Raw genomic sequence first — 57,671 nt, 5'->3', positions numbered from 1 at the left:
ATTGTCATGATTGCGACCGTCTTTGTGCAGCTAGGATTGCCGATGGAAGCCGTTGCGCTTTTGACAGCAATCGACGCCCTCGTCGGGATGGGCGCAACCGCTTTGAACGTGACCGGCGATTTAGTCGGGACAAGGTTGATTGATCAGCATGAGAAAAAGCGCGGGTTGGATAAAGCATAGGGAAAAGCCGAGATCCGATAGAGTTATCGGTTCTCGGCTTTTTTAGACGTGAGTCAAAAGTCCTGAAATGGTGATATATTTACGGATTCGATAGATATCCTATGATATTTAATCGATAAAAATGAAAATACAATCGATAAAAATCAGTATTCAATAGATAATCTCAACTCACTTCATCATGTCTGCGACAATTTCATAGGAACGCAGACGGTCTTCATGATCATAGATTCCTGAGCTGATGATTAATTCATTCGCTTTTGTTGCTTGAATGAATTCGTCCAATTTCTGTTTGACCGTTTCAGGGTTGCCGACAATGGTGGAAGGCCATTCCAAAAGTTCATCGATGGCCGTCTTTTCAAATTCTGAGAAGAAGGTATCCGGATCATCGACCGGCGGCTTGAATTTCCCTGTAACGCCTCTTCGTATGTTCAAGAATTGCTGCTGATAAGAAGTCGCCAATCGATGTGCTTCTTCGTCAGTATCCGCAGCGATAATATTGACGCCCAGCATGACGTATGGCTCTTGCAACGTTTTCGACGGACGGAAAAGCCGATGGTACAGCTGCAGAGCGGGCATTAAATACGTAGGTGCAAAATGACTTGCAAATGAAAATGGAAGTCCCAGATCCGCGGAAAGCCGCGCACTGAAGTCGCTTGAGCCGAGCAGCCAGATCGGAATGTCCTGGCCTTCGCCCGGGATGGCACGGACGCGGGCGGATGGATCGTATTTGAAGTATTGTCGCAGCTCCGCCAACTGTTCAGGGAACTCATTGCCACTGCTATGAAGTGTTCGGCGCAGTGCATAAGCCGTCGCTTGGTCGCTTCCGGGAGCCCGGCCGAGTCCTAGGTCGATCCTTCCCGGATACATCGCTTCAAGAGTACCGAATTGCTCTGCGATGACGAGGGGCGCATGATTCGGAAGCATGACGCCGCCTGAGCCTACACGGATTGTTTCAGTCGCGCCCGCCACATGGCCGATAATGACGGACGTCGCGGAACTGGCGACGCCTTGCATATTATGATGCTCTGCAAGCCAAAAGCGGTTAAACCCCCACTTTTCTGCATGTTGGGCTAGATCCACACTATTTTTGAACGATTGACCCACATCACTTCCCTCATTGATCAGCGCGAGGTCAAGAATCGATAACGGAATGCCGTTGAATTTCTTTGCTGAAGGATTGATCATTATTGCTCACTCCCCATTTTAATGTGTTTGGTTTTGTGGACAGATAGGATGGACTCCGTGTGTACGGTACGTCGCGATTCCACCAAAAAGGTTTGCCCATTCCCTTTTATGATATCGTTTCGGTTTCGCGATAGCCAATTAAAAAGCCCGACATCATTATGATGCCTGGCTTAGTTTACCCTAACATGATCCCTGTAATGGCTGCTGTCAGTAGGCTGACCAATGTTGCGCCGTACAGCAGTTTGATACCGAATTTTGCGACGAGGTTCCCTTTTTCTTCATGCAATCCTTTCACCGCGCCGGAGATAATTCCAATGGATGAGAAGTTGGCGAAGGAGACGAGGAACACCGAAATGATGCCGACTGTTCTTTCTGAAACGGAAGAGGCGATGTTGCCCAAATCGATCATCGCAACAAATTCATTCGTCAGCAGTTTTGTTGCCATGATTGTTCCAGCTTGGACGACTTCAGACGCTGGGATACCGACGAGAAAGGCCAGTGGTGCAAATACGTATCCAAGGGCGACTTGGAAGGTGATGCCGAATGCAGATTCAAAGATGCCGTTCACCATACCGATTAATGCAACGAATCCGATAAGCATGGCGCCGACGATGATTGCGACTTTGAAGCCGTCAAGGATATACTCTCCTAGCATTTCAAAGAAGGACTGCTTTCTTTCTCCAAAGGTCTCAATGATGTCTTCTTCTGGCGTGACTTCGTATGGGTTGATGATGTTGGCGATGATGAACCCGCCAAATAGGTTTAAGACGAGAGCAGTAACGACATACTTCGGATCAATCATCGTCATGTACGCTCCCAAGATAGAGGCCGAAACGGTGGACATGGCGGATGTGCACATCGTGTATAATCGGTGGTCTGGTATGTGCGGCAGCTGTTTTTTCACAGAAATAAACACTTCGGATTGACCAAACACAGCGGAGGCGACCCCGTTGAATGACTCCAGTTTTCCAAGTCCGTTGATCCTGCTTAACAGCAAGCCGAGGAATCGGATGATGAGTGGCAGGAGTTTGATGTACTGCGCAATTCCGATCAGGGCGGATACAAATACGATCGGCAGCAGTACGTTCATGAAGAAGGGGCTCGTCCCTTCATTCGCCATTCCGCCGAACACAAAATTGATTCCTTCTGCTGCAAAGGCTAAAAGATGATCGAATACGCTGGATATCCCTCGGATAATGATGAGCCCGAATTCGGTATTTAAAAGAAGGAAAGCAAAGATGAGTTGCAGGACGACCATTGTGATAACCGGTTTCGCTTTTATCTTCTTTTTGCCGTTGCTTACTATGTACGCGAGGATAAAAATAACAAGCAGCGCCACAATAAATATGATGAATTGCAAGATGATGACTCCTCCCTAGATGCCTTAAATATTGTTATGTGTAGACTTTAACTTCCCCGTAAAGCCTTTTATAAACAAAGCGCAACCCATTATATAACGTTCGAATTCATCTAGCACACACAACGAATTAGCATGAACCTTACGTCTTGCATTAGTTATTCGACAACTCGGCCGTTTTATACAAAAAAACGGTGACAGGCACCGGAACAATTCAGAACTGTTCGGGTGCCTGTCACCATTTAATTTCTTTTATGTCTGTTCCGTCTACGTTCATTTGGTAGATGTGGTAGTCGGGTTGCCGCCCTGCGAATTCGCGGTCGAGCAGGAAATAGATTTTATTGTCAGGGCTGAGAATGGGCTTGGCTGTGTATTCTTTTAAGTTGGTCAACTGTTTCGTTTCATACGTCTTCCAATTGAAGCTGAATAATTCGTATTCAAATACCCCGTTCGCTCCCGTGCCACCAACCGCTTGGTAAATCAATTCATCCCTTTCCGGCAATAGAAGGAAGTCATAGATATCTTCTTGTCCGGCAGGATTGCTAATAATTGACTTTTCATCCGGCGCGTCAAGCGGTATTTGAAAAATCCGTTGCCTCGATTCAAAAATGTCGTCGGCTGTTTGTGCATTTTCATCATCATCCATTTGGACAAACACGGTTTCGTCGGATGCAGATACTTGCAGCGATCGCATGCTGTACTTCTTTAACTCAGTATATTGGGTATGCTTCTTTTCCGCCAGGTCGTAGCTATGAACGTCAAAATCATGTGGGCGCGGACCTGTAATCGGTGAATAATTCGTAAACACGCCAGCTTGTAAATAAAACAACTGATCAGGATCTTTCGGATCAAAAGCAAGTTCCGTAATGATGGACTTTGATGAGAACGCAGTTTGATCCTCAAGAGTTTCTATATTAACTAGATGCACGGCGCTCCCGCTTTCCGCATCCATCTCTTTGTCAGACACAACATAAGCGAGCGTTTTGCCGTCTTTTGAAAAATTGATATCCAAAATCGTTTGTTCTACTGGCAGCTGGACAATCGGCTCTCCAGCCCCATTTGTCAAATAAATGCCGGCTTTCCCTTTGTCATATTTGACATACGCGATTCTACCGTCAATCGACACATCATAGTTATCGGTCAGGCCTTGCTGCTTTTCGTTTTCGGATTTATCAAACACGAGACCGAGCACGATAAACGCTGCAGTTATCGTTCCAATTAAACCGAAGAGCATACCGAATGTTTTATTCATAACCCTTCCCTCCATCTAAAATATATTAATGAACCAGAACGCGATGGCCGCCATAATTATTGCCGTTTGTAAGAAGACAATGGCATATGCCCATGTTTTCTTTTGCTTTGCCAATAAAACCATTTGCAGCGTGTACGACAAAATCCAACTACCGATCGGGATTAAGAGAATTAAAAATACAGGAGATCCCGCCGGTGCGAACCAAAGAAATGCCCACAAAAAGAAAAGCGTCACGAAAACAATAAAAATCCCGGTCGTTATATTAATAAAATGCAGGCGTTTAGCATCTTTACGTAAAAGTTGCCGCTCCGAAGGGAAATCATAAATTGTCGTCCGGTACACAAGAATGATGGACAGTACAATAAGTATCAATGCGATGATTGTTAATCCCGTGGAGTACGGGCGAAGTAAATCGGTTGCAAGTAACAATCCATAGAAAAAGACAACTAGATGCACGAGCAATAAGCTGTTCATCCACAAACGCCGGTTCAATGAAGTGACGGGACGCACTGTCACGAAAAGGATGGCTGTGCTAATCAAGACTGCAAGAATAAGCCACGGGATATGTGCGTCTCCCATTATGAATAACTGGCATGCATACACACTATAGGCGAATAGCAATGATACAATCGAAAGCGCCAACATCATTCCTTTCCGGTACGGATACATCGCTTCTTGAAGCTGTTTGCCGATTTCCTGTTCAGTTCCGAAGTTTGACATCGCGGTTCGAATAGCCTCCTCTTCTGAATATCCTTGTTTCTTGTAATCTATGAATGCACATTCCAAATGAGAGAGCAGTTCATCATATAGGTCTACCCGCTCCTCTTGATTGCAATCCGTCTGGCGGACGATTCCATTGACGAAACGTTGGAAAGCGGGTTGCATCTTCATGTCAGGCCTTCCGAGCTTTTACGTACAAGCGTGTTCATCCACTTCCAATTTTCCTGCTTGCTCTGTAAAGCCGCTCCGCCTTCATCCGTCAGTCGATAATACTTCCTTCTGCCTCCCTCGACTTCTTGCCAATAAGATACAACCCATTGCTTTTTCTCGAGGCGCTTCAATGCGGCATATAAGGTCCCTTCCCCCATTTCATACGTATCCTCACTGATTTCTTTCAACACTTTCACAATTTCATACCCATACAGATCCCGCTGCGCTATCAACGACAGCAATATTAAATCAATACTCCCCTTCATCATCTCTTGATCCACGTCAATCACCTCTTCATAGACATCGTATCACGTGGTACCTCGTATTGCAATGCTGGTGCCAGTTATCCTAAATGAATACTCATTCATTTTATGTTATTCTAATAATTAGCGGAAGAGAATGAGAGGGGTGAAGAAGATGTTTTTAAAGAAGAGTACGAGCATCGGAGAAACCGGCGATGTCCGATTCATCAATGGACGAGTGTCGATGCAAAGTGTAAAGTTGAACGTCCATTGCTTTGAGACGGACGGGGTGTTGATTGACACGGGTTCCCAATCATTGCTGAATGAGTTCAAACCATTTTTCGCCCAAGCTGACGTAGATAAAGCCGTCATCACCCATTTCCATGAAGACCATACTGGAGGGGCAGCATACTTGCAACAAGCGTACGGATTGCCTTTATTCATGAATGAAATGACAATAGAAGAATGTAAACAAAAAGCGGATTATCCGCTGTACCGTCGGTTATTCTGGGGAAAAAGACGCCCCTTTCACGCGGAGCCGATCGGAAAGACATTTGAATCAAGAAGCGCCACTTGGGATGTCATCGAGACTCCGGGGCACGCAAAAGATCATTTAGCTTTTTTGAATCGCGAAACAGGGCAATTATTTTCAGGCGACTTATATGTACACCCGCGCACGAAAGTCATCTTGCGTGAAGAGAGTATCCCAGTAATTATCGATTCCCTTGAAAAGACGCTGACTTATGATTTCGGCGAGCTATTCTGCTGCCATGCAGGCTATGTGAAAAATGGTCGCAAAACACTCGGTAATAAACTTAATTACTTACAAGAGCTGCAGGAAAAAACATATTCCCTTCACAAGAAAGGATACACGGAAAAAGAAATCCACTCCGAGCTCTTCCAAAAGAAATACCCCATTACCCTTTTTTCGTTCGGGGAATGGGATTCGATCCATATCGTCAGATCGATCCTGAATGGATGAACCGTTTAACGAAACATTTCATTCAACTTCTACATCCTTGCATATGATAGTTCAGAGGAGGATGGATGTTGAGTGTAATTAGCACGAATGAATGGGTATTAACGGCGGAAGGCGATCCAATTCGAATATGCAAGCAACTGACCGCCTATTTCCCTAGCGCTTCTGTTAGGGATATTTATCACTACTTACAATCGTTTGGTATGTATGGCTCCGCGAAGGACGGCATTCGCCTTATACGAAAGCTTCAGGAAAATAATGTATGGGGAATCGTGCAACATGAATTTGAACAATTGCAACAAGCTTGGAACGGCCCCAATATTCCAATCTTCATCTTCCCATCGGATCCAGGAAACGAATTGCTTATCCGCGACTTTAATGGAAAATCGGGACTCGCATATAAAGATAAATTATTTTTATTTATCTCACCCCAAAACACAGAACGTGAAATGAAAGCGATATTGACCCATGAATACAATCATGTATGCCGCTTATCGAAATACGAGAAACCGGAAGACGCGTACGTATTGCTGGATTCGATTATCTTGGAAGGGCTAGCCGAGTGGGCGGTTTACGAGCGGATGGGCGAGGATAATAACGGCAGTTGGCTTTCGCTCTATTCCAATCAGCAACTCGCGAACATGTGGAAGGAATTGGTCTATCCCAAAAAGGATCATTTAAAAAAGACCAAAACCCATCATGACGTATTGTACGGATTTGGCAAATATCCTAAAATGGCTGGCTACTGTGTTGGATATTATTTAGTGAAGATGTATGTCAAGAACAAAGATATACATTCAAAGGATTTGCTAGATTTACCATCAGCTCTAATCGCCCAACTGGAATAAATGGAAAAAGGGCGCAAATGTTTGCGCCCTTTTTCCATTTATATTAAAATACACCGTTTCGCTCCAGTAAGCAAAGCCTATCAGTAGTTGAATCCTCCACCCCAATAGGATGCCCCAACAATAATCAAAAGAATAAACAAAACTACGATCAACGTATATCCGCCACCGTAGCCTACACCTGCACCACCAACCTCATTCGACATTCTTCCACACCTCCAAAGAACCTGATGCTTTCATTCTATGTCATAAAATCATACCTGCCCCGGGCATTCCCCTAGTTTTCCATTGCACTTGCACCAAGTTTTCAAAAAACCCTTAGTATGTTTGTCCATTATGAAACACCATTTTCCACATATGATGTTGTATGTTCAATCGAAATGGGGTGACAAACACGATGTCAGTTCAACATTATCATGCCCTCTGTAGTCGGCATATCGGGCGATCTGTCGTCATCGGAACTCGGGATGGACGAACCCATAGAGGCATCATTCAAGGTGTAAGGAATAATAGGGTCTATATACAGCCATTCGGCCGGCAAAGGAACTTGGGCGGATTTGGATATGGATTTGGATACGGTTATGGATTTGGTGGAAGAGGCCGTGGTATTGCATTTGCTTTCGGCATTGCATTAGGCGCCATTGCAACGTTTGCTTTAATTCCGTTTTGGTAACTTAATCTGTTGAAAAAGCCCCGGATTGCGGACGATGAGCTTGTCTGCAACCCGGGGTGTTTTCGAGCTTTTCGTTTTTCACCCCGTCTCCTTTTAATGAACCAACGAAGCCCTCAATGTCGTTATGCCGTTTTCCACGTACCCTTTCAGACACGTAAGCATATACACCCAACCTTCTTTTTGTCCTAGCATTTTAGCAATCATATCCGGGTCATCCGCTTTGATTCCTGACTCAGTCACTTCAATGATCGTATTTCCTTCTGCTTCTAGAAAGATCATCGTAACCGTCGTATCGCCCCAAGAGAAAACAATTTCCTCGTTCTCCTTCACCTTCAAGACATTGATACTTCCTTCGGCTCCGTATTCCTCATACCTCCAAGTAATCAGCTCCCCTTGCTCAACTCTGCCCGTGCCGGAAGAAAACCAATACCCACCCATTTTCTCAGGGTTGACAATCGCCTCAAACACTTCACTTGCCGGCTTATTGATTTTCATTTTTGTTTTGATTGTTGTATCCATTTTCATTAACTTCCCTTCGTTTTCTAAACTGATTTCCTTCACAATCGGCTCAACATAAGAAGCAATATAGACAATGTGATCTATGCACGCCAATCCATATAAAGTCAGTTCTTTCCCTATGAAATTAGTTGATGACAAAAAGTCATTCTTCAAATACTCCAAGAAGGGCGTTTGCTCATAAATACGAAATGCATTACCCCTGAATCTCTCCCGGTCATTCCACCGTGTATGATCATCCACAGCCGTCAAAAAAGTAACATAATACGGAAAGTCAATCTGATACGTCTTGACCTCTATATCTGGTTGAGGCTGAACGCGTAAATGCCAACCTTCTTCCGCTTTATTCACAAGGATTTGCAAGTTGATCCCTTCGCCGCTTGGCATACTTACTTGTTCAAATGAAATCATGCAACCTGTTTCGTCCACCAATTCCTCAAACGTCAAACCGCTCCCTCCTACAATCATCATTCGTACTTATTCGATTTTCTAAGAAGAAATCCCTTCAATGAAAAAAGCACCCAATCATTTGGATGCTTTCGCTTAGTTTAATTAATACCCCGAATCCTCCGAGGTCAAATTATCCATCATCGTATAATCGTACTTCTGCAACGGTTTTTCCGCAGGTCCCTCAATCACTTCGCCCGTAAATGTAAATCTCGAGCCGTGGCAGGGGCAGTCCCATGTTTTGTCACCGTTGTTCCATGCGACTTCACAACCGACATGGGTGCACGTCGTATCCACGATATGGATCTTCCCATCATCATCCCGATAAGCCCCTTTCCGATGCCCATCAAGCGTGATCACTGCGCCTTCCCCCTTCGCTAAATCTTCCGGCTTCCTATTCGGCGAATCTAGCTTGCCCTTGATTAATTGCCCAACGACATTCGCATTTTGGACTAGGAAATTCTTCAAGCTCGGATGCGCATAGAATCTGGATGGTGTAAACAATTTTTCAAACCTATTTTGTTTTCCTGTAACCTTATCTCTGAAAAGCAATGCTGCAGCAGTTCCATTCGACATCCCCCATTTCCGAAAGCCCGTAGCAATGAGGATATTCGGATTTCCAGTCGTTATCTCTCCGATATAAGGGAGTTTATCGAGCGTAACCAAATCCTGTGCAGACCATCGTTGCTTGATTTCTTCAAGACCGAAAACCTCTTCTCCGAATGTCTCAAGCGCCTTATAATGCTCCATCGTCTCCACTGGGCTTTGACCCGTTTTATGATTTTCGCCGACGATGAGAACCAATTCTTCCCCATTTTCCTGAATTGAACGGAAAGAGCGGGTCGGCTCGTCAGCGCTGATGAAAATGCCGGAAGGGAACTTCTTTTTGGATTTAACCGCAAGAGCGTACGAACGATCCGCGTACATCCTTGTGGAATAAAGCCCTGTTCCTTCGTAAAACGGAAAGTGTGTGCAAACCAAAACATGCTTAGCCGATATCCGATTCTCATCCCGCGTCAGAACAACCGGCTGTTCGCCCGTTTCAATATTGACCGCCACTGTATCCTCGAAAATCTGCCCGCCCCTTTTTATAAATAAATCAATCAGATGCACTAAATATTTTGTCACATGAAACTGTGCCTGATCCTTCATGACAAGTACGTTTTTCACATCAATATCAAAAGGGATGCCATCAATCAATCCGCCATTTATCTGCAGTCTTTTATACGCATCCGCTTCCTTCTTAATCTTTTCGGCGTACTTATCACTCGTTGCGTACATATATGCATCTACCGTTGTGAAATCACAATCAATCCCTTGTTCCTCCACTGTTTTCCTGATGAATTCCAATGCTTCCATATTCGCTTCAAAATATAATCTCGCTGTACTTCGCCCCATGTTTTGAATAAATTCATCATAAATCAAATCATGCTGCGCTGTAATTTTCGCTGTCGTATGCCCGGTTGTCCCGTTCAAGACCTTATCCGCCTCAATAACGGCGACTTTCAGACCTTCCTTCGCGAGTAAATATGCGGAGGTGATGCCCGTAATCCCGGCTCCGACGATAATCACATCCACCTCTAAATCTTCTTTCAGACTCTGGAATGTCGGAAATTCAACACTCGTCCTCCAAAACGGTTCCGGGTGCTCTGGCAATTTCCCATTCAATTGACGATTATTCATCCTAAAATCCTCCTGTACGATGTACTGTAGACAGGCTTCCCATCAATCACGATTACGTATACATATTGGATGAAAGGTCCCGTCTTCAAAATAGCTATTGACTGCAACCGCAACTTGGTTAACATTGTAAGAAAGTTCATTAAACAGAAAAGGTGATCAATATGAAAATCATGATTCGTCCGACCGAAAAACAACTGGATAGTTGGATTGAAAATTACGTACCTGAAAAGGATTTATTTTTCATAAGGGAAACCGATTTATCGCTTTATCAAGACAATCTAGAAGGTACTTTGCTTTTTCCGAAACAGGAGTTTTTCAAACATGCCTCCTATACAGGCATCCAAATGGTGAACAGTTATATGTATTGGAATATCTCCAAGGATGTTGAATTTGTCATTGTGGCCCATCCCGATTGGATCTCCTCATTGCCAAATGAGAGGCAAGAAGCTCTCTTTAAGCTTCAATATGAGTTAGGAAGAGGGTTGACAGGACCACTTGCGATACTGACTGACGATCATTTATTCCCGAAGGATTATATAATCGAAGTACATGGTGAGCAGATTGGGATTCTGCAAAGAGCAATGTGGATGGAACTGCCGACTTTCGTCAAAGAAGAAATCATTTGCAGAACGGCGCAGCTTTACGATGAATGGACATCTATTCAAGTACCCGCGTCAACCCCTGCCCACTTGTCGGGATACGCAAATACATTTTCTACCGAACCCGGGGCAAACTGTCTTGCGGCTGCGCTATTTGCCATCAGTTCTTCTCCAGACATGGATGAATGGATTACCCATGAATGGGTTCATGGCGACACATTTGCGCTCGGTTTAAAGAATGCAGCTTTCTCGAAAACGGATGACCGATTCACATGCGGAGATGTCGTCGTATGGGTTGATGAGAAAGAAATCATTCAACATGCTGCCTATTGTATTGAAAATACGCTATTTTTTAATAAAAACGGACAGACCTTCTTCAATCCATGGAAGATTGTAGACTGGGGAGAATTAGTTGAAGAATGGAAGAGGTTTACGCCTATCGTATATCGGAAATCTGTTATCGAATAACTTGAAGAGCTTTACAAGGACACTCTACACCCTATTCGGTATACTTAATAGAGAAGAACAAAGGAGTGATTCACATGTATCGTAAAGTTGAAGATTTTATCGAAGAGTGGAACGCGTCATCCGCAGGAACATTGAATGTCATTAAAGCGATCACAGATGACAAATTGGATCAGGCAATCGTGGAGGGACATAATTCCCTTGGCTGGTTGGCATGGCATTTAGTTGGCGCAGCAGGCCTATTCGGCGGCTTTACTGGCATGAAAATCGAAGTACCTGCCCACACGGAACCAGTACCGACAAATGTTGAAGACATCGTCAAAGCATATGAAAAAGTGATGGATTCCTTTCAAACAGAAACTGCGAAGTTAACAGATGAATCACTAACTGAAAAAGTTCCCGCATTCGGAACCGAAATAGTACGCGGCAAACTTTTGCGTACATTGATCGACCACCAAACCCATCATCGTGGGCAAATGACAGTGCTCCTGCGCCAAGCTGGACTCGCAGTACCTGGCGTCATGGGACCGACAAAAGAAATGGCTTAAATTAAACTGATTGCTTCAAATGAATAGTCGTGGTAAACTATTCTTACTATTATTGGACGGAGGTGAGGATGGAATGTTGGACACTGTGTATGCACGTGAAAGCCTATTGGAATATTTATCCACTTCATGTGCGATTACGCATGAAATTGTACACAACGGGATAGCTATGCCCTTTTTTAGACAATTTCAGTAATCACACAGCTGTTCGGCACTTCATTCCTTACAATTAGTTAGGGGAAGATCGCTTAACTGCGGTCTTTTTTTGTTGCCGAATTTCGTGTGCAAAACGAAAGGAAGCGAAAACAGATGATATGTACAGTACAAAATATTAGTAAAATGCTAGGTGGAAATAGCATTTTTGAAAATCTTTCATTAGCAGTCAAAACAGGTGAACGTTTAGGCGTTGTCGGACGTAATGGAAGCGGCAAGACAACTCTATTCAAACTGCTCGCCGGGGTTGAATCTCCTGACAGCGGTCTGATTCATTACAAAAAAGGTGTGACTATTGGATATTTGGCGCAAATCCCTACACTCGCAAAAACGACGACAGGGATGGATGTCCTTTACAGCGCTTTTGAAGATTTAACGGAAATGCAAGCACAACTGGCCAAGATAGAGATTAAAATGGCGAGCGCTGATCCTGACGAAATGGAGAAGCTTCTTAAACGGTACGGTGATTTGCAGGAAACGTTCGCAAGTCGCGATGGCTATGCGATGGATTCAGAAATTGACCGAGTTATAACCGGATTGCAATTAAAGCCGTTTGTCGGACGATCATTCGATCAACTGAGCGGCGGTGAGCAGACAAAGATTATGCTTGGTCGGCTTTTATTGACGAAGCCAGATTTGTTGCTGCTCGATGAGCCGACGAATCATCTCGACCTTTTTGCTGTGGAATGGCTTGAGGAATTTCTAAAGGAATATGCGGGAACGGTTGTGATTGTTTCCCATGACCGGTATTTTCTTGACTGCGTCGTCACGAAAATTGCTGATTTGGAAAATGGTGAGATTCAACTTTATCATGGTGATTACTCCCATTTCGTCATCGAGAAAGAGCAGCGACTCATGCGGGAGTTCCAGGAATATGAGGAACAGCAGAAAAAGATTCGAAAAATGAAGGAAGCGATTAAACGATTGCGCATATGGGCGAATGAAGCGAATCCCCCGAATGCAGGCCTTCATCGGCAAGCTCGCAATATGGAACGGGCACTTGAACGAATGGAAAAAGTTCGGAAGCCGTTGATTGATCCAAAAAAAATGGCTTTAGCTTTCGATGCTGCACCCCGAAGCGGGAAAGAAGTTGTCGTCATGAAAGCTGTATCGAAGTCTTTCGGTGAACAGGAGTTACTAAGAGAAGCGAATCTCCATGTTTATTGGAAAGATCGGATGGTGATCGTCGGGCGCAACGGTAGCGGAAAGTCGACTATTTTGAAGGTGCTTTTAGGAGAATTGCCGGTAGATGATGGTTTGAGTAAGTTAGGAAGCAATGTGAAAGTGGGAAGTCTTTCCCAACACTTTGAAATTGGCGATCCTAAAGCTCGATTGCTCGATGTGTTCCGTGAAGGTGTGAGTGTGACAGAGGGCGATGCAAGGCATATTCTCGCAAAGTTCATGTTTTACGGCCCAGATGTCTTCAAGCGGATTGCGGATTTGAGCGGCGGCGAACGGATGCGATTGCGGCTAGCCCAGCTGATGCATCAGGACATCAACTTCCTTTTGCTGGATGAGCCGACAAACCATCTGGATATCGAATCACGGGAAGTACTGGAGGAAGCGCTCGAAGACTTCCCGGGTACAATCTTAGCTGTTTCCCATGACCGTTACTTTTTGAATAAATTATTTCCTCGCACAGCCTGGCTGGAAGACGGCAGCCTCACAACTTTTGAAGGGCCGTTCGATTGGGCGCGAGCTAAATTCCGGGAAATTGGAACGGTAGAAGAAGCGAAACCGACACCTACCGTAAAAAAGAAACCTGTGATGGCAAAGCCTTTGGATGTTGAAACGGAAATCGCGACATTGGAAGCAAAAATCGCTTCGTTGAAAGAGCAACCAGCTGTTGAGCAAGAATCGCTCATAGTGGATTTAGAGAATACGTTAGCATCATATTATGAGTTATGGTTTGCGGAAGTGGAATAAGGAAAGATTCAATAAAACGTCTCGACATCTTTTAACTGGTGTCGGGGCGTTTTTTCTCGATACGACGGATGAGTCAAAGGTCACAAAATAACAATATATCCGTTGAATTGATCGATATAAGGCGGGAAATGATCGATATATGTTGGGAAATGATCGATATATGTTGGGAAATGATCGATAATAGCCGGGAAATGATCGATAACTTTCGGGAAATGACCGATATCTTTTTAAACGACATGTTTTCCTGAAAAACAAAAAAAGCACCTACGCTTTTAAGCATAGATGCCCTCTTTTCCCATAAAGGGACCCCGTTCCCACCCTCACTGCCTACGCAAATTAGTGCATGGTCGTTACAGTTACATTCGATTTGTACACATGTTACTATACTGGGCTTGAATTGTTCATGACGGATTTGAACCGATTGGTATAGCCCCGTCTACCTACCATTGAGTCCGACTTGCCCAGTCGGCGGGGTTTTGCACTCACCTTTGCGATAGGCAGCTACCGACTTTCATTTTAAATCGGGCATGCCCGATACATCTTTCCTACATCAAATCAATAGACCAGTTCAAGCCTTGGATTTTCGTATCCATTTCCCTGAACGCTTTCGATAATTGGTCGACCTGCTTTTGAATCGCTGCGACGTCCACTGTGCTGACGATTTTAATTTCGGTGCGGCTATATCGATCATTCCGGATGGATGCTTCTTCCGCAATTTTCGACAACGTCAATCGTTTATCCCAAATCTGATCACGCTCTGTCAATGCATCCGCAAGCGTTCTCGTTTCATCGAATTGAACGGAGCAATTCGTTTTATTGATACGTTGGATTAAGAGCGTCAACTCTTTCATAATGACGTCAAGTTCTCTCAGCATCTCATTCGGATCTTCTGCAGGCTGTTCCCCTTCTTGGATCTTCAAGTTCATGCTGATCCTTCTTTTCAGCTGTTCAACCCTTTTTTGGTAATCCGCCCGTGCAATTAATGCCTCTGCGAGCTTCATCCAATCCCCTCCTTTTTCAGTTACACTAATACGTTCGACACGAATTGATCGATAAAATACTGCGGATTCAACTTCTCGCCAGTTGTTTTTTCAATCTTTTCATTCCACGGATAAAGCGCACCTGGCTTGAAATACGCTTCCATCAAATATGCCCCGACTTCCGGCGTGAACAGATCCTTAGAAATATTTTTCTCAATATGAGTTTGCAATTGGGACGTCGTCAATTCACCCAGCAAGTAATTTTGATAATAAACCGGTACGAGCGTAAAATGGATCTTTGCTGCCCAATGTGGGAAATCCTGCTCCTCCGGCGGGTTGACGAATTGGACATCTTTCACAAGTTTCCACCATAATTTATTCAAATCTTGATCTGGATTTTCGTATAGTTCACGTTCGAAGAAGGAAAACGCCATAATCCAGCGGCCTGCGATGAGCATTTGCTTGCGCAGCGATTCATTGATAAGTGGCTTCAATTCTTCAACTTCCGCTGCGTCGATTCCTAAAAACTTCTCGAGCCAAGCCGGATTTTTCCCGAATCGACCGTAGAGCATCGCAATCGCCTCCGTCGTCAATGTATGGGCACAAGACCTTAGCAGGAATGGAAGTGTCGGATCGACGTATTTGAAATAAACCGCATGTCCGAATTCATGCAGCATTGTAACGGACCAATAGTCGGATGGTACGTTGTTGCACAATACACGGACATCGCCTTCCCGATCGATATCCGTACAAAATGCATGCTGATTCTTTTTGTCGCGTGGATAAAGGTCGCTGTTCGCCAACATATCCGTAATATCCATGCCCATGCTTTTGAATGTATCAATCGTCAATTGTTCAAGGTCTTTCTCTTCGTAGTACGGGTCCAAGTCCAATTCCTTTGAAGGCGGTGCCTCCTGGAAAAACGGATCTGCATAATGCCAAGGACGAAGCTCATCGACGGAAACACCAAAGCGTTCTGCCAATTCCCCGTCCATCTCCTGTTTCATTTGATGGAATGGCTCATCGGAAAGTTCCTTCAGTTTATGGAAGATAGAAAAGACCTCGTCCCGATCCAGTTCCTGATGCTCAAAACTCATTTGGTGAAAGTTTTCAAAGCCTAATGAACGCGCGACTTCATTCCGTTTTTTAACGAGTGTTAACAGCTTTTCTTCAACTTCCTTTCCAATCTGCTTACTCGCATGCCAAGCCTTTTCACGTTCAGCGGAATCATTGCTTTTAATCAAGATTTGCCGCACATCATTTTCCGATACCGGGTTTCCATCAATCATCGCACGGTATGTATTAAATGTGCCGACTAATTCCGTCGATCGTTCCACCATTTCCTTTAAATCTTCTTCAGGAATTTGCTTTCCAGCCATTCCTGTACGCAAACTTTCCAGTTGGCGTTTTTGCACCGCTGTCAAATCATCTTGTTCAAGATACGTCTTCACTTGCTCAAAGCGTTCCGCATTTGAAAGATAGGTGTTGAATGCGGTCTGCGCTTCAGCTGTCTTTTGATTCCACTCAGCTTCCCCAGTCGTCGCCGCCATCCATGAGCTTTGCGCACTTGTCATATGTAAATCCTTGATTTTGTTATTTTGTTCCTCTAAAAACTGTTCAACTGTCATATGATTTACCCCATTTCATTGTCATATATTCTTTCTTCGACAAATGGAGTGAAAATTCCTTTTAGATAGTATTTAAATTGTATACATCTTTCATTCACGTCCATAGTACGTGTAGGAGGTGACCAATCCGTGAAAAATAATAAGAAAACGATGAACGAGAGGACTCATAATAGTTTCGAACTGTACAAGAGGGGTCTTAATTCGAACAGCAATACGAATAATCTAGGGGAAAACCGCAGTCAAGAATTTGCTGAGGATTTTGATTCAAAAATCAAAAATCCGACAAAACGCGAAAAAAATAAATAACGGACGACATACTTAACAACGGTAATCCAATGATGAGCGGCCCTCATCGGCTTACCGTATTTTTTTATGCACTTGCAACAGGCAATTTCGGTTAGACTTCCTAACGAAATGGGAAGGTTAGAAGTATGGACCCTTTCTCTAAGGGAAATATGCTAATTCAGGAGGATTCGAAAATGAAGGACAATCAAAAAGGGGCGACACCAAATCATACGGAAGACGAGATGACGTTGACCAATCGACAAGGGCATCCAATCACGAACAACCAGAATTTAAGGACGATCGGAAACAGGGGACCTGCCACTTTGGAGAACTATGATTTCATAGAAAAATTAAGCCACTTCGACCGTGAACGTGTTCCCGAACGGGTCGTCCATGCACGAGGCGCAGGAGCCCATGGCTATTTTGAAGCGTATGGAACGGCAGGCGATGAACCCGTCTCCAACTATACGAGAGCTAAGTTATTCCAGGAAAAAGGTAAACAAACGCCAGTGTTCGTCCGTTTTTCAACCGTCATTCACGGCGGGCATTCGCCTGAGACGCTACGGGATCCACGCGGGTTTGCAGTCAAATTTTACACGGAAGACGGCAACTGGGATCTTGTCGGTAACAATATTAAGATTTTCTTCATTCGTGATTCCATTAAATTCCCTGATATGATCCATGCATTCAAACCGGACCCGATTACGAATATCCAAGACAGTGAGCGCTTCTTTGATTTCTGTGCAAGCTCTCCCGAGTCATTCCATATGGTGACGTTCATTTATTCCCCTTGGGGCATCCCTGCAAACTACCGGCAAATGCAAGGCTCCGGTGTGAATACGTATAAATGGATCAATAGCGAAGGAAAAGCTGTCCTCGTCAAATACCATTGGGAACCGAAACAAGGGATTAAGAACTTGACGCAAAAAGAGGCCGAGGAAATTCAGGCAAAGAACTTCAACCATGCCACGCAGGATTTGTACGATGCAATCGAAAAGGGTGATTACCCGGAATGGGAGCTATTCGTCCAAATCATGAGCGACGATGAGCATCCCGAGCTCGATTTTGACCCGTTGGATGACACGAAATTATGGCCGAACGACCAATTCCCTTGGCTGCCTGTCGGTAAATTAGTATTGAATAAAAATCCTGAAGACTATTTCACCGAAGTCGAACAAGCCGCTTTCGGGACAGGCGTGCTCGTTGATGGCCTTGACTTTTCGGACGATAAAATGCTGCAAGGGCGGACTTTCTCCTATTCGGATACGCAGCGTCACCGGATTGGTGCAAACTATCTTCAATTGCCGATCAATGCACCGAAAAAACGGGTCGCGACGAATCAAAGCGGTGGAATGATGCAGTATAAAGTCGACCGCGCCCCCGGACAAAACCCTCATATCAATTATGAACCGTCGCTTCTCGGAGGTCTCGAAGAAGCTGAACAGTTGGCAACTGAGCATAAGCCGCATGTGGAAGGGAATCTCGTCCGGGAATCAATCGATCGCAATGACAATACGAAACAAGCGGGTGAAACTTACCGGGCATTTGAAGGCTGGGAGAAGGACGAACTGATCACAAATCTTGTGAACGACCTATCTAAATGCGACCCACGCATCCAGGATAAGATGATTGCACTTGCGGAAGAAGCAGATGACGAATACGGCAGCCGCCTTCGAGAAGGTTTAGAGAATACGAAAAAAGGCGGCTCCAGCATGCATCCACTCGGCAATAAAGATGGAGAAAAAGCGCCAAAGATAGCCGAGGAAAAAGGGCATGAATCTGAGCCTTATTAAGATAAAACATACAGATTACAAACAGAAAGCCATGATGTTTGAACATCATTGGCCTTCTGTTTTTTTATGCAGCCAACATGTTCTAAAATACCATCAGCATCATAGAATGAATGGATTCGACGTTCAAAATACTCAAAAAGGGGACAAGCTATGTATTCCATTCATTTCTATGAAAACAATATGTATATACTCAATCAGGCATTACGAAACATACCTGCTGTCGATGAGAATGTAAGAATCAAAGGCCGTAATGGAAAAGTAGTCAGTGTGATGCGAATGGATGAGAACCGATATTTTGTCTATGTGGAGTTCGAAATAATCGTAGATAAAAGAAAAAGTGCTGAAAGTGATTTAAGAAAGAAAAGAAGATAATCCATGCGAAAAAGCCAATGGGCTCCAGTCCCATTGGCTTTCTGTCTTTCACTAGCGTAAAGCTTTACGTGCGATCCCAGAAACGTTTTTGGGCGATGGCGTTGATGAATTGATTTGCGAAATCCCCGTTTTCTTCAGCCACGACGACACCATCCATATTATTGTCCTCAGTATTCAATAAATACTGCACACCGCTGGCCGCGACGCCGATCGGTTTCATATGCATATATTGCATCCTGACAAAATCGGAGATGTGCTGGTCGAAAAGCATCTGGTTTCCGGCACTGCCTCCGACGACGTAAATGGCATCATACAGGACGGGATGGACCGTCAGGAATGCCTTGTCGATTTCAAATTCATTCCCTTTCGAGCAGATGACAGGGCCCAGCTTCTCCCCGATCAATTCGAATACGACCCCGCTTTGCTCGAAGACATCGAGCGTATCCCGCACCTCCTTCCCGTCGAACTCATTGCCGATCAGCACTGCGACTTTCTGAGTCATCGCAGAGTGCGGAGAATTCAACTGGCTGAGGGAAGGATAGCTTTTATCATTTTCGACGTTCGTGTTTTGCGGCGGCTTCACGCCGATGTTTTCCGCGAGCATGCCCGCAAACCCGCTGTCGACGTTCGCAAACATTTCTACGGCTTTCTGTCGCAGCTCCTTGCTTTTCACACTGCCGACATGGTAGCTGAACGATTCGACAAGATCCTGCTTTTCAGGCATGGAAAGGCTGTTCCAAAACGCCCGCGCCTGTGTGTAATAATCAGAGAATGAATCACTCGGATGCTCCCGCGTGACATGCCCTTCGACACTTTTCGGATAGTTTTCGTACCCGCCTTCTTCAGGAGAAACTTCCGCAGGCGTGTTCCCTGCCTGTGAATTGTTATGGAAATGAACCGGATCCGTATCGATCGGGTATTTCATATAGCTGTCCCGCTGATTATTCGTCGCCTGTTTCAGCGGACGGTTCACGGGCAACTCTTCGTAGTTTGCGGAGTGCTGCCTGTACAGCTCTGTATCGCGGTATGCGAATGAACGGCCTTGCAACACGGGATCATTTGAAAACTCGATGCCCGGCACGAGATTTGCCGGATTAAACGCCGATTGCTCCTCTTCCGCAAAGAAGTTGTCCATGAGGCGATTCAGCGTCAGCTTCCCGATGATCTTCGCCGGTATCTCCTCCTCCGGCCAAAGTTTCGTGTCATCGAGGATATCGAAGTCGTATTTTAATTCGTCTTCCTCATTGATGAGCTGCACACCCAACTCGTATTCAGGATAAGCTCCATTCTCGATCGCTTCGATAATGTCCCGGCGATGGAAATCGGGATCTACGCCGCCGATGAGGTTCGCTTCGTCCAAAAGAAGCGAGTGGACGCCGAGCTTCGGCTTCCAGACGAGACGGAAGAATGTCGATTTCCCGGATTCATTGACGAATCGGAATGTGTTGATCGGATAGCCTTCCATCATCCGCCAGCTTCTCGGTCGCCCGCGCATGGACATGACCCACATGACCATATGCGCCGACTCCGGATTGCTCACGACGTAATCCCAGAAATTATCATGCGCCACAGTCGCCTGAGGAATATGAGTCCTCGGATTCGGTTTTGCCGCATGCGTAACATCCGCGAATTTCATTGCATCAGCGAGAATGAAAACAGGAAACTGCAAAGACAATGAATCGTAATTCCCTTCCTCTGTGTAAAACTTCACGGCGAAGCCCCGAATATCAACGGCCGTATCCTTAGATCCTCTGTTCCCGATGAAATTCGAGAATCTGACAAACACAGGTGTTTTCGTTCCTGGCTCCTGAAGGAATCCTGCAACCGTATAATCTTTCATCGATTCGTACAGCTCAAAATCGCCGTATGCGCCGAATCCCCGGGCATGGACAACCTTCTCCGGAATGCGTTCCCTGCTAAAATGCGACTGCTTTTTATAGAAATGGAAGTCTTGCATTAACAACGGTCCACGCTTGCCAGCCCGCAATGTCTTTTGGTTATTCGCAACTTTCGTTCCGTTTACGTCTTCCATCGCCTTGTCCGGTCCAGTATTCTGTTTACGGAACGACTCCAGTTGTTCATCTTTCCGGTTTTCATTGCCAACCTGCTGCTCTTTTTTCTGATCCAATTCGCAATCACCCTTTTCATAAAAGTTTCATAGACATTTCAACAGTCGATAACCTCTTCCCTATGAATCGTGTTCGTAAACTAGGGGTGATTGTTGGAAAATCATAAACAACTTCCCCTAAATATCGTTAACAAACTCTTTACCTCAGATTCATATCAAATTAATAATCCACCACTATGATTAATGGTGAGTTTACTACTTTCATTGAGGGGGATTTCAACATGAAGCATCGTTTGGGAAGGAAAGCAGCGGGCATCTCCATGGCTGCTGTCGTAGCTTTTTCTGCACTCGGTTTCGGCTACAATAATATGACAGCGGCAAAAAACAAGGAGAACGAGCCTACGAATGTCATTATGATGGTGATGGATGGAACGAGTGCAGGTGCTACTTCACTGGCAAGATGGTATAAGGGCGAGAACCTTGCAATGGATGAAATCATGATTGGCGGCGTGCGGACACATTCCGCCGAGTCAGCAATTACCGATTCCGCGCCAGCTGCAACCGCATTGGCGACGGGGCACAAGAGCAATGACAAGATTGTCGGACTTCTTCCCGAACTTGTAAATACACCTGGGGTTGAAGCGGTCGATCCAGAGGATGCATTCAAACCTGTTGCCAACGTACTGGAAGGAGCTAAACTGTTAGGTAAGTCGACGGGCATTATCTCCACTTCCGAAATTCAGCATGCGACACCTGCCGGCTTCTCTGCCCACGCAGCACACCGTAGCAACTACCAGGACATCGCTGAGCAGCAAGTGTATCAAGGTATCGATGTTGTCCTTGGGGGAGGAAAAGAGTCTTTATTGCCAGGAGAAGCGAAAAATTCTCGGGTCGACGGTGAAGATTTGACAGGGGTGCTTGATGCACAAGGATATGACTTTGTCGAAACACGTGATGAACTTTTACAAACAAATTCAAATAAAATTTGGGGATCCTTTGCTCCTTCAGCACTAGCCTATGACTTTGACCGAAATGAGAATCATGAACCATCACTTGCCGAGATGACGAAAAAAGCAATCGATACGCTCTCCGAAGATGAAGATGGGTTTTTCTTATTCGTTGAAGGAAGTAAAGTTGATTGGGCTGCCCATGCAAATGATCCGATTGGAATTATTAGTGATGTATTAGCTTTCGACGATGCGGTACATGAAGCATTGGAATTTGCGAAAAAAGATGGAAATACGATGGTCATCGCAGTGAGCGACCATGGGAACAGCGGAATAACAATGGGGAATCTTAACACTAACTCCAACTACCCTGAAATTCCGGTGTCCACGTATATTGACCCTTTAAAGAAAGCAACGATGACGGTTGAAGGCGCATTGAAGCAATTAAACGACGACCGTTCCAATATGAAAGAAGTTGCGGAATTATACGGGCTGGATAACCTGACCGAAACAGAAATCGAAACATTACAAGCATCAAAATCACTACAAGCAGATCTGTCTAAAATGCTTTCGGAACGTGCAAACATTGGCTTCTCGACAGGCGGACACACCGGGGAAGATGTCTTCTTGTACGCCTATGGGCCATCAAAGCCGTATGGATTAGTAGATAATACTGATATCGCAAAAACCATGGCAGCCCACCTCGGATTTGATTTGAATGAAGTAACGGAGAAGTTGTTCGTCAATGCAAGAGAGGCATTCGAGAAAAAGGGCTATCAGACACGCATTGATGTAACAGATGAGCATAACCCTGTCTTCGTTGCGGAAAAGCAAAATATAAAAATCGAACTCCCAATCAATAAAAACATTGCCCATATAACGCAAAATAATAATACTCTCACGAAGACACTTGACGGTGTTACCGTTTATAACGAAAAAGACTTCTATGTACCCGAATCAGCAGTAAACTTAGGAGAATAACAGGAGAACGGTAACATGTCAACGGGTGTATTTATTCAGATAGAGGGGTTGCCCGCTTAGAACGCGGGATATCTTAATTACAAAAAAGCTGTCCAAAAAGTCATGTTTTTCGACTTTCCGGACAGCTTTTTCCTCATCAATATCCGTGTATTGCGCAGGAACCTAAATCCATCCTTTTTCAATCGCAATCTGCACAGCTGCAGTCCGTGATTCCGCTTCTACCTTCTGAATGGCGGAGGAGACGTAATTCCGTACCGTCCCTTTCGTCAGGAACAGTGTATTACTAATTTCCTCCGTCGTCAGGCCGTCATTTGTAAGACGCAGCACTTCCGCCTCTCTTTCGCTCAGCGGATTTTTCTCCTGCATGAATAGAACTGCGGAAAGATCAGTACTAATAATCCGCTCCCCCTTCATCACCCTGCGAATGGCTTGGATGAGGAAGTCGATCGGTTCATCTTTCAATAGATAGCCTTCCACTTGGGCATCCATCGCTTTTTGCAAATAGCCTGGACGGGCAAATGTCGTGACGATAATGATTTTGCAAGGCAATTGAGCATCCCGAATTTTTTGAGCTACTTCCAACCCACTTAAATTCGGCATTTCAATATCTAAAATACAGACATCCGGAGTCGTTTGTTCGATGGTTTCAAATGCGGTTTTCCCATCGGATACGGCTGCAATCACTTCGATATCTTGCTCAAATTGCAATAACGATGTGAAGGCGCCGCGCACCATCTGCTGATCTTCCGCAATCAGTATACGAATCATTTCATGGCACTCCTTTCATGGTGGCGTAAAGGCAGTCGGAGCGTGACAACAGCCCCTCCCCCCTCCCCATCTGCAACAGCAGCCGTACCAAGCAATGCTTGCATCCGCTCTTGCATCGACTGCATGCCGTTTCCGATAGAAGCTTGCCTCAAACCGATACCGTCGTCAACGATTCGAATCACATATGCGTCGTTTTCCATCGTTAACCTAATTAGACAATTTGTCGCTTCGCTATGTTTAATAACGTTCGTAGCCGCTTCGCGCAATGAAAGGCTGAGCATCGTTTCTTCTACACTGGAAAGCAACGGCGGCTGTTCCACTACTTCGACGGTCGCTTCCATTCCGGCTTGTGTCAGTATCGTTTTAACTTGTTCAATTTCCTTATCCAACGGAATGAACTTCATTTCAGACACAAGCTCCCGCACTTGCTTCAATGCAATTCTCGACGATGAGAGGATATCCAATAATTCCTTTTTGGCCTGTTCCTTATCATGGTCAATCCATTTTGCGCTTAGTTCACTTTTCAGTTTGATCATCGTCAATGTTTGGCCTAATGTGTCATGAAGGTCTCTTGCGATGCGATGCCTTTCTTGTTCCTCGATATACTGCTGCTCAAGCTGATGATTGGCTACGAGTAACTCATCTTTCAAATGGAGGTTCTTCCCTCGGATGTAGACCAACAGCGGATATACCATTTGAAGAATCATAACGGGAAGAAGGAAATTGTGTTCCCAGCTGAACTCGGCATTTGAATAGATAAAAAAAACAGTAAGGAACATCCCCCCTATCGCTGCGATCCCAATTCCCCGGTGCCAGTGACTTGCCGCCCTTCCCAATAAATCTGCAAAAATAAACCCGAATAGAAGGAGAGGCGGATTAATAAGGATGCCGAAAACAGTGAGAATTGAAATACCCCCCAACACTGCTAGCAACAGACGTACGTCCTTATGCCATAAGGCAATATAGTACGAGAATAGAAATATGGCTAATAATAGTAGGCGGACGGGCAGCGCTAGAACACTTTCCGCTTCCAGGACAATAAAAATAAGGAAAACGATGGATATGGCGTCTATGATCAAGTAGTGCTTCATTTGTTCTTTTGGATAAATCCTTAATCCCATCTTCTTTGCCCCCGTTTCATCTTGCTGAAAGCATTCCGATCACCCGTCTGCGAACCGTTTCCATTGGACCGAATGCAAAATGGCGCAACCAGACCGAAGCGAATAGAAGTTGAATCAATGAGATACTTAACCAAATTGATATGATTTGGAAGGAACTTAATTTGCCGCCTAACCCGAATCCCCACCCATAGAAAAGGAAAGAAGCGATTATATTTTGCAGAACATAGCAGCTTAACGACATCTTTCCGGCCTTTTCAAAAAGTCGCCAAAAGAAATTCCATTTCTTCCATTCTATCATTTCTGCAATAATTGCTACATAGCCGAGTGAAACTAACGGGGCGAACAAATAACGGGTCGGTAAGTCAAAGGCACCTCCAGGAATAAAAGTTAATAAATTTAAAGGAATTCCAATGAAAATGCCGATTTTCAAAAGCTTGCTCCGTTGTGCCTTCCCCTTGTCAGTAGGTGAAAAAACTTCCGCACGCATCATACGGACACCTAAGAGAAAAAGAAAAATATTCATCGGGATAATGAAAATGGCTTCTGTTCGAAGTAAAAGGAAATCGGACAAGCGATATTGAATTTGCTCGAACCATGTTCCGTCTTTATACAGAGCGACTACTTCCTGAAAACTTCCAAGCGATATATTCGCGCCGGATAGACCTAGTAGCAGAAGGGACAGAATGACAAAGGCGTGGAAGCCTCCGAATCCCCGCATTGCTCTCTTAATCCGTCGGTCGCCGCCTTTAATAATGAAAGCGACGATAATGGCGGTCACCCCGTAACTCATTAAAATATCGTACTCCATGACAAGCGTAAAATGCAGGAACCCTTCGGCAATCAGAAAGACGGACGTCCAAATATACACACCTGGCCATGCCTGCCCTTTTCTAATCGCTTGCCTATATTTTAATTCGACCCCGACACCGAACATGATTGTCAGCAAACCTAGCAGCTTACCATTCACAAAAAATAAAACGACCATGCGAATGAAGTCATTCGTTTCCCACCAGCCTGAATGATCCCCCGTCGTAATATAGCCCAAGTCCCCTAAATGAGCGAAAATCCAAATATTCGTGCCCAACGTTCCTAATACCGCTATCCCTCGTAAAATATCCAATAATTGAATACGTCCATGATGTGCCTCCATGCCCTTCCCCTACCTTCAGCTTGATATGTCTCAATTGTAGCTGGCAGGGAGCCCTGCGAATATTCACAGGAGTAAGGAGATCATGATGACACGTGTCATAAGAATGGTGCCGTCCGGTAATCCATGTTATCGCCCCATGGATAAATAAGCATGACCGGGAATTAAATAGCTCTTAATGTACCGCACGAGTGGAATTTTGGCTCCCGCAGGTAATTAAACAGCTCTTAATGGACCGCGCTTGAGGAATTTCGGCTCCCGCGGGCAATTAAACAGCCCTTAATGGACCGCGCTTGAGGAATTTCGGCTCCCACGGGCAATTAAACGGCTCTTAATGGACCGCGCTTGAGGAATTTCGGCTCCGGCGGGCAATTAAACAGCTCTTAATGGACCGCGCGAGTGGAATTTCGGCTTCCGCGGGCAATTAAACAGCTCTTAATGGACCGCGCTTGAGGAATTTTGGCTCTCGCGGGCAATTAAACGGTTCTTAATGTACCGCGCGGAAGGAATTTCGGCTCCGGCGGGCAATTAAACAGCTCTTAATGGACCGCGCGTGAGGAATTTCGGCTACTACTGGCAATTAAACGGCTTTTAATGTACCGGGCTCCAATAATTTTCGCGCGCTCGTTCAACCAGTAAAGTATGGTTGGCGTAGAGAAACGGACGCTACCGTGTAAGAATAAGCGGGTTTTAGAATAAACCACTTGCTATGGACACACGTGCGATCCTTTAATATTAAAAAAGCTGTCTCAGAAAGTCAGTTTTCGACTTTCTGGACAGCTCCGTCCATTTAATCTACGATAACTTTTGTTGAATCTCCAAAACAAGCTCTTCTTCCAATTCTGCTATCTCGACCACTTCACTCACGGATACCCCCCTGATAAGTAAGCGGCGGGCTGTGCTTTCCTTTTCTACCTGTATGCCTTCAGCAAGCCCTAAAGATTACGTCATATATTTTTTGTTTTCACTGATCAACGATTCCGAGCAATAATAGCCACCTAGTCAAGACATCATCCCAAGGGGTCAATTAGTATTCTATACATAAACTAACAAAACTGCTGAACTACAACACCTTTTCCATCTTTCACGTTCACTTCTGCGCGTGCTCCGTTGATCAGCGTCAGCTGTGGCGGGACGTGGCCGCAGTCAATGTCATACACGATTGGAACGCCAAGCTCCTGCGCCAATTCTCGGTACACGTCTTCAACTTCATACCCGTCAACGGATTGATTCGCTGGGCTTCTGCCGAACAGGATACCGGAGCAGTTTGCGAACCAGCCGGCAAGCTTCATCTGGATGAGTGATCTACGTAAATCGGTCGTGGACATTTCACAGTTCTCTAAATACCAGATAATCGGGTCGTTTCCGATAAATTGTTGCTGGAATGTCGCCACGTCGCCGTATGGTGTGCCGATGAGATGACGGATGACATCGATGCAGCCGCCGAGCAACCTTCCTTTCATCTGGACAGATTCACTTTCAATTGTTTTCCAAACAGTCGGTTCCGTCAGATGAAAGATCCATGGTGTCGGGTTGTCATGTTGCCAATTTCTTTGGTAAGCGGGTGAAGAGTACTGTGTGAACGATTCGCCCGGTTTTGTAGCGAGCGCAGAACGCCACTTCGCCGTCGTTTCGTCGACCTGCTCTCCTCTTAAGTCGATAAGATTCACGCCATGCGCCGTCGCAATTCCCGTCTTCAATGTGAGTGCCAACAGCAACACGCTCGTATCCGAATAGCCGAGCACCCATTTCGACTGTACTTGGTCAAACTCCAGATGCTCAAGGATTTCAATTAACAGCTCACCACCCCAAGGAGGGATAATGGCGTCGATCGCTTCATTCTGAAACATATCATTTAATTCTTTTGCGCGGATTTTTGCTGGGGCGGACTTTGCTTTCTCCTGCATCCACGCGGTTTCTCCAGTAATCGACTGGAATCCTTGTGACGCGAGGCGTTTGATTGATTGCCGCAATAGTTCGTGCAAGTCAGGATCTACGCCAGAAGACGGAGCGGTTATGCCGACTGTCGCTCCATCTTGTAAATATGGATAACGGATCATTCTCATCTTCCTCCCATTCCTTCATTTCATCTATCCTACCATTTATTTCATCGCGTCTGTATCTTTCCTTTTACACGCTTTAACGTGGCGACGATGAGGAAGCTGACGATGACTAATAAAAGCCATGAACTCACCTTCCCTAAATGGACAAGACTCCATGCATCGGTTTGGTTCGGATATTTCCAAGCTCCGAAGAAAGTTGCGATATTTTCCGCCACCCAGATGAAAAAGCCGATAAGCACAAAAGAAAGGGAGATTGGCATCCGATACCGTTTGCCACCAACCATATAAGTAACCCATGAACGCCAAAAGACAATAAGCACAAGTCCAGATAGCCACCAACGTACGTCAATCCAAAAATGGTGAATGAAAAAGTTCAAATAAATCGCAGCTGCAAGTGGGACGACTACCCAAAACGGCGGCCATTTAATGAGTTCAACATCGAGCCTGCGCCAAGCCTGACAAAGATAACTCGCAACACTTGCATACATGAATCCGCTGTACAAAGGCACCCCAAACACTTTGGAATACCCTTCCTCCGGATACGCCCAGGAGCCCATATGCACTTTGAAAAGCTCGAGTGCTAGTCCAATTAAATGAAATAACGTGATCACCTTCAGCTCATCCCTTGTTTCCAGTCCGGAACGCACCATCCACCACTGCATCATCAAAAAGATGATAAGCAGCCAGTCATAGCGCGGCAGGAATGGAAGCGGGAGTACTTGTGTGATCGCCAATGAGGCAAAAATAACGACAGGAAACAGACAGGACAGCGCCTGCTCCCAACCGAAGCGAACAAGTTGCTGGAATGCCCTTGTCGTTTTCATCATAAAGGGGCTTTTACGAGACAATTGCAGATTCTGCATATCGTTTCTTGATAAGCTCATAAGTCACCCACCCGCCCTTCTCTATTTCGGATCACATTCATATTTCTTCATCCCGTTGATACTCCAAAATATCTCCAGGTTGGCAATCAAGTGCCTTGCAAATCCCCTCAAGCGTCGATAATCGAATCGCCTTGGCCTTGCCATTTTTTAATATAGATAGATTAGCCATCGTAATCCCGACTTTCTCCGACAGCTCTGTTACACTCATTTTCCTTTTTGCTAGCATTACGTCAATATTAATAATAATCGCCATATTTTCACCTCAGACCGTAAATTCATTTTCTGATTTAATTTCAATGGCATGTGTCAGGAGTTTTTGAAGAACAGCGGCAAAAACTGCTATGACAAATGAAGCAAAGATAATAACCAAGCCAATTAGAATAATGCCCGGTGCATCATCCATCTCTGCCATGAGATAAAAGAGCGGCATGCCGATTACGTAAATGCCACAGATAATAAGGGCACAGTTTTTGATATTCTTTAAAGCTTTCACGGATAACTCCGAAAAGGCATCACCCTTATCGATATAACTTAACAGATTGAAAGCTTGGTAAAGGGCAAAGTAAAAAGGGATTGCCGCAGCATATATATCGATCAGTACAAGGTATTTTAAGTAGGGCATCGTCGGATAGAGTTCAGCCGCGAATTCCGCTATTCCCGGCACGACAAATATGCATATAGCAAGAATCGGAATTCCCATGAGAACAAGAGCAAGTTTTAAAAAGAGTGTTTCACGCTTCATCACATACACCTCACTAAATTAATTTAATATGACTTTACCACGTTATTTATCGAATTACAATAAATATATGTTGTTTTAGGATGTATTGTTATTGATATTGAATATAAAAAAACCAATCAAACATAGTATGATTGGCTTTTCATATTTACTTTGGAATTGTTCTCAGTCCTTATACGGATCATATTCATTTGCACCCGCCATGCAGACGCCGACCGGCTTCAACTCATGCAGAACATCAATCGTCTCTTCATGCGCATCCAGCACATCTCGCAGTTTGCGATAGACGAATGGGCTTTCATCAGTCCCTCCGCCACGTAATTCGACGCCGTACTTTTTGATGGCTTGATCCATACGCTCCTGCTTAATTTTTCCGCCAGACCGCGTACGGGTTTTCCAGTTCATCCTTCCCGCCGCCTCCGTCCGGCTCATGATTCGCCCAGCTCCATGAACTGTGCTAAAGAAGGCATTCGCGTTTGCTTCATTCTCTTTGCCGCGGACGATGACCGAAATGTCCCCCATACTTCCGCCAATAAAGCCCATTTGCCCTGGAGCGGACGGTGTCGCACCTTTTCTAACGACGATATAATCCTTACCGAAATGGTTCTCTTTCCAAGCGTAATTATGATGATTATGCACTTCAAATTCAGATGTTGCGCCTAAAATGGAAAGCACTTCGTCTATCACATAATTTCTGCCGGCATAAGCATATTTTCCACTCAACGTCATCGCCCGATAGTAAAGATCGCCTAATTCACTATCTAAATCAATCAATGTCGGTGCCTGCTCCATACTTTCACCAGGCGTTGGATCGGAAAATTCACGTCCAATCGCCAAATTCAAAAATCCGCTCGCTGTTTTATGGCCGAATCCTCTGCTGCCGAAGTGATTCGCTGCCCAGACGTCTCCAGTTTCCTTATCGACTAACAGATCGACGAAATGATTTCCGGATCCGACTGTACCTAACTGATCCTTCGCTAATTTCTTCAGTCGATCATGTTCCTGTTTGCCGATTTCCTTATAGACATCCCAGTCCGGATCATCGAATAATTCATGATCCACCTTCTTTTTATTCTTTCTACCAACGCCGAATGAAATGGAAGACGCAATTTCATCCATAAGACGAGGAAGATCCTTTTCGATCTCCGTCCACTTTAAATTGGTTCGAACTGCTTTATTCCCGCAAGCAATGTCATACCCGACACCCGATGGCGAAATTTGTCCATCATATACGACAACACCCCCGACCGGCTGGCTATATCCATAATGTCCATCAGCACATAACACGCCGCCCGCCACTTGCCCGGTCCGCAAGCAATTTTTGAATTGCCGAAGCGTATTATCATCATGCACACCAAAAATCTTTTTCTTCATTCCCTAATCCGTCCTTTCCTTTTCCTATCGTATTCATAGCGCGAATCCCCTTGTATTAGTCTTCGTACGTGAACTCCACAGGAATAACGAGAAGACCCAGTTCATTCACTTTATATTTTTCAAGGGCCTCTTGAATGGAAGATACATACGTGACAATTAACGTTCCTGTCAAAACCGTTTCATGTTCATCCCATAATTTAATGCAACCATCTTGGATAATATGCGAATCCATTTTGTCTTCATACACATAGATTGCAGTCGGCGTAAAATGAAGAATGACTGGGTATTTTTCATCGCTGAAATTGTCTATTTCATACTGATTGTTGCTGTAGGGATTTCTGTTTTTCTTAAATAACACGAGATTCACTCCTTTTATAAGGATGTCTTATTCTTAATACGAATGGAAAGGAAAATAGATTCACCAGAACGACATTTGGATTAAAGCATAAAAAAAGGCTGAGCAACTAAGTGCCCAACCTCTTTCATGCGGAATATTCTTTTTTAGTCCTGATCAAACCAGAGCAGTTCTTTGTCGTTCTCGTCACCATTATAATTGATTAGAATTTCTTCTCCGGCTTTTATATCCGTATAAGCATAAAAATCAAATGTATGTTTTTCAAAACTGATTTCATACGTTGCATTCGGCTCATAGGAATGATTGAAAAGCATCCCATATCCAAGTAAGATCGCGGTATGATTGATCCCGTATTCAAATGCATAATCAGCCAATAGGGTTTGCTCAATAAGTTCATGTTGTTCGTTCGGATAGGCAATAACGGGCGCCTCGTGTAACATCGTCCCTTTTTTAATATCACATGTGGCAAACACGCCCCTGTTAAATTCCCCATCACTCACTGAAGATGTTTTTACTTCTATCATGTTGACTCACCCACTCACTTGTAAAATATACTTTCTAACTATAACATGAATCTACTCATTGAGGTTCTTTTTTGCGCACAGGACTTCTCTCATAATTTTCCACCAAATAATGCACTTATGAACTGTTTTCAGAACAGTTCTTTTTGCTAATTAATAAACTGCTACAATAATTTGGTAAAGCTATTTACAAAGGAGCGAAAGTATATGAATATGAGGCGAATGATGAGCGGCAGCATATTGGCGGCAGTTCTCGTCCTTGGTGCTTGTGGACAAGAGAAGGAAAAGGAAGAAGAAGTCGCTGCTGCAGAACAACCTGAAAATGAAGCAGAAGAGCAAAATAATGAAGATGAGAATATTGAGGTAGAAAAAACCGAAGAAATAGAAGACGAAGAAGAAGCTGGCACTGCTGAAAAGACACAGAGTGAATCCGGCGAAAACATTAATCCAACAATAGAAGAAGAAACGGGCGGCGACGTCGAGGTCGTCTACACGAATCCAAACCCTGGCCTGACACATGCTTATTCGGATAAAGTAACGATTTCGATCGAAGAATACCAAATTGTCCACGTCTCAAATATGAACGAATCGGCCAAATATAATTTCGATGATGAAGAAGAAGGATATGTCATTACGTTCAAACTCGGATTTGAAAACAAATTAGATGAAGATGTATTTTACAACGCCAGCACAATGATGCTTTCCGATGACGGCACGGAAAACTTATATATGAAAATCGGCCTCGTTGATAGGGAAGATTGGCTGAAAGGCGATAAAGACAACGCCGGACGCCAATACGCTCCTGGTAAATATACTGGGTTGCAATCTTACACAATGACGAAAGCACAGTATGAACGGTTGAGTGCCCCGACATATACATTCGACATTCCTACACTGGAAGACGATTTTAATAAACGGATCGGGAAAGAAGCCATTTTCAAAGTTCCATTCAATGAAAAAGGCGCTGAAAAAGCATCGAAAAGCGCTGCACTTTATGCAGATAAAATGGTGACAGACACGATTGCAGATAAAGAACTATTTTTCTCAAAAGAAGATATAAATGAAACACAGAAAATTGATGAAGTGACCATTACACTTGAAGGCGTTCAATATGCTGATATTACGCCGACAACTGCGAATGAAGGCCGATTCGTCAATTTCGGTGAAGGACCGCTCGTTGCATTGACAGCAAAATTCCAAGTGAAGAACGACAGTAAGGAAGCGATTACGAAATTATTGATCGAAAAACGATTAATCTTGGACCAAAACCGCGGCACTATGTCATCTCAAGGAATGTTGGAACCGACGCAATATGGCGACTTGCAGCCTGGGGAATCAGAGGAAATTTTAGCCGTCTACCTTTTCCGTAAAGACGAATTTGGTCTTTATAAAGAATTGAAGCTTCAATTCGGGCCATTAAAGGACAGCAACGCGAAAAAATTATTCAAAGAAAAATCGGTGACGTTCGACTTACCGATGAAATAATGAAAAGCGACATCCAGCAGGCTAAACCGACTGGATGTCGCTTTTTTCTATTCACGTATAACATCAATAAAATGCTTCAAGATCCTTGCGGTCATTCCCCAAATCGTGTAAGAGTTATACTCGAAAAACCATTCTTCCACAGAACGCGCTCTCCATTGGTAGTTCTCACCATTCCTGATTTTCTCGTATGGAAAGTTCGAACAAGGCGATAAATCCACTTGAACTTCATGCATATACGGCTCGTGCTCAAGCAGCCATTGAAGCGGCACGGTAAATACTTCTTCGACCTCGTTTTTATTGTAGGAACGAATGATTTCCTTATAATCTATAATTCCTGCGAACGGATAGACGACAAATGACGGAGAAGCAATGTACGGACTTAATGGCCCTAGCACTTCGACAGTTTCAGGGTTCACCCCAAGCTCTTCATGCGTTTCCCGCAATGCTGCGAAAAGAGGAGATTCGTCTGTGGGATCGATCCGGCCGCCAGGAAAACAAATATCACCGGGCTGCCTTCTCATTGTAGACGCTCGGACTTCGAACAACACAGACCATTCCCCTTCCACTTGGACGAGTGGGATCAAAATGGACGAACGGAAAGCCGTCGTCTCACCGATGAATAACTTATCATTAATAAGCAACTGTTCCTTCCATTTTTCCTCATTCATAATTTCACCCCACCTTCCTCAGCATGCAAGCCTCTGCTAGTTCTCTCACCATTATACCAATGAAAGAGGCTCCGTTAGAAGTGGGACGAATTGCTTGTAGCAGTATGCGTCATACTCACTCCACTACCAATGAAGGATGAGGATCAATTCACAACAGACGCCTTCTTCAGTTTTGTTTTGAAAATGGATGCCGATTCCATCAGGTGTGAATTTTGTTTCGAATGAAGTGGTGATCCCTGCTGTCGTAATCATCTCATCTACTTTTTTCTGGTTGGACGCTTGTGCGGTCATCATCAATTCATTCCTGAATGTATCGGATTCCGTAATTTTGGTGACGAGTAAGTTAGCTTGTTTCATCAAATCCATAGATTGCTTTGCAGAATTCCGGAAATGATTTGTGTTAACGGCGGGATACGAATTCTTTCCTGTAGGCATTGCGATCATATTGCCCATAATGGCCGGGGGAGAAATGTGTCGGACACTTGGCGGATACGCTGCATGGACGAGGTAAGGGTTATACCAATAATACATTGGATTTGCCTCCTTTGTTACGGTCCTTACAGTATATGTTGAATGAAAACCCTGGTGTCGCTATTGAACAATTCTTTCCAAATGCATAATACGTTTCCACTATCTCATACACTCTAATAGTGCGATTGGAAAGAAGGGAGTAGGAGAACTGGCGGGCTTGGAGTTACTTCTCATTGACACATTCACATGGAATTTTCCGATGCTCATTGTCCTTGCCTGTATGGCTGTCATTTATATGTCTGCTGTCCACCGATTTGCCAAAACGGAAATAACTCACCTGCAGATCCTCTCTTTTGTTGGAGGCTATGCATTGCTAGTGTTCACTGTCGCCAGTCCATTTGCAGTCGTCAGTCATGTATCATTCAGTTTGCATATGGTACAAATGAGCATTCTTTTCTTTTTTATTCCTCCGCTCCTCATGTTAGGCATACCTGAGCAACTGCTTCAACTTCCACAACGTTTACAGATCCCCAGATGGCTAAAGAATATTTACGTTCCTTCAAACATTGCCCTCTATACATTTGCGGTACTCTTCCTTCTCTATCACATCCCTGTTATCCTGACATTTCTTATCGGTCATCCAGCTTTTAAAAGCATCTATTTACTCCTCTTGTTCGCCCTTTCATTCAGCATGTGGAGACCGATTGCATCGCCCGATCCATTGCTGCGTATATGTACTTGTAAAATGAAACGATATGCCTTCATTAGTGGAATTGCGATTACGCCGGCCTGTCTTTTATTTATCGGTTCCGCTTTCTTGGAGAATACGAGCAATCCATTCTTATCCCAATTGGCTGTACACCTTTGTGCGCCGGACTTATCAGAAACGTTTCAAAGTATATTACCTTGGCCATTCAACTCAAAATACGACCAAATGCTATCAGGTATTCTTATGATGGGCCTGCATAAGTTCAGTTTGGTAATGGCTATTCGGCTTGAGCGTAAAGTATCTGAACGCTTCTATGAAGAATTGGAGAGATGTGCACATGAAAAAACGAAAAGGAAGCCCATCAATGACAGATAGGCTTCCTTTTTCGTTAAAACACTTTCGCTTGCTTGAGCATGAAGGTACGCAACACTTCCGCCCCCTCCATTAGCTGTTCCATCGATGTATATTCTTCCGGATTATGGCTGATTCCGCCTTTTGATGGAACAAAAATCATTCCCGTCGGACAGAGCGTCGCCATATTCATGGAATCATGTCCCGCACCGCTCGGCATGTCGAGCCACGACACTCCTCTTTCTTCACAAACCCCTTTTAATTCAACAACGATTGTGCCATCCATCTTTACTGGTTCTTCTCTCGACATCTCATCCATCCAAATGTCCAAGCTGCGCGCTTTCGCTACTTCATTGACAGCATTTTCAAGTGCGTCAACTACCCGTTTTCGTGATTCACGGCTCGTTCCTCGAATGTCGACGTACAAATCTGCTGCGCCCGGCACGACATTCATCGCACCTGGCTGCACAGAAAATACACCTACCGTGCCCACTGTTCCGTGCTCAAGCTCCGCGAGTGCCGCCCGTTCAACTGCAAGTGCAATTTCCGCCCCGCCCAGTAAAGCATCATGACGGTAATCCATTGGCGTCGTTCCTGAATGATCTGCTGTCCCGCCGACGTGCACGTGAAAGCGGATCGGTGCAGCAATGGCTGACACGACACCAATTGCCGCTTCTTGCCTTTCGAGCACCGGTCCCTGTTCAACATGCAGCTCGACAAATGCTTTGAATTCATCCGGAAAGCGCTCAGCCAAGTGGACTTCTTCCAAGTCAAGGTCGTTCTCCCTAAATGCCTGCATAAGCGTAATGCCGTTTTTGTCAGTAAGCGACCGCGTATATACGGGGTCTAAACAGCCTGTCATCGCTTTGCTTCCTAAAGTCGAAGCACCGAAACGAGCGGATTCCTCGCAAGCGAATATGATCACCTCAAGCGGATGCCTGGTTTCCACTCCCTCATCCGCGAGAGAACGCATGACTTCAAGTGCAACAAGGACTCCCGCCGTTCCGTCAAATTCACCCGCAGCATAGACGGAGTCAATATGTGAGCCTGTCGCGACAACCGGTAAATCGGGAGACCTTCCCTCCCGACGCGCAATGACATTTCCCGCATAGTCGGTGCGTACCGTCAATCCAGCATGTTCAAATTGCTCCATTAATAAATTTCGTGCATTTCGTTCGGTGTCTGTGTAAGCGAGCCGATTGATACCCTCTCCCTCATCTGTAAATCTTGCAAGCTCGTCAAATGACTTACGCAAACGATCCAGCTTCACGGTACTTCCCCCTTTCATGTAATGGCCAGTTTGTAGTTCTATAAGTTAATTATAGCACTTTACTTGAAGGGAATTAAAATCATGCCGGATGGCCGGCTGCTCCTAGCGACAATACAAAAAAAGGAACCCATGCCACTCTCGCACGGGTTCCCCTTTGTCTATTTAATTACCGGATAAAACGGCAACCTGTATTATTCACCAACAATATACCCATCCCTCATCGTAATAATCCGGTCTGAATAAGGAAGCATCTCTTCGTCATGAGTGACCATCAACGTTGTCAGATTCAACGTTTTTGTAAGTTCTCGAAGCAATTCCATTACATCCTTTGAACGTTTCGTATCGAGGCTTGCGGTCGGCTCATCGGCGAATAATATTTTCGGCTGATGAATAATTGCTCGGGCTATGGCGATCCGCTGCCGTTCCCCTCCTGATAATGAAGCCGGATAGGCATCTTTCCGATGATTCATCTCGACTAGCTTCAATATCTTCTCAACTTCTTTCACCTGTTCCCGCTTGCTTAGCTTTGATTCGGAAACATCGAGCATTAACAACAGCTGCTCCTCCACTGTCAAAAACGGAACTAGATGGGACGATTGAAAGACGAATCCGAATTCTGTCGCCCGTACTTCGCGGATTTCCTCCTGGGACATCTTCGTCATATCTTTCGTTTCAAATAGAATCTTCCCATTCGACGCTTTTTGCAGTCCCGCCGCAATCGTCAGGATTGTCGACTTGCCGGAACCCGACGGACCGACAAGCGCTGTAATCTCCCCTTCCTTCAAGGTGAGATTGACACCTTTCAAAATCTGTTCCTCCACTTCACCATTCGTAAACGACTTCGTGACATCTTCTATAAGAAAGTTCGCCATCTTACATCTCTCCTTGTTGAATCGCTTGAAGCGGTTCAATTTTTTTAATTTGGAAGCCTGAAATCGTCGCCCCGATAAAACCGACAACGAGGAATACAGCCGATAACATCATTACTGTATCAATCGTCAAGTGGAACGGCATTCCCGCCGGCGCCAATACATTGAACAATTGGCTAAGCCCCACGCTAAGCGCAAGAGCGACAATTGTAATGACCATCATTTGCATCCAAATCATTCTGAACAAAGCAATCGTCTTCATACCAATCGCTTTTAAGATACCGTACAATCCGATTTTCTGGACGTTCATCATATAGAAGAAAATCGCGAACAGCATGCCGCTAATGACGACGAGGAACCAGATGATCATGTTAAGCGACATTTGTTCTGCACTGTAGCTCGGAATGGCATTCAAAAATGATTTATTCGAGAACGACTCGAGACCACTGAACGAAGGAGCGTCCTTACCAGGGATGAAAATCGCCTGCATTTCCATGACACGGTAAATCTCCTGATAGTTATTCATGTTGATATAAGCTACCGGCGCGTGGCTGTATTTCTTTTTGTCTACAAATCCCTTAACGATGAATTCACCGCTGAACTGATTGTTTGTCAACACATCACCGACTGCGATGCCTTCGTCCTGGAGAGAACTGTCCAAAATGATTTCACCTTCTTGTACCGATTCAAATGCATCTGACTCGGTCGACGTGACAAACGCAACGCTATGCTGCTTATCCTCCGCGTCATTGACAAATCCCATTTGAACTGAAAAGGCAGCTGCACCCGGATTCTCTTCTACAATCTGTTCTTGCAGATCAGATTCTATTTTCGATAGGTTGTACGTCTGCTTCGCCTCGTCATTCAAGTAAAATTGACCGGCCGGCATATCCTTAATAAGCGCCGCATTATCTTGCGACAAGCCATTTGCCAAACCCGAAATAATAAACGTCAAAAAGCTGACGAGGAAAATGATCGATCCGAGAATTAAAAACTTCGCTTTGTTCTTCTTCATTTCTTTCCATGCTATGTTCATCAAAATCGCCTCCGTAATTCGTTATACCGTTATAATAAACGCCCAACATGAACGGAACATGAACATAATTTAATTGCTTTTTGCGTATATATTGTATATAGTGTTTATATACACAACTAACAGTAAAGGAGGGCCGGTATGCATATTTTAATTTCCAATAGCTCAAAGGAGCCTATTTATAATCAAATCAAAGATCAAATCAAAAAAATGGTTTTATCCGGAGAATTAAAAGAAGGCGATGTCCTCCCTTCCATGCGGCAGCTTGCAAAGGATTTACATATAAGCGTCATTACGACGAAACGGGCGTATGAGGAGTTGGAGAAAGAGGGATACATTTATTCCATCATCGGTAAAGGCTCTTTTATCGCGGAACAAAATATGGAAATGATCAAAGAAAAGAAATTGACCGCCATTGAGGAAAAGCTGACCGAAGTAATTGCCAATAGCAAAGAGATTGGGTTATCGCTGAAAGAACTGAAAGAATGGATGACGATTTTATATGAGGAGTGATTGATGTGGAACATGTAATCGAGCTGAAAAATGTTAATAAATCTTTCGATCGGTTTCAAGTGTCCGATGTGTCGTTGGCGTTTAAAAAAGGTTTCGTTACTGGCATCATCGGTTCGAATGGAGCAGGAAAGTCCACCATCATCAAAATGATGTTGAACTTGCAACAGCCTGATTCCGGAGATGTTCGCGTATTCGGAATGGACTATTCATCTAGCGAGAAAAACATTAAAGATCGAATCGGCTTTATTTTTAGCGAGGATGTTCTCTATGATGAACTAACGTTACACGACCAGAGGAAAATCATCGCACCATGCTATCGGCAATGGGATGACGCCTTGTTCCATCAGTATTGCGAGATGTTTGAACTCCCTCTTAAGCAAAAAATGAAATCTTTTTCAAAAGGAATGAAAATGAAAGCGACCCTTGCCATTGCGCTTTCTCACCATGCAGACTTATTCATCATGGACGAACCGACAGCTGGCCTCGACCCGGTCTTTCGAAGAGAGTTTCTGGAAATTATGCAAGACATCATGTTGGATGGTAATAAAACAATCATCTTATCTACCCATATCATGAGCGACTTATCGTCCATTGCAGATTATATTACGTACGTTGAAAAGGGGAAAATTGTTTTCTCTAAGGAAATGCATGACATTGAAGAGAATTATGCCCTTGTGCGCGGTGGAATTGAGCTGCTCGACAGCGATACGGAACAGTATTTCCTCTCTGTAAAAAAGACGGGTGCTGGTTTCGAGGCACTTACATCAGATGCTGTTGCAGTGGAAATGTTGTTTGGTGCGAATGTCGTCATCGAAAAAGCGAGTTTAGAAGACATTATGTATTACTCACAAGGAGGGAAGACTGTTGCTGCAGTTGATTAAAAAAGACTTATACATTCATAAATTGTCATGGCTCATCTATTTTGCAATGCTCGTCTTTTTCATGTATTTCAATAAAGACATATTTTTTGTCATCGCCCTTATGAGTGCCATCGTAACGATGTATTCCTTTTATTACGATGAACAGGCGAACGGGCATAAGTTATGGAATTCCTTGCCATTCACAAGGAGTGAAATTGTGAGTGCGCGATACTTTAGCTTGCTCGTTGTAACGCTAATCATGACAGTCGTTACTGTGACGGTTGAATTTGTATTGCACGGCGGATGGAACACCGTCCTATGGCAAGAATTGGTCGGCAGCTTTGTCTTATTGCTCATTTCAGGCAGCATCTTCTTTCCTCTATTCTACACATTCGCACAGAGAAATGCTGTTTTCATCCTAGTGATTCTTTCAATCCTTTTCGTTATCGCGGGTGTGCATGTACTTTATTACTCGTATATATGGTTAATTGAAAATACAATGATTGTCCAATCGATGGGCGAAGGATTATTTTGGAGCACGGCAACCGCAGTCTCTCTAGTCTCGTATGGAATTTCATGGGGACTGTCGATAAAAATCTACAAAGCGAAGGAGCTTTTATAATGCATGGGGCGGAAAACCCGAAGAGGTCGGCACGGCCATTCTTTAGCAGCAACATTGCTAAATGGCTGCTTCACCTTACAGCTTTTGTCGTCTTTCAAATCCTTTTCTTGTTAACTGACGGCTCTCGGTTTTGGAATATCCTAAATTTAAATAAAGCAGGAGAGAAAGTCGTAGCTTTTCTTCATCCTTTTTTCAATCAGTTTCTAATCTATTCGAGTGAACATCTAAACTATGTGACAGCTGTTTGGGGAGTGGTTGTCGTTGTAGACGGGATTTTCAAGTTTGTAATGTGGCTGAAAAGTCAGCGAGCAGATCATGCCCGATAGCAAGATTGAATGATGGACTTTCCCCTCCTTCTTTTACGAATGAAGTTTAAGATTCTATGAGGCGGTTATAGATAGGACGTAAGCATAACACAGAAAACAAGGAGGAAATCGATCATGGCTAACAACAAAAACAAGAACAACAATGGTAAAATGTCACTTGAAGAAGCTGGACGCAAAGGCGGAGAAGAAACAGCAAAAACACATGGACATGAGTTCTATGAGGAAATTGGCCGTAAAGGTGGCGAGGCACGTGCCCGTCAGAACGATGAACTCAAGAACAATAATAAAAAGAATAACTAACCATTGATATAGTAGGCAGGCAAATGCAGCTTCATGCGTTTGCCTGCCTATTTGTTTGCATGCCTTCCGAAATACGTTCTTTTCCATGCGACATAAATCAAAAAACCGCCCTAGGAAAAATCCTGTGACGGTACAGTAATTGCACGATATAATCAGCTTGGCAGTGAACGACGGGCCAACACAAGAATCCCATAACTATTTCTACAAGATTTGAAAGAGCCTTGATCGTTGAGCATTAATCTTTAAACTATATAGAACTTTAAGTTGTAAGGTTTAGAGCTTTGAATGCTAAGGTTTGAGCTTTTTCTCTGCGATTGATTAACTATCAGTTAGTTGTAGTCGGTTTTCTATTTCACCCAAAGAAAATCCGAAAAGAAGGGTCTTGTGGTTGTCGTTTTCAATTACTCATGCAATAAAATCATATAGTGATTTTCGTAATAGCATTGGATTCGGATAGGACTGCATCCACTTCCGCTTTAAAGTTGGAGATCCGCTCATCCCATTCCTCAATCCGCTTGTCGAGTTTTAACGGGTCAATCAGGATATACTCATTCCGGTCCATAAATGATTTTGTGTGCAGTTCAACTTCTTCTTTTTTCGCATGTTCTTTATTTCCTAGAATTGCGGTTAAATAGTCTTCCAGTCGAGAAGGAAGCGATTCGTTTTCCATCGTCAGTTTATTGATGGCCATTCGGCGTTTTCCTACCATCATGGAAAGCAATTTTTCTTCATTCGCAATGGATGACTTTCGCTCAATCGCTTTGGCAACCGTCATCGTCTCTCCAGCAACCACTACTTCTGTGATTGCATTCGATTGGACAATCGCGTCTTTCAGTCGATTGCGCCTTTCGATTAACGATACCGCTTTGTCAAATCCGGCTTGGATCATCTTTTCATAGTCTTCAATAGATAGGCCATTGATTTTCTGTGCAGATTTTCGATCGGTTGCGATAAAATCCGCCTCCTGGATTGCTTTCGGAATACGGTCATTTAATGTTTTCAGCTCGGACAGCGCACGGTGAATCGACATCGTTTGAGTGGTAGTCATCACATTTCCTCCAATCGCTTTGTTCCATTCTACCATTATACATAAACGGGAGAAAGAAACGTGTTATCCCTGGATCACCGTTCAATCCAAAATCTGCGAACGACATTGCCATGCGGCTCTATAAAACATTCATCCTCCACGCCGCCATTATTTACAATAACCGCTGCTGATCCGACATTATCCTCATTGCAAGTGACTAATACAGAGCGGATGCCTAACTGGTCTGTCATGTTCAATGCTTCGGACAGCAAATACGTCGCATGTCCTTTTCGCCGCTCGGTAGGACGGATCCCAAAGCCGATATGCCCATCGACTTGACGCAAATAGTCGTTCAAGCTATGCCGGATGTTGACCATCCCAACGATCCGTTCGTCGCCATCGACAAAGAAATAATTCGTATTTGGCACACGATTACCAAGACCCGCTTCCTTTGCCGCAAGGTCTTCCAAATATGTTTCGTAAGGAATGTCCTCTTTCAAATGAAAACTGCTCGGAGTCATTCGTTCTTCATCCCATTCCTTCATATATGCGATATGCTCCGTTTCCCATTTCAAAGAAGGTCTTTCGAGACGCATATACACTCCCCCAATCCATATGTTCTTTTACCATTATACTTCACTATTCCGTCATTAATGGAATTATTTGTACGTGACATCCGTAATGACTCTTATGAAGCGTCTACTATTTCATTCATGCTCGTGATCCTCGATTTGCTCCTTCAAGATATTTAAAAGAAGGAAATTATCGACATCGGATTCTTGCTTGCAACCTTCCAGCGTATAGATGAACAATTGCTGTCCTTCCTCTGACACGAGATCCGTACAGGATAGGTTCATTTTACGAGGGTTGTCTCCCCGCTCTTTATTTTTCGACCGATCGATTTCCAAATCGAAAACGGAGCCATCGAATGATAAGTTGTACAAGGTCGGATTTCCATCAAGTGTGTAATTGGCAATCCGAACGGCAGCTGTATCTTCCGCTTCAACACTTTCCAAGAATTGTTCAAATCGGTCAAAATTGAAAATGGGGCCGTTCATATTGATAACATCTCCATTTTTGACGGCTTTCTCACTGTCATACGAACAAGCGGTTAATAGGCAAAATCCAAGCAACAAAAAGAAATATAATTTTTTCGGCATATAATCCCCCCACTGACGTATTCATGCTTCGCCTACACTATATGCGCCAACCGAGCCGATTATCACGTCACTTATTTTCTGATGTATTTCGATAGGTCGAAGGACACGAAATGACGGTAAACCATGAGAAGTAACCGATAAAAGTTGAAAAGTGATCGATAACTTTTGCGGACTCTTCAATTGACTATTTATTGCAGTCCCCACTCCCTCTTTGTACAATGAAGATGAGAGGAACGATCGTGTAATGGGCATATTTGGAGATTGCAACAATACCCTCCTGCCGGTTCAAAGTGAAAAAGAGATGAGGAGGACAAGTTATAATGGATGAACGGATACAAGCAATTGCCGATAGAGCGCGGATTGAATTCGGCCTTGAAAATTACCATCTGGCAAGGCATGTAATTTTTCAGAAACGTAACGGCAAAGATTATGAATTAAATATGGAATGGTTTCCGAATGATTATGACGGCCCTCATGATGAGGACATAAATCCTGATGGCACCGCTAGCATTGATTACAACATCCAACAGGGACGTTTTCAAAGTGTGATTTTCACGATGGGGACAACCTATTCAACCGCCCATCCTTTTAAAGAAAAGACGATCGAGGAAGCGGCCGCTTGGTTGGAAAGACAAACAGGCTTGACGTATGAGCAGGATTTCTTCGTGGAGCAGGCGAGTGAAAATGGATTCCAATTCGTATCCCGCGTGGATGGCGTACGTCTTTCGCCAAGCTTACAATTGAATGTTGAATTCGATGATGATGGGAAGCTACTGACATATTCCACATATGGCGAGATACCAGATGTAAAGCTCGTGGAAAAACAGAAATTCAAGCTGACTCTCGAAGAAATCGAGCCGATCGTCAAGGCTCATCTTACACGTATCAACATCCCTTCCGAAGCGAAGGAGAAGTTCATACCGGTCTATGCGATTGATGAAGTCTATGTAACAGCGGACGGAAAACGTTGCATACCGTTCCTTCTTGATGAACGGATGACTCAGGTGGATCATCTAATGGAATGGGATGAGCCATTGGATGGAAAAATTGAAAAGCAATTCATTAACTTCTCAGAAGAAGTGAGTGTGGATGAAGCTTTCCACACAGATAAACAAGACAATCGAGATTTGACGGACGCACAAATCGGTGAATGCGTGAAACTCGTCCATGATGCACTGCGGATAGAGTATCCTGACGATAGCGGCAAGTGGAGGTTGAAAGAACTTCGCACCGCGTATTCACATATTGAGGCATTCTGTTACGCCGATGATTCCGGGAATACACTTTTCCGGCCAAAGCTTGTCGTCATTATCAACAGGGAATCAATGACCGTCATCAATACGATCGACAATGAAGCAATGTTCGACGTATTCGATTCATTCACCCCAGCGCCCGAACCGCGCATTGATCATGAAACAGCCTTTGAAAAGATGATTCCTTACATCACTTTAGATCCGGTCTATGTGTATGATAGGGATTTAAAGAAATATATTCTATGCGGGCTGCTCGACTCTGAGCAAGCTGTCGACGCTGTCACAGGTGACATCTTAGAACTACGGGATCTATAGGACAAAAGAAAAACAGCCTGGGCGGCTGTTTTTCTATTCCTTATTTGACATAGTAATTCCGCAGTCCGACTTGGATGTCTTCCACATCCGAATCATGCATGAAGAATAAGGCTTTATGAACTTTTCCGTCGCTGCCTGTCATCGTGATCGTATTGTTTTGAATCTTATACTTACCTTTTTCCTCTTTGCCGGAATGGCTCGTATGTGTCGAAGGATTACTGTTCGCTGCAAAACTGCCGATGCTAATCCCCGATAGCTCGAACGTTCCATTTTTGCTAAGGGTTAGTTTATATGTCCAGGAATTAGCGGCAGGAGTGACGCCGATTAAGCCTGAATAGCCCATAAATGTATACGTATTATTGAATGTCGTTCCTTTCGGGACTGGCTCCACCTTTGTTAGTGCAATGCTGTTTATTTCAAGGAAACCATTTTTCGTCTTTTTGATTGGCATGGATTTACCGTTGCTCAGCTTCAGTTGTCCCTTGCTAATCGAATAGCTCAGACATTTTTCCTTTTTACAATCAATCGTTTCCGGTCCTCCATTTGCTGGTGGGCCAATCAAAACCTTTTTATTCGGCAAGAATGTGTACATATCCCAGCACATGCCCCCACATTCATATCCGCCGAAGTCGCTCCGGAATCCCACATACATCCCGTTTAATTTACCTAAATCGACAGGAGTCTTTGGTTTTTTTGTTACTTTCGGCTTTGCATCCTCTTTCTTCTTCGCAGCCTCTTCCTTCGCTTTCGCAGCCAAATATTCTTTGACCTGCTTATCCAACTCTGCTTTATTAATGTTATTATCTTTCATGAATTTCGTTGTCAGAATAGAAACTTCGGCGACATAAGGATCCCAGTAAACGATAGCCCCTGTCGCATCCCCAACTAAATGCAATGGTACTTGTAACGCCCCGTCAATGTTTTCAGCAGGAGCTTCAAGCGTAACTGTCTTGCCATTTACTTTCGCCGTCTTTTCCCCGACTATTAACGTGATCGTTCTTTCATTGTCTTTCACCGTCAGCAGTTGTTTCTTCGGCTCCCATACGATTTTCATCCCTAACGACTCAAATACAGCCCGTGCCGGAACAAAAGTCGTCCCATTCTTAACCTTCGCCGGAGTTTTCGTATTCAACTCACCAGTATTCAAAAAGATTTTAATGATGGAATCCGACGAGCTTGCAGAAGCTTTCGATTGTTGTATCCCTATTCCAATGACCAAAATTGCAGCAAAACATATAACCAAGCGCATCATCCGAACAGCCAATTATAGTCTCCTCTCTTAATGACATTGAATAAGTAGTATATGTGTACTCAAAACATTTGATAGTTATGAACGTCTATTTCATCAACATGTGAAATCATCATCGAAACTATAATTCTATCGTACAAATAAAACATATCTTTTTCAACCGAAAACACATAATAATTTAAATAATTATAACATTAGGTGGACTCAAGTGTGGAACATACTGCCATTTAAGCAATCCTTCCAAAAAATCCAGCTCCATTGGTGTCATATGCATAAAATAGAAAATAGACTTGTAACAATGAGTGCCATGCGAACGAAGGAGATGGAAAATATGAAAAGGAATTTAGGGAAATGGGAGCAAAATGTATTATTACGGCAACACCCTTTAGTCGCAAAATATATTCCGGAAACGACTGTGTACAGCGAGAAAAATTTGGATGATTTATTGAACCGTCATCAGTCTGTCTACGTTAAACATGATACAACAGGACAAGGCAGGGCAATCGTTAATATCCGTAAAGATCATAGCGGAAACTACAACGTGAATGGTTTTACAATTCAAGGAAAACCAATACGAAAAACGGTATCAAGAGTTGAGGAAATTCAGCAGATCCTTCATCCTTTTATAAAATTCGATAGAAAAAGCGGTCTCTATATTATTCAAGAAGATATCCAAACGCATACCCTAAATGGACAGCCTTTTTCAATTCGGGTTCATGTTCAAAAACTGAAAAATAATTGGGTGATCGGCGGGATGTTTGCAACGCGCGGCACTGCTAAAGTCAGTCCAAAGATAGAAAGTGGAATTGTGAATCCGTATCGGAATGGAAAAGTCGTGACCATTTCCGAAGTATTATCACAAACAAAAGTTGAAAATACTCGAATGGAAACAATCAAGAAGATGGAAGAGATCGCAATCGCGGCAGCAAAGGCCGTGCATTCCGTTTTGCCGTGCAGAGAATACGGCATTGACTTCGGGGTCAATCAAGAGGGCATACCTATTTTATTCGAAGTGAATCTGACGCCGGGTATCGACGAATTTGCGCTCATTGAGGAGAAAGCAATTTGGAAACGGATTGTTGAGAATCGAAAGATGCAAGGTGAATTTGATAACGTTAAACGATATGATCGTTGAATTAAGCATCTATACTGATTTGCCTCCCCCGAAATCACTTACTGCCAAGGAGAATACATTCGAAGACAAAACATGCAGCGGCGCCTACTCAAAGACGCCGCTTCTAATCAATGTAAAGTCGATATTAACATTTACTTTCATTTCCTTGTACATTTCACGCCACTTCTCTTCTGTAAGTTCAGAATTACGTACAGAGCTTCTGTAATATTCCCCATAACCAAAAACATCTGAACCGATTTCTTGGCAATAAGCAATTACCCTTGAAATCTCGCTCTTCAGTTTCTTACTGATAGCTTTTTCAAGTTCTTCTGCGCTCTTAGCATCTCCGATATTAATGTTGTCTTTGATTTCCAGTATCCTTGCTTGAATTGAAATATTCATGTCGAATTCAGGTTGTTTTAAATCAACTAGCTTCAAATTTCTGTGCGTTTTAATCGGATCAAATACTAAACTAATTTCATCAGGAGGATCCTTTAGTAACGTAGATGATAACTCATCGCCTTTAACTTTCAGTTCATGTGTTCCATTGTGATAATCATCTCGGCTTAGCTTCACGTAAAAACTGTCATCCACTAAAAGCGTACCTACCATTTTATCTTTTTTAAACAAAGCGATTCCGGAAATATCGACCAACTCCTCATCTCGTTTTATGATGGGCAGCGCAATATCCCTTCCCACGGCATAATAATCATAAGATACTTCGTGAAGCGTGGAAGAAATCACCTGCTCACTTTTAATGTTTTGATCAAGCAGCTTATGAATATGCTGACCAATTTCATCAATACTTGGGTATTCGTACTCAAGTAACGATTTCGTATCACCCTCAACGACCGCCAAAAGCATTCCTTCACTTATAGCAGGGTTTTTTAATGAGGTATCAATGGAATGACCAATGCCTTTCTTGGCAAACTCATCACCGAATAAAACACCCCTCAATTGTCCGGACTCTAATTTCTCAGCTGCCCTGCGATTGACTTTCGCACGTGTACCTTGAATTGTGGCATTTTCAGCGGTAATAATTGAAACTTTACTTTGCAATTCCGTACCCACTTGTCGAATAATCGCTGTACTCTCCACTCCATCCTCTTTCGCCAAATCATAACCAACCAACGTTGTTAACCCTACTTCTTCAAGGATTTTAGTTTCTGCACACCCGCCTAAACCAACACTGACAACTAATAGGACTACAAAAAAATAAAACTGCTTCAATCTACTTGCTCCTTACGTGATTTAAATTTCTTTTTCACCGTAGCAAAGAAGTATAAGATGATCGGATAAATAAAAATGATATAAAACGCTAATTGACCAAAGTAATCATTAAACGTATTGATTTGAAATCGGGTCTTAAATGTTAAACTTACAAGGAAGATAATGGACGAAAATATCCAAACAAACTTTTTTGCACTTATGTTTACTAGGCGGCGAGTGCCTCGAAAAGCAGACCATATAAATAAGCAAAGATTCGGTAAAATAATCAACATCCAAAAACAAACTGCTATATATTCAAATCTTTCAATAAACGGAAATTCAACAATACTAAATAATGACAAAGTAGCCCAGATGGTCTTAGTTAATTGTTCCCCACTAAAGTAAGTTAGGGTAACCAACATGATAGAGAGGTAAATTATACTCGTCGCGAATAATCCAAGATGAATATGTTTTTTTGCATTCTCTTTGTCCTTTACAAAAGGATAAATTACATAAAGTATTTCAAATCCGATAATCGTAAAACTCATGGATTTTAATCCTTTTAGTAACTCACCTAAATTAGCCTCTAAAATGGGAAGAAGATTTCGCGGCTCCATGTACTTCATCGGAAAGGCTATCATCGGGAAAAGCCCTATCGAAAGCACTACACTGAAAAAAGTCATGCCTACAATAACCCGCAGACCACCCGTAAACGTATAAATAATAATAAGCAGCAAGGAAGCCGCAAGGAACCATGTACCCAAATCAGGAAAAACCCATGATTGAACGACATCAATATAGTTCCTTAAAACGGCAAAAAACGAAACAGAACTATACAAAATGTAAATGATATTAAAAAAGTTCCCTATCCATTTACCGAATATATCTTGATGAATACCGTATAAGTCATTTGAACCGTATATTTCCAATGTTTTAAGCATGAATATTGCAATGATATGCGTGGCAAGTCCTGCAAGTATTACAGAAATCCACGCATCATGTTTGGCGTCCTGATACACAATCCGTTGAAACCCTTGTATCCCGATTCCGATTTGAGCAGCATGAATGATGAAAAATAGTAGAAAGGCATTGATCGTATCACTAGGTCGAATTTGGAGGGACTTTTTCACTCATTTCACCTTCTGTTCATTTTTCTCCGGATTTACCGGTTCAGGCTTATATTTGTCTTCATCCTCCGGTCTCGTATTTGTTGGTCTTTTAAATGTAAACGGCAAAGGTAATCTGACAATACTATCCCGCCAATCAATCAGTCGCGGTGGGTAAAAAGGGGCCATGTACGGCGAACCCAAACTTGTTTGGCGTAAAAGGTGGACAAGGATAAAACAAAACCCTAACATAATGCCGTAAAATCCCCAGAGTCCCGCCAATAGTATTAGTGGAAAGCGAATGATTCTGATGACGTTACCCATCATATAACTTGGCGTTGTGAAAGACGATAATGCCCCTAAGGCGACAATTATAATTAAGATATTACTTGTGATTCCTGCTTGTACAGCCGCCGTTCCAATGACGATACCACCAACAATACCAATGGTTTGCCCAACCTTTGTCGGCAATCTGACTCCCGCTTCTCTAAGCAACTCAATAATAAGTTCTATAAGCAGTGCCTCTAATAACGGAGGGAACGGAACCAATGCCCTTGATTCACTCAGTGGGACTAAGAGCGTTTGCGGAATGACTTCATAATGAAATGTTAATGCTGCTACATATAAAGGAGTTAAAAACACAGATAGCACGACTGCACCGAATCTTAATAACCGAAGAAATGTAGCCGTCTGCCACCGTAGATTTTGATCCTCCTGGCTTTGGAAGAACTCAATAAATGAGTGTGGAGAAATGATTGCAAGGGCACTTCCATCCACAATGACTGCTATTTTCCCGTTCAATATTTCAGCGCTAACCTTATCCGGTCTTTCTGTTAGTAACATTTGCGGAAAAATCGATAACGAGTTATCGTCTATCAATTGTTCGAGAATTGAGCTATCCAATACCGAATCGATTTGAAGATCAGCAATTCTTTGTCGCAACGTAGTTACCATTTGGTCGGAAGCGACGTCTTTAATGTATAACATGGCTATCGATGTTTTCGATTGCTTGCCTACTTCCAAGTCTTCCTTGCAAAGGCTTGGATTTTTTATATACCTGCGAATCAACGAAACATTCCTTGACAGGCTTTCATTAAACGCGATTTGCGCACCAATTACTTGCGACTCATTTTCCGGCGCCGATACTTGCCGCGACTCAGGAGTTGGAATCAATGCCAATACAACTTGCGCATACCCTTCAACATGAATAAGTACACACCCATCCATCATCGCTTCCACGGACTCTCTGTTTTTTTGAGCGAATTTCACCTGCGGAACGGATAGAATCGATACTATATTCTCCGGAGATTCAATTGGCTGCTCCAACAACTCCTCAAGAATATGTTTATTTAATGTAACGGTATCCACTAAGTTATCTATATAAATGAGCGTAAGGTTCGGAGGTATTGGTTTAACAACTAAATCAGCTGTATGATGAACAGCATCACTCACCATCCGAATAAAATCAGCCCCTACTGTTGGTACTGAAACTGCTTCCCCTGCATCTTCACTATCCATAGATGCCTGGTTTTCATTGGAAGATGACTTGGATTTCCTTTTAAACATTACACGCACCCCCATGGCAAACTTTGTTAACAGAATTGACTTCTAAAAGACAATCTAAACATTTACTTTGAAGTACGGGATGACTGTATGAAAAAGTGGGGGTAGAATGAGAACTTTTTGCGGGGGAATGAGAACTTAGTGCGGCAGAATGAGAACTCTTTGAGGATGAATGAGAAATCAATGCGGTATGATGGAGTAAAAAAATACCTGCCACCAACACATTTTAAAATCGTGTTGGTGGCAGGCATCTTTTAACATTCCCTGCCAATTGTAACTAGGTTACGCCGGTAGATTCAATTGCCAGGATACACCGAACTTATCGACCAGCCATCCAAATTTCTTGCTGAACCCATAGTTATTGATAGGCATGAGTGCTGTGCCGTTATCCATCATTTTCTCATAAAGACTGTCGATTTCCTCTTCAGTATCACACGTAAGATAGATGGAAAACGACGGAGTAAACGTAAATCCATGGTCAATATCGCTATCTATACACATGAACTCCTGCCCTTTTAACGAAAAAACTGCCTGCATAACCGTACCTTCTGTACCGGGACCGTCCGCGCCGTAACGAGCAATGCTTTTAATTTCCGAATCCTCGACGAGCGATGTGTAGTAGTTCATAGCTTCTTCTGCAATACCGCCTTGGAACATTAGAAATGGTGTTACTTTTTTCATTATTAACTTCCCTTCCTTCAATTAAATGTACTTGTTGATTCCTTAATTAAACAAGTATATCATCTCAGCATTACCCAGCCACGTATCTTCTGAATCGCATGTAACATAAAACAATTGCTACAAGCTCTATCATACCTAAAACGCCTCGGTAAAATTTGCAATAGCAAATTCCCGATTCACGACTTTATGAATATCGACATTGGTACACTCTCAGTAAATTCTAGCTTTAATATTACTATTATTATCATTTTATTTATAATAAGCGTTGACTTGAATGGATTTCATTAAACTCAAAAAGCAGGCATGTATCACTGGCACGCCTGCTTTTTTATGTAATGTTATATCTAATAATAAAACAATACTCTCTACCATGCATAGCTCGTCCTTATATAAGCGGTTGGTTGACAACTTTTTCTGAACGGCTGCCAACCTGGTTCCCATACCCCTTCTGCATTATTCTTCGATCTCCCAACGATCTGAACTCGCATTCCGCTTCATATGAAACACTTTTCCTGCTACGCCTTCTCGCCCATATTCGTAACGGATTTCAACTTCATTGTCAGAAATAGGAGCTGTTTTTCGATACGATGCTTCTAAGAACAGTTCGCCCAACCTGCTCAGTTGTGAGAACAGGGGCGTTTCTGGCAAATTATCGAAGCCCAACAGATCGTCATACAAATACAAATCAAAGTATTGCTCCGGTGTATAGTCATCCGCCAGCTGGCCGGACAAATAATCGATATACATCGAATCGGTGCGCTCTTCCGTTGCTACGCCTACTACTTGCCCGTAAATTTTATGCACAGGTGTAATCGTTGCCCCTTGCACCGTTTCACTTGCCGGGAAATGGTTCAATAGTAAATATTCACGCGCATTCAACAGCTGGTCGTAGCCTCCTAAAATTGTGACTCCCTCTTTTTTGTAACGGTCTGCAAGTTCAGACTGCAACGGTTTGCCGTTTATTTTCAGCTTGCCGTTTTTCAGAACGACCCGATCCCCCGGAACCGCAATCACCTCGTAATAGGCATCCATATACGTTGGTAAATGGCTTGTCGTATTTGTCATCGTCCGTACAATGTCACCCGCCTCATATACAACCTCATCGAATAAATTTGCTTTACGTTCAATGACCGTATGGTAAGTATCCGAACTCCCTTTCAATGAGAACTGATCTTTATCGACATAATGCAGACCATCGACTTCGTCAAAATGGGGAAGCTCCGCAAATCCTTCGTAGTCAACAGCTGACAATTGCTTCTTTTTCTGCAGTGCCGAGATTTGCGCCAAATCATCCAACGGATCGTAAGGAGTGCCTGGCCCCTGATCGGCAGAAAGTAAATTCACAGGGTCAATCGCGAGAAAAAGAACGAGTGCTACGACTGGAAGCGCCGCCGTGACAAACAGTACTTGCCAAGAAAACTTTCTTGCCGGCTTTTGTAAACGTTCACGCACATGATGTTTGATCCGCCTTTCCTGCAGTGTTGTATCGCCCATCATTTGATCGAGCTTTCGTTTGAAATCACTCAATTGCTCTCCACCTCCTCTTCATCAAAAAATTCCTTGAGCTGCTGTTTTGCCCTTCGAAGCCTCGTTTTCACCGTATTTTCATTCAAATCCAGATAAGCTGCTATTTCTGTGATCGATTGCTCGTCATAATAAAACAAGATCAAAGGTTCACGATACTTTAATGGAAGCTGAAACAGATTCTTTTCCAGCGAGGCTAGTCGTTCTTGCTCCAGCAAGACTTCATCTGCCCCTTTATCCGAAACGAAAATTGTATCGAACAGCACATCTTTTTTATGCTTCCACGAGCGCAAATAATCCTTTGCCCGATTGGCTGTCATTTTCGTTAAATAGGTCTTCAACGACGCCTCATTGCGAAACTGATCACTCTTTTGGAAATATGTCACAAATACTTCTTGTACAATATCCTCTGCGGTTGACCAGTTCTTCACATATAAATAAGCGATGCGCACTAAATAACGCGAATGCTCATCTATCACTTCATTAATACTACTCATTCACAACCCTCACCCTCTTCTACGGCCACGTCATGTCCCCCTCTACATACGCAACGAATTCCTCAAATGACTTTTTTTCAGTCATCCCATATCGGCACACTTCATAATTTGATATCTTTCGATTCGCATACCCTTCGGTCGTCGTAAAGCCGATCAACAGCCCTGCCTCTTTCGCTGCTGTGATGAAATCTTCATTATAATGCCCATAAGGATACGCGATTGAAACCGCTGCCGGCACTTGAGCGATATTTTGCTGTAAATCCAAAAGGATCTCTTCTTTTGTATGATCAAACACAACCCCCGTACCCGTATCCTCATTCAATGAATGCAATTCATACGTATGGGCCTCAAATTGGAAAACATCATTCAACTCCTCTATATCTGCAGCGGTGAAAAATTGCAAAGGACCTTCCGCATCAAATAGCTGTGATCCCTCTGCCCGCCCTGTCCGTGAAGAAATGATATGCTGAAGCACCGTAAACCCATATTGCTTTAAAATGGGATACGCATATTCCTTCGTCGATAATAATCCATCATCGAACGTAATGAGCACCGCTTTGTTCGGTACGACAAGACGCCCTTCCAAATAATCATAAAGCTCATGTGCTGTCAACGTCTTGAAATAATGATCTGCCAAGTATTCCATCTGCTGTTCAAAAGACTCCAAAGAAATCGTGCTATTCATCGTCTGCATCAAATCGAGCGGCAACACCTGATGATACACAAGCACCGGCAAACCCGCATCCATTGTAACAGATCGTTTAAGAATATATCCCGGCCGCTCCCCTATCGTAAGGATATACCAATCCCCTTCCTCCCGTACAATCGGATAACGATAGCCTTCCTTCAATTCCATTATAATGTTGCTCTCAATAGTATCTTCTTCGTAAACTGCGGTTTTGTCCAACGCCTGAACAGCGGCGAACCGCTCCGTACGTAGTACTGTCGACAGCCTCTTCTTTTCGACTGTTCCCTGCCCCTTCCGGACATAAGCAGCCATATTTCCAAGCCGCAACTCATAATACACCTCATCCTCACCTGTAATCGCAACCGGCTGATTCGCTGCTAACTCGCCAATCTGCGTCAAAGCAGCTCCCTTCATATAAATCGGCTGTCGTTCCTGCAATGTCAGCACCCGCTCAAATTCCTTCTTCGCGACAAAACGCTCTGGACTTTGCGCAAACACCCTTCCTTGCTTTTCAATTAAAACCCATATCACACCAACACTTATGATCAATACAATCAAGCCGACAACTACCGGCAATTTACTAGTAATCTTCCTCATACCTGTACCTCCACTGTCAATTAAGCAACGTACAGACGGAGATTTACAGTAAAAGTTTCATAGGTTTTTGAGAAAGTTATTTGTCTCACCAATCTAGCCAACTGCAGACAACTTAGAGTTCGAAAACTATTGGGTCCAAGATCATGAAATGACAATAACTTCTGGGAAATGAACGATAAAATCCGTCGTTAATAAAAGAAGGGGGAGAATAAAGAAAAGTGAAACATTTACTGCTCATCATTCGTATAATAGCTAACTGAAAATACGAATAGACGGGGTGAGGGGATGATGAAAAGAAATTCTCGTTGGAAGACTGGGGTAGCCATATGTTTAAGTGTAATCTGTCTTATCTGTACAGGTTGTTCGAAGACCAATGAACAAGATCACATCAAGGAAACAGTCAAAAAGGTTGTCGAATTGCAAATGAATGCGCCCAATGAAAAAGCAATCTTTACGAATTATTTCTCGGATGATGAAGAAAAATTCGAGGAGAAATACGCTCAATACATGGCGTATTTAGAGGAAACGTACGGACCTTATTTTACGGATAGCACGTTCGAGCTATACACTCGAACGAATGAGTTCGATATATTCCATACGGCAGCCGACAGATACGACTATCAATTGATAGTAAATGATGTCAGCGTGGAGCAAAACGAAGTGACACCTACGAATTATAACTTCACGGTCAATCTTGATTATGTAGATAAAGATGGGGAGAAAACGGCAATCGAAGTAACAGGTGTTGCCATTATGCGCGACGATAAAATCGCAAAACTGTCATACCTCGGCGACAAACAATTGTTGAGAAGCTTGCTTAGCGGTGGCCTGGAATGATGAATACTTCCATATTTAAAAATGAGGAACCTATCAAAGTTTAATTTGATTGGGTTCCCCATTTTTATCTAGATATGTTGAATTAAAGTATTCGAACCTGGATTTCCACTTCAGGCGGACGCTTTCCGCGGGCACGGCTTCAGCCTCCTCATTTCGCCGCCTTCCGTTTCAATCCTAGATTAAATCTGAAACATTTTAATTCATTTTATCTAGATAGATTCAGTCACATACACTAGTTTACTTATTATCTCGTTTCCTAGCACGAGCTTCGCCGCCTTTGCGACCTGCTTCTTCCTTGCTCATCTTGCCATCATTGTCATCGTCATCACGTTGGTTGGCGCGAGCTTCCCCACCTTTTTTACCAATTTCTTCGTAAAACTCTCTTCCATGAGATTCAGAAGTAGCTTCTCCGCCTTTTTTACCAATCTCTTCATAGAAATCTCTGCCATGCGTTTCAGCAGTAGCTTCTCCACCTTTACGTCCTGCCTCTTCCACTGTCATTTTACCTTCATCTGATTGATTACGATTATTGTTATTATTATTAGCCAATTTCTATTCCTCCTTTTGTTTTATGGTTACATCTATGTACTTCCCTAGTGATTTTATTTAAAACATCCTATTGTTTGAACAGAAAGACCGTCCAATGCGCTAACATTAGGCGGTCTTTCATAACAAAAAAGTATTAAATTCATTACTTAAATCATCCGTACCTTTTCAAAACAATATCATCCACTATTCTTTAAATCGGTCTTCCAATTCCCTCTCAATCTCTTCATCACTCACCGGTACAATCTCTTCTTTAACCGCATACTTCTTTATAATCAATCGACCTACCTCCGACCGATCAATTCCGTCTTTTACTGCCGCAAAGATGACGATATACAAAATGAATAAGCTAACAAGCCACATTAAAATAACTCCCCATACTTCCACTTATCTACACCTCCTATTATTAATGACCATTTGACTTCATGTTGTGGTTTATTTTATGTATAATAAGAATATAATAAAAGAGAGAAGCGCAAGCCTGCTTCTCTCTGCAACCTCAACCGTCAGGATGTTGGTTGTCAAAATATGTTGTTTTCTTCGATAACCACCCTTTAGCTTGCGACGGCCTAGGGTGGTTTTCTTGTTTTCTAGTACATGTATTCTAAAAAGATACGCACTTACTGCACGCACCATCCCCTTCAGAACTTCTCTTAGAAATTCAAGAAATGTTTCCATGATTATCACCTCCTTTCCTTAACGGAAAGAAGAGAGACAACCAACCACCCTAACAATATTCGGTTACACAATCATTTTATCATAGTT

Annotated in this window: 62 protein-coding genes (1 of these 62 running past the window's edge); 22 read left to right on the top strand and 40 right to left on the bottom strand. The window is 43.5% G+C overall.

What is annotated here, in order from left to right; genetic code table 11:
* Positions 1-180, top strand: the final stretch of a protein-coding gene (locus SLU01_RS10730) for a dicarboxylate/amino acid:cation symporter (protein WP_147058143.1). 1,050 nt of this gene lie to the left of the window's left edge; 180 of the gene's 1,230 nt are visible here — the last part of the coding sequence; its start codon lies beyond the left edge, outside the window; it ends in the stop codon at positions 178-180.
* A gap of 168 nt (positions 181-348) precedes the next feature.
* Here the strand turns inward: SLU01_RS10730 and SLU01_RS10725 are convergent, their stop codons facing one another.
* From SLU01_RS10725 to SLU01_RS10705, 5 genes are all read right to left on the bottom strand, one after another.
* Entirely contained in the window at positions 349-1,365 is a 1,017-nt protein-coding gene (locus SLU01_RS10725) for an LLM class flavin-dependent oxidoreductase (protein ID WP_147058141.1), read from the bottom strand.
* A 175-nt stretch (positions 1,366-1,540) separates the two neighbouring features.
* Positions 1,541-2,725, bottom strand: a complete 1,185-nt coding sequence (locus SLU01_RS10720) for a NupC/NupG family nucleoside CNT transporter (protein WP_147058139.1) — start codon at positions 2,723-2,725, stop codon at positions 1,541-1,543.
* A gap of 232 nt (positions 2,726-2,957) precedes the next feature.
* On the bottom strand, positions 2,958-3,974 hold the full coding sequence (locus SLU01_RS10715; RefSeq protein WP_170232674.1) for a TolB-like translocation protein: 1,017 nt from the start codon (positions 3,972-3,974) through the stop codon (positions 2,958-2,960).
* Positions 3,975-3,989: 15 nt separating this feature from the next.
* On the bottom strand, positions 3,990-4,865 hold the full coding sequence (locus SLU01_RS10710) for a permease prefix domain 1-containing protein (RefSeq protein WP_147058135.1): 876 nt from the start codon (positions 4,863-4,865) through the stop codon (positions 3,990-3,992).
* Positions 4,862-5,185: a PadR family transcriptional regulator gene (locus SLU01_RS10705; RefSeq protein WP_147058133.1), complete on the bottom strand. Its 324-nt coding sequence runs from the start codon at positions 5,183-5,185 to the stop codon at positions 4,862-4,864. Before SLU01_RS10705 ends, SLU01_RS10710 begins: the two co-directional genes overlap by 4 nt.
* Positions 5,186-5,321: 136 nt before the next feature.
* On the opposite strand from SLU01_RS10705, the gene SLU01_RS10700 reads away from it, so the two are divergent.
* Both SLU01_RS10700 and SLU01_RS10695 read left to right on the top strand, forming a co-directional pair.
* Positions 5,322-6,128 (top strand): MBL fold metallo-hydrolase, encoded by an 807-nt coding sequence (locus SLU01_RS10700; protein WP_147058131.1) that lies wholly within the window; start codon positions 5,322-5,324, stop codon positions 6,126-6,128.
* 65 nt (positions 6,129-6,193) lie between these two features.
* A complete protein-coding gene (locus tag SLU01_RS10695) occupies positions 6,194-6,973 on the top strand; it encodes a DUF2268 domain-containing putative Zn-dependent protease (protein ID WP_308507725.1) in 780 nt (259 codons plus the stop codon).
* 80 nt (positions 6,974-7,053) lie between these two features.
* Here the strand turns inward: SLU01_RS10695 and SLU01_RS10690 are convergent, their stop codons facing one another.
* Positions 7,054-7,176 (bottom strand): YjcZ family sporulation protein, encoded by a 123-nt coding sequence (locus SLU01_RS10690; RefSeq protein WP_147058127.1) that lies wholly within the window; start codon positions 7,174-7,176, stop codon positions 7,054-7,056.
* A 191-nt stretch (positions 7,177-7,367) separates the two neighbouring features.
* Between SLU01_RS10690 and SLU01_RS10685 the strand changes: the two genes are divergently transcribed.
* A complete protein-coding gene (locus SLU01_RS10685) occupies positions 7,368-7,643 on the top strand; it encodes a hypothetical protein (RefSeq protein WP_147058194.1) in 276 nt (91 codons plus the stop codon).
* A gap of 93 nt (positions 7,644-7,736) precedes the next feature.
* Here the strand turns inward: SLU01_RS10685 and SLU01_RS18390 are convergent, their stop codons facing one another.
* Both SLU01_RS18390 and SLU01_RS10675 read right to left on the bottom strand, forming a co-directional pair.
* Entirely contained in the window at positions 7,737-8,606 is an 870-nt protein-coding gene (locus SLU01_RS18390) for an SRPBCC family protein (RefSeq protein WP_308507724.1), read from the bottom strand.
* 105 nt (positions 8,607-8,711) lie between these two features.
* Positions 8,712-10,289, bottom strand: a complete 1,578-nt coding sequence (locus tag SLU01_RS10675) for an FAD-dependent oxidoreductase (RefSeq protein WP_147058125.1) — start codon at positions 10,287-10,289, stop codon at positions 8,712-8,714.
* Between the two features lie 161 nt (positions 10,290-10,450).
* Between SLU01_RS10675 and SLU01_RS10670 the strand changes: the two genes are divergently transcribed.
* The 4 genes from SLU01_RS10670 (at position 10,451) to abc-f (ending at position 14,037) form a co-directional block, all read left to right on the top strand.
* Positions 10,451-11,356, top strand: coding sequence for a hypothetical protein (locus SLU01_RS10670; RefSeq protein WP_147058123.1), 906 nt, complete (start codon positions 10,451-10,453; stop codon positions 11,354-11,356).
* Between the two features lie 74 nt (positions 11,357-11,430).
* On the top strand, positions 11,431-11,901 hold the full coding sequence (locus SLU01_RS10665; protein WP_147058121.1) for a DinB family protein: 471 nt from the start codon (positions 11,431-11,433) through the stop codon (positions 11,899-11,901).
* 19 nt (positions 11,902-11,920) lie between these two features.
* Entirely contained in the window at positions 11,921-12,094 is a 174-nt protein-coding gene (locus SLU01_RS18355) for an RAxF-45 family protein (RefSeq protein ID WP_308507723.1), read from the top strand.
* A 113-nt stretch (positions 12,095-12,207) separates the two neighbouring features.
* Entirely contained in the window at positions 12,208-14,037 is a 1,830-nt protein-coding gene (gene abc-f / locus SLU01_RS10660; protein WP_147058119.1) for a ribosomal protection-like ABC-F family protein, read from the top strand.
* Between the two features lie 545 nt (positions 14,038-14,582).
* On the opposite strand, the gene SLU01_RS10650 is transcribed toward abc-f, so the two are convergent.
* Entirely contained in the window at positions 14,583-15,038 is a 456-nt protein-coding gene (locus SLU01_RS10650; RefSeq protein ID WP_147058114.1) for a DIP1984 family protein, read from the bottom strand.
* 20 nt (positions 15,039-15,058) lie between these two features.
* A complete protein-coding gene (locus SLU01_RS10645; protein ID WP_147058112.1) occupies positions 15,059-16,645 on the bottom strand; it encodes a M2 family metallopeptidase in 1,587 nt (528 codons plus the stop codon).
* Positions 16,646-16,774: 129 nt separating this feature from the next.
* Here SLU01_RS10645 and SLU01_RS17985 point away from each other — a divergent pair, with 129 nt between their 5' ends.
* From SLU01_RS17985 to SLU01_RS10635, 3 genes are all read left to right on the top strand, one after another.
* Complete coding sequence (locus SLU01_RS17985; protein WP_170232671.1) at positions 16,775-16,951, top strand: hypothetical protein; 177 nt, start codon at positions 16,775-16,777, stop codon at positions 16,949-16,951.
* 155 nt (positions 16,952-17,106) lie between these two features.
* A complete protein-coding gene (locus tag SLU01_RS10640) occupies positions 17,107-18,723 on the top strand; it encodes a catalase (protein ID WP_373866412.1) in 1,617 nt (538 codons plus the stop codon).
* A 150-nt stretch (positions 18,724-18,873) separates the two neighbouring features.
* Entirely contained in the window at positions 18,874-19,095 is a 222-nt protein-coding gene (locus SLU01_RS10635; RefSeq protein ID WP_147058110.1) for a hypothetical protein, read from the top strand.
* Between the two features lie 64 nt (positions 19,096-19,159).
* Here SLU01_RS10635 and SLU01_RS10630 read toward each other — a convergent pair whose 3' ends face one another.
* Positions 19,160-21,223, bottom strand: coding sequence for a catalase (locus tag SLU01_RS10630; RefSeq protein WP_147058109.1), 2,064 nt, complete (start codon positions 21,221-21,223; stop codon positions 19,160-19,162).
* A gap of 221 nt (positions 21,224-21,444) precedes the next feature.
* Between SLU01_RS10630 and SLU01_RS10625 the strand changes: the two genes are divergently transcribed.
* The gene (locus SLU01_RS10625) at positions 21,445-23,091 is read left to right on the top strand and encodes an alkaline phosphatase (RefSeq protein WP_147058107.1); all 1,647 of its coding nucleotides are present in this window, start codon (positions 21,445-21,447) and stop codon (positions 23,089-23,091) included.
* A 162-nt stretch (positions 23,092-23,253) separates the two neighbouring features.
* On the opposite strand, the gene SLU01_RS10620 is transcribed toward SLU01_RS10625, so the two are convergent.
* The 10 genes from SLU01_RS10620 to SLU01_RS10575 all read right to left on the bottom strand — a co-directional run bounded on the left by SLU01_RS10620 (position 23,254) and on the right by SLU01_RS10575 (position 32,066).
* Positions 23,254-23,859 (bottom strand): response regulator transcription factor, encoded by a 606-nt coding sequence (locus SLU01_RS10620; protein ID WP_147058105.1) that lies wholly within the window; start codon positions 23,857-23,859, stop codon positions 23,254-23,256.
* Positions 23,856-24,980: a sensor histidine kinase gene (locus SLU01_RS10615; RefSeq protein WP_147058103.1), complete on the bottom strand. Its 1,125-nt coding sequence runs from the start codon at positions 24,978-24,980 to the stop codon at positions 23,856-23,858. The genes SLU01_RS10620 and SLU01_RS10615 overlap by 4 nt, the downstream gene beginning before the upstream one ends.
* Positions 24,981-24,996: 16 nt before the next feature.
* Entirely contained in the window at positions 24,997-26,130 is a 1,134-nt protein-coding gene (locus SLU01_RS10610) for a DUF418 domain-containing protein (RefSeq protein ID WP_147058101.1), read from the bottom strand.
* 1,043 nt (positions 26,131-27,173) lie between these two features.
* Positions 27,174-28,187 (bottom strand): S66 family peptidase, encoded by a 1,014-nt coding sequence (locus SLU01_RS10605; RefSeq protein ID WP_147058099.1) that lies wholly within the window; start codon positions 28,185-28,187, stop codon positions 27,174-27,176.
* Positions 28,188-28,234: 47 nt separating this feature from the next.
* Positions 28,235-29,014 (bottom strand): DUF817 domain-containing protein, encoded by a 780-nt coding sequence (locus SLU01_RS10600; RefSeq protein WP_147058189.1) that lies wholly within the window; start codon positions 29,012-29,014, stop codon positions 28,235-28,237.
* Positions 29,015-29,111: 97 nt separating this feature from the next.
* Positions 29,112-29,327 (bottom strand): helix-turn-helix domain-containing protein, encoded by a 216-nt coding sequence (locus SLU01_RS10595; RefSeq protein ID WP_147058097.1) that lies wholly within the window; start codon positions 29,325-29,327, stop codon positions 29,112-29,114.
* A 9-nt stretch (positions 29,328-29,336) separates the two neighbouring features.
* On the bottom strand, positions 29,337-29,819 hold the full coding sequence (locus tag SLU01_RS10590) for a DUF2975 domain-containing protein (RefSeq protein ID WP_174842642.1): 483 nt from the start codon (positions 29,817-29,819) through the stop codon (positions 29,337-29,339).
* Between the two features lie 159 nt (positions 29,820-29,978).
* Entirely contained in the window at positions 29,979-31,187 is a 1,209-nt protein-coding gene (locus SLU01_RS10585) for an RtcB family protein (protein ID WP_147058093.1), read from the bottom strand.
* Positions 31,188-31,242: 55 nt separating this feature from the next.
* The gene (locus SLU01_RS10580; RefSeq protein WP_147058091.1) at positions 31,243-31,545 is read right to left on the bottom strand and encodes a hypothetical protein; all 303 of its coding nucleotides are present in this window, start codon (positions 31,543-31,545) and stop codon (positions 31,243-31,245) included.
* Positions 31,546-31,688: 143 nt separating this feature from the next.
* Positions 31,689-32,066, bottom strand: coding sequence for an SET domain-containing protein (locus tag SLU01_RS10575; RefSeq protein WP_147058089.1), 378 nt, complete (start codon positions 32,064-32,066; stop codon positions 31,689-31,691).
* Between the two features lie 204 nt (positions 32,067-32,270).
* Here SLU01_RS10575 and SLU01_RS10570 point away from each other — a divergent pair, with 204 nt between their 5' ends.
* A complete protein-coding gene (locus tag SLU01_RS10570; protein WP_147058087.1) occupies positions 32,271-33,548 on the top strand; it encodes a DUF5068 domain-containing protein in 1,278 nt (425 codons plus the stop codon).
* Between the two features lie 47 nt (positions 33,549-33,595).
* On the opposite strand, the gene SLU01_RS10565 is transcribed toward SLU01_RS10570, so the two are convergent.
* Both SLU01_RS10565 and SLU01_RS10560 read right to left on the bottom strand, forming a co-directional pair.
* Entirely contained in the window at positions 33,596-34,216 is a 621-nt protein-coding gene (locus SLU01_RS10565) for an NUDIX hydrolase (RefSeq protein WP_147058085.1), read from the bottom strand.
* Between the two features lie 123 nt (positions 34,217-34,339).
* Entirely contained in the window at positions 34,340-34,747 is a 408-nt protein-coding gene (locus SLU01_RS10560; RefSeq protein WP_147058083.1) for a YuzC family spore coat inner layer protein, read from the bottom strand.
* A 157-nt stretch (positions 34,748-34,904) separates the two neighbouring features.
* Between SLU01_RS10560 and SLU01_RS10555 the strand changes: the two genes are divergently transcribed.
* Entirely contained in the window at positions 34,905-35,771 is an 867-nt protein-coding gene (locus tag SLU01_RS10555) for a cytochrome c oxidase assembly protein (protein WP_147058081.1), read from the top strand.
* A 13-nt stretch (positions 35,772-35,784) separates the two neighbouring features.
* Here the strand turns inward: SLU01_RS10555 and SLU01_RS10550 are convergent, their stop codons facing one another.
* The 3 genes from SLU01_RS10550 to SLU01_RS10540 all read right to left on the bottom strand — a co-directional run bounded on the left by SLU01_RS10550 (position 35,785) and on the right by SLU01_RS10540 (position 38,922).
* Positions 35,785-37,017, bottom strand: coding sequence for a Zn-dependent hydrolase (locus SLU01_RS10550; protein WP_246110958.1), 1,233 nt, complete (start codon positions 37,015-37,017; stop codon positions 35,785-35,787).
* 191 nt (positions 37,018-37,208) lie between these two features.
* A complete protein-coding gene (locus SLU01_RS10545) occupies positions 37,209-37,889 on the bottom strand; it encodes an ABC transporter ATP-binding protein (RefSeq protein ID WP_147058077.1) in 681 nt (226 codons plus the stop codon).
* 1 nt (position 37,890) lies between these two features.
* Positions 37,891-38,922, bottom strand: coding sequence for an ABC transporter permease (locus SLU01_RS10540; protein ID WP_147058074.1), 1,032 nt, complete (start codon positions 38,920-38,922; stop codon positions 37,891-37,893).
* Between the two features lie 138 nt (positions 38,923-39,060).
* Between SLU01_RS10540 and SLU01_RS10535 the strand changes: the two genes are divergently transcribed.
* The 5 genes from SLU01_RS10535 (at position 39,061) to SLU01_RS10515 (ending at position 41,540) form a co-directional block, all read left to right on the top strand.
* A complete protein-coding gene (locus SLU01_RS10535) occupies positions 39,061-39,432 on the top strand; it encodes a GntR family transcriptional regulator (protein WP_147058072.1) in 372 nt (123 codons plus the stop codon).
* A gap of 5 nt (positions 39,433-39,437) precedes the next feature.
* Entirely contained in the window at positions 39,438-40,313 is an 876-nt protein-coding gene (locus tag SLU01_RS10530) for an ABC transporter ATP-binding protein (protein ID WP_147058070.1), read from the top strand.
* The gene (locus SLU01_RS10525) at positions 40,297-40,914 is read left to right on the top strand and encodes an ABC-2 transporter permease (protein ID WP_170232673.1); all 618 of its coding nucleotides are present in this window, start codon (positions 40,297-40,299) and stop codon (positions 40,912-40,914) included. The genes SLU01_RS10530 and SLU01_RS10525 overlap by 17 nt, the downstream gene beginning before the upstream one ends.
* On the top strand, positions 40,914-41,240 hold the full coding sequence (locus SLU01_RS10520) for a YfzA family protein (RefSeq protein WP_147058066.1): 327 nt from the start codon (positions 40,914-40,916) through the stop codon (positions 41,238-41,240). Before SLU01_RS10525 ends, SLU01_RS10520 begins: the two co-directional genes overlap by 1 nt.
* Before the next feature lie 114 nt (positions 41,241-41,354).
* Positions 41,355-41,540 carry a KGG domain-containing protein gene (locus tag SLU01_RS10515; protein WP_147058064.1) on the top strand — a complete coding sequence of 62 codons (186 nt, stop codon included), beginning with the start codon at positions 41,355-41,357 and terminating at the stop codon, positions 41,538-41,540.
* A gap of 418 nt (positions 41,541-41,958) precedes the next feature.
* Here SLU01_RS10515 and SLU01_RS10510 read toward each other — a convergent pair whose 3' ends face one another.
* The 3 genes from SLU01_RS10510 to SLU01_RS10500 all read right to left on the bottom strand — a co-directional run bounded on the left by SLU01_RS10510 (position 41,959) and on the right by SLU01_RS10500 (position 43,727).
* Positions 41,959-42,588: a hypothetical protein gene (locus tag SLU01_RS10510; protein WP_147058062.1), complete on the bottom strand. Its 630-nt coding sequence runs from the start codon at positions 42,586-42,588 to the stop codon at positions 41,959-41,961.
* A 74-nt stretch (positions 42,589-42,662) separates the two neighbouring features.
* Positions 42,663-43,163: a GNAT family N-acetyltransferase gene (locus tag SLU01_RS10505; RefSeq protein WP_147058060.1), complete on the bottom strand. Its 501-nt coding sequence runs from the start codon at positions 43,161-43,163 to the stop codon at positions 42,663-42,665.
* A gap of 111 nt (positions 43,164-43,274) precedes the next feature.
* A complete protein-coding gene (locus SLU01_RS10500; protein ID WP_147058058.1) occupies positions 43,275-43,727 on the bottom strand; it encodes a DUF4362 domain-containing protein in 453 nt (150 codons plus the stop codon).
* 320 nt (positions 43,728-44,047) lie between these two features.
* Here SLU01_RS10500 and SLU01_RS10495 point away from each other — a divergent pair, with 320 nt between their 5' ends.
* The gene (locus tag SLU01_RS10495) at positions 44,048-45,295 is read left to right on the top strand and encodes a hypothetical protein (protein WP_147058056.1); all 1,248 of its coding nucleotides are present in this window, start codon (positions 44,048-44,050) and stop codon (positions 45,293-45,295) included.
* A 40-nt stretch (positions 45,296-45,335) separates the two neighbouring features.
* Here SLU01_RS10495 and SLU01_RS10490 read toward each other — a convergent pair whose 3' ends face one another.
* The gene (locus tag SLU01_RS10490; RefSeq protein WP_147058054.1) at positions 45,336-46,559 is read right to left on the bottom strand and encodes a stalk domain-containing protein; all 1,224 of its coding nucleotides are present in this window, start codon (positions 46,557-46,559) and stop codon (positions 45,336-45,338) included.
* A gap of 316 nt (positions 46,560-46,875) precedes the next feature.
* Here SLU01_RS10490 and SLU01_RS10485 point away from each other — a divergent pair, with 316 nt between their 5' ends.
* Positions 46,876-47,679, top strand: a complete 804-nt coding sequence (locus tag SLU01_RS10485) for a YheC/YheD family protein (protein ID WP_170232672.1) — start codon at positions 46,876-46,878, stop codon at positions 47,677-47,679.
* Between the two features lie 84 nt (positions 47,680-47,763).
* On the opposite strand, the gene SLU01_RS10480 is transcribed toward SLU01_RS10485, so the two are convergent.
* From SLU01_RS10480 to SLU01_RS10450, 7 genes are all read right to left on the bottom strand, one after another.
* A complete protein-coding gene (locus tag SLU01_RS10480; RefSeq protein ID WP_147058050.1) occupies positions 47,764-48,888 on the bottom strand; it encodes a Ger(x)C family spore germination protein in 1,125 nt (374 codons plus the stop codon).
* Positions 48,885-49,997, bottom strand: a complete 1,113-nt coding sequence (locus SLU01_RS10475) for a GerAB/ArcD/ProY family transporter (RefSeq protein ID WP_147058048.1) — start codon at positions 49,995-49,997, stop codon at positions 48,885-48,887. Before SLU01_RS10475 ends, SLU01_RS10480 begins: the two co-directional genes overlap by 4 nt.
* The gene (locus SLU01_RS10470; RefSeq protein ID WP_147058046.1) at positions 49,998-51,539 is read right to left on the bottom strand and encodes a spore germination protein; all 1,542 of its coding nucleotides are present in this window, start codon (positions 51,537-51,539) and stop codon (positions 49,998-50,000) included.
* 279 nt (positions 51,540-51,818) lie between these two features.
* Positions 51,819-52,217 (bottom strand): VOC family protein, encoded by a 399-nt coding sequence (locus SLU01_RS10465; RefSeq protein ID WP_147058044.1) that lies wholly within the window; start codon positions 52,215-52,217, stop codon positions 51,819-51,821.
* A gap of 453 nt (positions 52,218-52,670) precedes the next feature.
* Positions 52,671-53,744 carry a S26 family signal peptidase gene (locus SLU01_RS10460; RefSeq protein ID WP_147058042.1) on the bottom strand — a complete coding sequence of 358 codons (1,074 nt, stop codon included), beginning with the start codon at positions 53,742-53,744 and terminating at the stop codon, positions 52,671-52,673.
* A complete protein-coding gene (locus SLU01_RS10455; RefSeq protein WP_147058040.1) occupies positions 53,741-54,238 on the bottom strand; it encodes a sigma-70 family RNA polymerase sigma factor in 498 nt (165 codons plus the stop codon). The genes SLU01_RS10460 and SLU01_RS10455 overlap by 4 nt, the downstream gene beginning before the upstream one ends.
* 19 nt (positions 54,239-54,257) lie before the next feature.
* Positions 54,258-55,523: a polysaccharide deacetylase family protein gene (locus SLU01_RS10450; RefSeq protein WP_147058038.1), complete on the bottom strand. Its 1,266-nt coding sequence runs from the start codon at positions 55,521-55,523 to the stop codon at positions 54,258-54,260.
* Between the two features lie 285 nt (positions 55,524-55,808).
* On the opposite strand from SLU01_RS10450, the gene SLU01_RS10445 reads away from it, so the two are divergent.
* Positions 55,809-56,360, top strand: coding sequence for a hypothetical protein (locus SLU01_RS10445; protein ID WP_147058036.1), 552 nt, complete (start codon positions 55,809-55,811; stop codon positions 56,358-56,360).
* A 237-nt stretch (positions 56,361-56,597) separates the two neighbouring features.
* Here the strand turns inward: SLU01_RS10445 and SLU01_RS10440 are convergent, their stop codons facing one another.
* The 3 genes from SLU01_RS10440 to SLU01_RS10430 form a co-directional block, all read right to left on the bottom strand.
* Complete coding sequence (locus tag SLU01_RS10440; RefSeq protein ID WP_147058187.1) at positions 56,598-56,861, bottom strand: KGG domain-containing protein; 264 nt, start codon at positions 56,859-56,861, stop codon at positions 56,598-56,600.
* Between the two features lie 231 nt (positions 56,862-57,092).
* Entirely contained in the window at positions 57,093-57,293 is a 201-nt protein-coding gene (locus SLU01_RS10435) for a hypothetical protein (protein WP_147058035.1), read from the bottom strand.
* Positions 57,294-57,341: 48 nt separating this feature from the next.
* Positions 57,342-57,584, bottom strand: a complete 243-nt coding sequence (locus SLU01_RS10430; RefSeq protein ID WP_147058033.1) for a hypothetical protein — start codon at positions 57,582-57,584, stop codon at positions 57,342-57,344.
* Between the last annotated feature and the right edge of the window lie 87 nt (positions 57,585-57,671).

It is taken from the genome of Sporosarcina luteola, assembly GCF_007991495.1.
GTDB classification, from domain to species: Bacteria; Bacillota; Bacilli; order Bacillales_A; family Planococcaceae; genus Sporosarcina; species Sporosarcina luteola.
The sequence above is the reverse complement of the archived record's forward strand: the minus strand, read 5'-3'. Positions and strand labels throughout refer to the sequence as shown.

What these genes read in the sequence shown, in the direction of transcription:
- SLU01_RS10515 (WP_147058064.1), top strand. Translation starts at nt 41,355, where the DNA reads ATGGCTAACAACAAAAACAAGAACAACAATGGTAAAATGTCACTTGAA.
- SLU01_RS10520 (WP_147058066.1), top strand. Translation starts at nt 40,914, where the DNA reads ATGCATGGGGCGGAAAACCCGAAGAGGTCGGCACGGCCATTCTTTAGC.
- SLU01_RS10695 (WP_308507725.1), top strand. Translation starts at nt 6,194, where the DNA reads ATGTTGAGTGTAATTAGCACGAATGAATGGGTATTAACGGCGGAAGGC.
- SLU01_RS10500 (WP_147058058.1), bottom strand. Translation starts at nt 43,727, where the DNA reads ATGCCGAAAAAATTATATTTCTTTTTGTTGCTTGGATTTTGCCTATTA.
- SLU01_RS10495 (WP_147058056.1), top strand. Translation starts at nt 44,048, where the DNA reads ATGGATGAACGGATACAAGCAATTGCCGATAGAGCGCGGATTGAATTC.
- SLU01_RS10670 (WP_147058123.1), top strand. Translation starts at nt 10,451, where the DNA reads ATGAAAATCATGATTCGTCCGACCGAAAAACAACTGGATAGTTGGATT.
- SLU01_RS10615 (WP_147058103.1), bottom strand. Translation starts at nt 24,980, where the DNA reads ATGGGATTAAGGATTTATCCAAAAGAACAAATGAAGCACTACTTGATC.
- SLU01_RS10430 (WP_147058033.1), bottom strand. Translation starts at nt 57,584, where the DNA reads ATGGAAACATTTCTTGAATTTCTAAGAGAAGTTCTGAAGGGGATGGTG.
- SLU01_RS18355 (WP_308507723.1), top strand. Translation starts at nt 11,921, where the DNA reads ATGAATAGTCGTGGTAAACTATTCTTACTATTATTGGACGGAGGTGAG.
- SLU01_RS10635 (WP_147058110.1), top strand. Translation starts at nt 18,874, where the DNA reads ATGTATTCCATTCATTTCTATGAAAACAATATGTATATACTCAATCAG.
- SLU01_RS10685 (WP_147058194.1), top strand. Translation starts at nt 7,368, where the DNA reads ATGTCAGTTCAACATTATCATGCCCTCTGTAGTCGGCATATCGGGCGA.
- SLU01_RS10560 (WP_147058083.1), bottom strand. Translation starts at nt 34,747, where the DNA reads ATGTATTATTGGTATAACCCTTACCTCGTCCATGCAGCGTATCCGCCA.
- SLU01_RS10455 (WP_147058040.1), bottom strand. Translation starts at nt 54,238, where the DNA reads ATGAGTAGTATTAATGAAGTGATAGATGAGCATTCGCGTTATTTAGTG.
- abc-f (WP_147058119.1), top strand. Translation starts at nt 12,208, where the DNA reads ATGATATGTACAGTACAAAATATTAGTAAAATGCTAGGTGGAAATAGC.
- SLU01_RS10540 (WP_147058074.1), bottom strand. Translation starts at nt 38,922, where the DNA reads ATGAACATAGCATGGAAAGAAATGAAGAAGAACAAAGCGAAGTTTTTA.
- SLU01_RS10485 (WP_170232672.1), top strand. Translation starts at nt 46,876, where the DNA reads ATGAAAAGGAATTTAGGGAAATGGGAGCAAAATGTATTATTACGGCAA.
- SLU01_RS10510 (WP_147058062.1), bottom strand. Translation starts at nt 42,588, where the DNA reads ATGACTACCACTCAAACGATGTCGATTCACCGTGCGCTGTCCGAGCTG.
- SLU01_RS10450 (WP_147058038.1), bottom strand. Translation starts at nt 55,523, where the DNA reads ATGAGGAAGATTACTAGTAAATTGCCGGTAGTTGTCGGCTTGATTGTA.
- SLU01_RS10725 (WP_147058141.1), bottom strand. Translation starts at nt 1,365, where the DNA reads ATGATCAATCCTTCAGCAAAGAAATTCAACGGCATTCCGTTATCGATT.
- SLU01_RS10690 (WP_147058127.1), bottom strand. Translation starts at nt 7,176, where the DNA reads ATGTCGAATGAGGTTGGTGGTGCAGGTGTAGGCTACGGTGGCGGATAT.
- SLU01_RS10700 (WP_147058131.1), top strand. Translation starts at nt 5,322, where the DNA reads ATGTTTTTAAAGAAGAGTACGAGCATCGGAGAAACCGGCGATGTCCGA.
- SLU01_RS10605 (WP_147058099.1), bottom strand. Translation starts at nt 28,187, where the DNA reads ATGATCCGTTATCCATATTTACAAGATGGAGCGACAGTCGGCATAACC.
- SLU01_RS10625 (WP_147058107.1), top strand. Translation starts at nt 21,445, where the DNA reads ATGAAGCATCGTTTGGGAAGGAAAGCAGCGGGCATCTCCATGGCTGCT.
- SLU01_RS10465 (WP_147058044.1), bottom strand. Translation starts at nt 52,217, where the DNA reads ATGAAAAAAGTAACACCATTTCTAATGTTCCAAGGCGGTATTGCAGAA.
- SLU01_RS10710 (WP_147058135.1), bottom strand. Translation starts at nt 4,865, where the DNA reads ATGAAGATGCAACCCGCTTTCCAACGTTTCGTCAATGGAATCGTCCGC.
- SLU01_RS10570 (WP_147058087.1), top strand. Translation starts at nt 32,271, where the DNA reads ATGAATATGAGGCGAATGATGAGCGGCAGCATATTGGCGGCAGTTCTC.
- SLU01_RS10470 (WP_147058046.1), bottom strand. Translation starts at nt 51,539, where the DNA reads ATGTTTAAAAGGAAATCCAAGTCATCTTCCAATGAAAACCAGGCATCT.
- SLU01_RS10545 (WP_147058077.1), bottom strand. Translation starts at nt 37,889, where the DNA reads ATGGCGAACTTTCTTATAGAAGATGTCACGAAGTCGTTTACGAATGGT.
- SLU01_RS10575 (WP_147058089.1), bottom strand. Translation starts at nt 32,066, where the DNA reads ATGATAGAAGTAAAAACATCTTCAGTGAGTGATGGGGAATTTAACAGG.
- SLU01_RS10600 (WP_147058189.1), bottom strand. Translation starts at nt 29,014, where the DNA reads ATGAAAACGACAAGGGCATTCCAGCAACTTGTTCGCTTCGGTTGGGAG.
- SLU01_RS10505 (WP_147058060.1), bottom strand. Translation starts at nt 43,163, where the DNA reads ATGCGTCTCGAAAGACCTTCTTTGAAATGGGAAACGGAGCATATCGCA.
- SLU01_RS10650 (WP_147058114.1), bottom strand. Translation starts at nt 15,038, where the DNA reads ATGAAGCTCGCAGAGGCATTAATTGCACGGGCGGATTACCAAAAAAGG.
- SLU01_RS10440 (WP_147058187.1), bottom strand. Translation starts at nt 56,861, where the DNA reads ATGACAGTGGAAGAGGCAGGACGTAAAGGTGGAGAAGCTACTGCTGAA.
- SLU01_RS10595 (WP_147058097.1), bottom strand. Translation starts at nt 29,327, where the DNA reads ATGGCGATTATTATTAATATTGACGTAATGCTAGCAAAAAGGAAAATG.
- SLU01_RS10620 (WP_147058105.1), bottom strand. Translation starts at nt 23,859, where the DNA reads ATGATTCGTATACTGATTGCGGAAGATCAGCAGATGGTGCGCGGCGCC.
- SLU01_RS10445 (WP_147058036.1), top strand. Translation starts at nt 55,809, where the DNA reads ATGATGAAAAGAAATTCTCGTTGGAAGACTGGGGTAGCCATATGTTTA.
- SLU01_RS10565 (WP_147058085.1), bottom strand. Translation starts at nt 34,216, where the DNA reads ATGAATGAGGAAAAATGGAAGGAACAGTTGCTTATTAATGATAAGTTA.
- SLU01_RS10645 (WP_147058112.1), bottom strand. Translation starts at nt 16,645, where the DNA reads ATGACAGTTGAACAGTTTTTAGAGGAACAAAATAACAAAATCAAGGAT.
- SLU01_RS10665 (WP_147058121.1), top strand. Translation starts at nt 11,431, where the DNA reads ATGTATCGTAAAGTTGAAGATTTTATCGAAGAGTGGAACGCGTCATCC.
- SLU01_RS10610 (WP_147058101.1), bottom strand. Translation starts at nt 26,130, where the DNA reads ATGGAGGCACATCATGGACGTATTCAATTATTGGATATTTTACGAGGG.
- SLU01_RS10535 (WP_147058072.1), top strand. Translation starts at nt 39,061, where the DNA reads ATGCATATTTTAATTTCCAATAGCTCAAAGGAGCCTATTTATAATCAA.
- SLU01_RS10675 (WP_147058125.1), bottom strand. Translation starts at nt 10,289, where the DNA reads ATGAATAATCGTCAATTGAATGGGAAATTGCCAGAGCACCCGGAACCG.
- SLU01_RS10585 (WP_147058093.1), bottom strand. Translation starts at nt 31,187, where the DNA reads ATGAAGAAAAAGATTTTTGGTGTGCATGATGATAATACGCTTCGGCAA.
- SLU01_RS10715 (WP_170232674.1), bottom strand. Translation starts at nt 3,974, where the DNA reads ATGAATAAAACATTCGGTATGCTCTTCGGTTTAATTGGAACGATAACT.